At 39.7% G+C, this 57,671-nt stretch carries 58 protein-coding genes and 2 tRNA genes (2 of these 60 only partly in view); 49 read left to right on the top strand and 11 right to left on the bottom strand.

Features of this window, described 5'->3' with window-relative positions; genetic code table 11:
• From DWV68_RS04030 to glgA, 22 genes are all read left to right on the top strand, one after another.
• Positions 1 to 493 carry the 3' portion of an ABC transporter ATP-binding protein gene (locus DWV68_RS04030; RefSeq protein ID WP_118057373.1) on the top strand. The gene continues 1,826 nt to the left of window position 1, outside the view, so 493 of the gene's 2,319 nt are visible here — the last part of the coding sequence; the start codon falls outside the window, past its left edge; its stop codon occupies positions 491 to 493.
• Position 494: 1 nt separating this feature from the next.
• Positions 495 to 2,348: an ABC transporter ATP-binding protein gene (locus tag DWV68_RS04025; RefSeq protein ID WP_022243240.1), complete on the top strand. Its 1,854-nt coding sequence runs from the start codon at positions 495 to 497 to the stop codon at positions 2,346 to 2,348.
• Between the two features lie 47 nt (positions 2,349 to 2,395).
• Positions 2,396 to 2,467, top strand: a tRNA-Arg gene (locus tag DWV68_RS04020).
• A 138-nt stretch (positions 2,468 to 2,605) separates the two neighbouring features.
• Entirely contained in the window at positions 2,606 to 3,883 is a 1,278-nt protein-coding gene (locus tag DWV68_RS04015) for an SH3 domain-containing protein (RefSeq protein ID WP_117841137.1), read from the top strand.
• A gap of 148 nt (positions 3,884 to 4,031) precedes the next feature.
• On the top strand, positions 4,032 to 4,772 hold the full coding sequence (locus tag DWV68_RS04010) for a pseudouridine synthase (RefSeq protein ID WP_117947080.1): 741 nt from the start codon (positions 4,032 to 4,034) through the stop codon (positions 4,770 to 4,772).
• Positions 4,773 to 4,794: 22 nt separating this feature from the next.
• A complete protein-coding gene (gene ligA / locus DWV68_RS04005; RefSeq protein ID WP_117841135.1) occupies positions 4,795 to 6,768 on the top strand; it encodes an NAD-dependent DNA ligase LigA in 1,974 nt (657 codons plus the stop codon).
• Between the two features lie 78 nt (positions 6,769 to 6,846).
• Positions 6,847 to 7,779 carry a homoserine O-acetyltransferase MetA gene (gene metA / locus DWV68_RS04000; protein ID WP_022243236.1) on the top strand — a complete coding sequence of 311 codons (933 nt, stop codon included), beginning with the start codon at positions 6,847 to 6,849 and terminating at the stop codon, positions 7,777 to 7,779.
• A gap of 46 nt (positions 7,780 to 7,825) precedes the next feature.
• The gene (locus tag DWV68_RS03995; RefSeq protein ID WP_117698585.1) at positions 7,826 to 8,305 is read left to right on the top strand and encodes a hypothetical protein; all 480 of its coding nucleotides are present in this window, start codon (positions 7,826 to 7,828) and stop codon (positions 8,303 to 8,305) included.
• Positions 8,306 to 8,307: 2 nt separating this feature from the next.
• Positions 8,308 to 10,272, top strand: coding sequence for an EAL domain-containing protein (locus DWV68_RS03990; RefSeq protein WP_118665097.1), 1,965 nt, complete (start codon positions 8,308 to 8,310; stop codon positions 10,270 to 10,272).
• Between the two features lie 22 nt (positions 10,273 to 10,294).
• Complete coding sequence (locus DWV68_RS03985) at positions 10,295 to 10,672, top strand: Asp23/Gls24 family envelope stress response protein (RefSeq protein WP_022243233.1); 378 nt, start codon at positions 10,295 to 10,297, stop codon at positions 10,670 to 10,672.
• A gap of 97 nt (positions 10,673 to 10,769) precedes the next feature.
• Positions 10,770 to 11,165 carry a transcription antitermination factor NusB gene (gene nusB / locus DWV68_RS03980; RefSeq protein WP_197420811.1) on the top strand — a complete coding sequence of 132 codons (396 nt, stop codon included), beginning with the start codon at positions 10,770 to 10,772 and terminating at the stop codon, positions 11,163 to 11,165.
• Positions 11,162 to 12,379: an exodeoxyribonuclease VII large subunit gene (gene xseA, locus DWV68_RS03975; RefSeq protein ID WP_118665095.1), complete on the top strand. Its 1,218-nt coding sequence runs from the start codon at positions 11,162 to 11,164 to the stop codon at positions 12,377 to 12,379. The genes nusB and xseA overlap by 4 nt, the downstream gene beginning before the upstream one ends.
• Complete coding sequence (xseB, locus tag DWV68_RS03970; RefSeq protein ID WP_117698581.1) at positions 12,376 to 12,627, top strand: exodeoxyribonuclease VII small subunit; 252 nt, start codon at positions 12,376 to 12,378, stop codon at positions 12,625 to 12,627. The genes xseA and xseB overlap by 4 nt, the downstream gene beginning before the upstream one ends.
• Positions 12,627 to 13,514, top strand: a complete 888-nt coding sequence (locus tag DWV68_RS03965) for a polyprenyl synthetase family protein (protein WP_117698580.1) — start codon at positions 12,627 to 12,629, stop codon at positions 13,512 to 13,514. The genes xseB and DWV68_RS03965 overlap by 1 nt, the downstream gene beginning before the upstream one ends.
• Positions 13,515 to 13,544: 30 nt before the next feature.
• Positions 13,545 to 15,410, top strand: a complete 1,866-nt coding sequence (dxs, locus tag DWV68_RS03960; RefSeq protein WP_118057366.1) for a 1-deoxy-D-xylulose-5-phosphate synthase — start codon at positions 13,545 to 13,547, stop codon at positions 15,408 to 15,410.
• A 5-nt stretch (positions 15,411 to 15,415) separates the two neighbouring features.
• Complete coding sequence (locus DWV68_RS03955; RefSeq protein WP_117841129.1) at positions 15,416 to 16,216, top strand: TlyA family RNA methyltransferase; 801 nt, start codon at positions 15,416 to 15,418, stop codon at positions 16,214 to 16,216.
• A 4-nt stretch (positions 16,217 to 16,220) separates the two neighbouring features.
• Entirely contained in the window at positions 16,221 to 17,075 is an 855-nt protein-coding gene (locus tag DWV68_RS03950; RefSeq protein WP_118057364.1) for an NAD(+)/NADH kinase, read from the top strand.
• Between the two features lie 14 nt (positions 17,076 to 17,089).
• Positions 17,090 to 17,542, top strand: a complete 453-nt coding sequence (argR, locus tag DWV68_RS03945; protein WP_022243225.1) for an arginine repressor — start codon at positions 17,090 to 17,092, stop codon at positions 17,540 to 17,542.
• Positions 17,543 to 17,575: 33 nt separating this feature from the next.
• Positions 17,576 to 19,252 carry a DNA repair protein RecN gene (gene recN / locus DWV68_RS03940; RefSeq protein ID WP_118665093.1) on the top strand — a complete coding sequence of 559 codons (1,677 nt, stop codon included), beginning with the start codon at positions 17,576 to 17,578 and terminating at the stop codon, positions 19,250 to 19,252.
• A gap of 135 nt (positions 19,253 to 19,387) precedes the next feature.
• A complete protein-coding gene (gene spoIVB, locus DWV68_RS03935; RefSeq protein ID WP_197420809.1) occupies positions 19,388 to 20,677 on the top strand; it encodes a SpoIVB peptidase in 1,290 nt (429 codons plus the stop codon).
• Between the two features lie 221 nt (positions 20,678 to 20,898).
• Positions 20,899 to 21,696, top strand: coding sequence for a sporulation transcription factor Spo0A (gene spo0A, locus DWV68_RS03930; RefSeq protein ID WP_117698575.1), 798 nt, complete (start codon positions 20,899 to 20,901; stop codon positions 21,694 to 21,696).
• A 426-nt stretch (positions 21,697 to 22,122) separates the two neighbouring features.
• Positions 22,123 to 23,562 carry a glycogen synthase GlgA gene (gene glgA, locus DWV68_RS03925; RefSeq protein WP_117841123.1) on the top strand — a complete coding sequence of 480 codons (1,440 nt, stop codon included), beginning with the start codon at positions 22,123 to 22,125 and terminating at the stop codon, positions 23,560 to 23,562.
• Here glgA and DWV68_RS03920 read toward each other — a convergent pair.
• The 7 genes from DWV68_RS03920 to DWV68_RS03890 form a co-directional block, all read right to left on the bottom strand.
• The gene (locus DWV68_RS03920) at positions 23,552 to 24,469 is read right to left on the bottom strand and encodes a DUF5688 family protein (RefSeq protein WP_118665089.1); all 918 of its coding nucleotides are present in this window, start codon (positions 24,467 to 24,469) and stop codon (positions 23,552 to 23,554) included. The genes glgA and DWV68_RS03920 overlap by 11 nt on opposite strands.
• A gap of 161 nt (positions 24,470 to 24,630) precedes the next feature.
• Entirely contained in the window at positions 24,631 to 25,680 is a 1,050-nt protein-coding gene (locus DWV68_RS03915) for an ABC transporter substrate-binding protein (RefSeq protein WP_118665087.1), read from the bottom strand.
• Positions 25,681 to 25,683: 3 nt separating this feature from the next.
• Positions 25,684 to 26,463, bottom strand: coding sequence for an ABC transporter permease (locus tag DWV68_RS03910; protein ID WP_117698573.1), 780 nt, complete (start codon positions 26,461 to 26,463; stop codon positions 25,684 to 25,686).
• A complete protein-coding gene (locus DWV68_RS03905; RefSeq protein WP_118665085.1) occupies positions 26,457 to 27,278 on the bottom strand; it encodes an ABC transporter permease in 822 nt (273 codons plus the stop codon). The genes DWV68_RS03910 and DWV68_RS03905 overlap by 7 nt, the downstream gene beginning before the upstream one ends.
• Positions 27,271 to 28,344, bottom strand: a complete 1,074-nt coding sequence (gene potA / locus DWV68_RS03900) for a spermidine/putrescine ABC transporter ATP-binding protein (protein ID WP_118665083.1) — start codon at positions 28,342 to 28,344, stop codon at positions 27,271 to 27,273. Before potA ends, DWV68_RS03905 begins: the two co-directional genes overlap by 8 nt.
• 9 nt (positions 28,345 to 28,353) lie before the next feature.
• The gene (locus DWV68_RS03895; RefSeq protein ID WP_022243215.1) at positions 28,354 to 28,893 is read right to left on the bottom strand and encodes a helix-turn-helix domain-containing protein; all 540 of its coding nucleotides are present in this window, start codon (positions 28,891 to 28,893) and stop codon (positions 28,354 to 28,356) included.
• Between the two features lie 162 nt (positions 28,894 to 29,055).
• Positions 29,056 to 29,128, bottom strand: a tRNA-Thr gene (locus DWV68_RS03890).
• Between the two features lie 228 nt (positions 29,129 to 29,356).
• Here DWV68_RS03890 and DWV68_RS03885 point away from each other — a divergent pair.
• The 3 genes from DWV68_RS03885 to DWV68_RS03875 are packed head-to-tail and all read left to right on the top strand — an operon-like array spanning position 29,357 to position 31,212.
• The gene (locus DWV68_RS03885; protein WP_117698570.1) at positions 29,357 to 29,797 is read left to right on the top strand and encodes a hypothetical protein; all 441 of its coding nucleotides are present in this window, start codon (positions 29,357 to 29,359) and stop codon (positions 29,795 to 29,797) included.
• 26 nt (positions 29,798 to 29,823) lie between these two features.
• A complete protein-coding gene (locus tag DWV68_RS03880; protein WP_118665081.1) occupies positions 29,824 to 30,798 on the top strand; it encodes a DHH family phosphoesterase in 975 nt (324 codons plus the stop codon).
• A gap of 6 nt (positions 30,799 to 30,804) precedes the next feature.
• Complete coding sequence (locus DWV68_RS03875; protein ID WP_022243212.1) at positions 30,805 to 31,212, top strand: hypothetical protein; 408 nt, start codon at positions 30,805 to 30,807, stop codon at positions 31,210 to 31,212.
• Positions 31,213 to 31,290: 78 nt separating this feature from the next.
• On the opposite strand, the gene DWV68_RS03870 is transcribed toward DWV68_RS03875, so the two are convergent.
• Together DWV68_RS03870 and DWV68_RS03865 are read right to left on the bottom strand one after the other, a co-directional pair.
• Positions 31,291 to 32,088 (bottom strand): ABC transporter permease, encoded by a 798-nt coding sequence (locus tag DWV68_RS03870; protein WP_118665079.1) that lies wholly within the window; start codon positions 32,086 to 32,088, stop codon positions 31,291 to 31,293.
• Positions 32,081 to 32,848: an ABC transporter ATP-binding protein gene (locus DWV68_RS03865; protein ID WP_118665077.1), complete on the bottom strand. Its 768-nt coding sequence runs from the start codon at positions 32,846 to 32,848 to the stop codon at positions 32,081 to 32,083. Before DWV68_RS03865 ends, DWV68_RS03870 begins: the two co-directional genes overlap by 8 nt.
• A 117-nt stretch (positions 32,849 to 32,965) precedes the next feature.
• Here DWV68_RS03865 and DWV68_RS03860 point away from each other — a divergent pair, with 117 nt between their 5' ends.
• The 15 genes from DWV68_RS03860 to DWV68_RS14660 all read left to right on the top strand — a co-directional run bounded on the left by DWV68_RS03860 (position 32,966) and on the right by DWV68_RS14660 (position 48,191).
• Positions 32,966 to 33,649 (top strand): epoxyqueuosine reductase QueH, encoded by a 684-nt coding sequence (locus DWV68_RS03860; protein WP_118665075.1) that lies wholly within the window; start codon positions 32,966 to 32,968, stop codon positions 33,647 to 33,649.
• A 109-nt stretch (positions 33,650 to 33,758) separates the two neighbouring features.
• Positions 33,759 to 35,171, top strand: a complete 1,413-nt coding sequence (argH, locus tag DWV68_RS03855; RefSeq protein ID WP_117698565.1) for an argininosuccinate lyase — start codon at positions 33,759 to 33,761, stop codon at positions 35,169 to 35,171.
• Positions 35,172 to 35,344: 173 nt separating this feature from the next.
• Positions 35,345 to 36,430, top strand: coding sequence for an aspartate-semialdehyde dehydrogenase (gene asd, locus DWV68_RS03850; RefSeq protein ID WP_117698564.1), 1,086 nt, complete (start codon positions 35,345 to 35,347; stop codon positions 36,428 to 36,430).
• Positions 36,431 to 36,585: 155 nt separating this feature from the next.
• Positions 36,586 to 37,947 (top strand): ATP-binding protein, encoded by a 1,362-nt coding sequence (locus DWV68_RS03845; protein ID WP_118057356.1) that lies wholly within the window; start codon positions 36,586 to 36,588, stop codon positions 37,945 to 37,947.
• Positions 37,948 to 38,036: 89 nt separating this feature from the next.
• Positions 38,037 to 41,231, top strand: coding sequence for a type IA DNA topoisomerase (locus DWV68_RS03840; protein WP_118057355.1), 3,195 nt, complete (start codon positions 38,037 to 38,039; stop codon positions 41,229 to 41,231).
• A complete protein-coding gene (locus tag DWV68_RS03835) occupies positions 41,209 to 41,880 on the top strand; it encodes a UDP-N-acetylglucosamine pyrophosphorylase (protein ID WP_118057354.1) in 672 nt (223 codons plus the stop codon). The genes DWV68_RS03840 and DWV68_RS03835 overlap by 23 nt, the downstream gene beginning before the upstream one ends.
• Positions 41,881 to 42,110: 230 nt before the next feature.
• Positions 42,111 to 42,824 (top strand): ABC transporter ATP-binding protein, encoded by a 714-nt coding sequence (locus DWV68_RS03830; RefSeq protein WP_117698561.1) that lies wholly within the window; start codon positions 42,111 to 42,113, stop codon positions 42,822 to 42,824.
• On the top strand, positions 42,817 to 44,394 hold the full coding sequence (locus DWV68_RS03825; RefSeq protein WP_118665073.1) for a putative ABC exporter domain-containing protein: 1,578 nt from the start codon (positions 42,817 to 42,819) through the stop codon (positions 44,392 to 44,394). Before DWV68_RS03830 ends, DWV68_RS03825 begins: the two co-directional genes overlap by 8 nt.
• A 138-nt stretch (positions 44,395 to 44,532) precedes the next feature.
• The gene (locus DWV68_RS03820; protein WP_022243201.1) at positions 44,533 to 45,225 is read left to right on the top strand and encodes an iron-sulfur cluster assembly scaffold protein; all 693 of its coding nucleotides are present in this window, start codon (positions 44,533 to 44,535) and stop codon (positions 45,223 to 45,225) included.
• A 19-nt stretch (positions 45,226 to 45,244) separates the two neighbouring features.
• Positions 45,245 to 46,255 carry a GGGtGRT protein gene (locus DWV68_RS03815; protein ID WP_117841112.1) on the top strand — a complete coding sequence of 337 codons (1,011 nt, stop codon included), beginning with the start codon at positions 45,245 to 45,247 and terminating at the stop codon, positions 46,253 to 46,255.
• 190 nt (positions 46,256 to 46,445) lie between these two features.
• Entirely contained in the window at positions 46,446 to 46,745 is a 300-nt protein-coding gene (locus DWV68_RS03810; protein WP_118057352.1) for a hypothetical protein, read from the top strand.
• A complete protein-coding gene (locus DWV68_RS03805) occupies positions 46,720 to 47,172 on the top strand; it encodes a hypothetical protein (protein WP_118057351.1) in 453 nt (150 codons plus the stop codon). Before DWV68_RS03810 ends, DWV68_RS03805 begins: the two co-directional genes overlap by 26 nt.
• 149 nt (positions 47,173 to 47,321) lie before the next feature.
• Positions 47,322 to 47,540, top strand: coding sequence for a hypothetical protein (locus DWV68_RS03800; RefSeq protein ID WP_118057350.1), 219 nt, complete (start codon positions 47,322 to 47,324; stop codon positions 47,538 to 47,540).
• An 18-nt stretch (positions 47,541 to 47,558) separates the two neighbouring features.
• Positions 47,559 to 47,945, top strand: coding sequence for a hypothetical protein (locus DWV68_RS14665; RefSeq protein ID WP_243089441.1), 387 nt, complete (start codon positions 47,559 to 47,561; stop codon positions 47,943 to 47,945).
• 51 nt (positions 47,946 to 47,996) lie between these two features.
• On the top strand, positions 47,997 to 48,191 hold the full coding sequence (locus tag DWV68_RS14660) for a hypothetical protein (RefSeq protein ID WP_243089438.1): 195 nt from the start codon (positions 47,997 to 47,999) through the stop codon (positions 48,189 to 48,191).
• 109 nt (positions 48,192 to 48,300) lie between these two features.
• On the opposite strand, the gene DWV68_RS03790 is transcribed toward DWV68_RS14660, so the two are convergent.
• The gene (locus DWV68_RS03790; protein ID WP_117699251.1) at positions 48,301 to 49,059 is read right to left on the bottom strand and encodes a helix-turn-helix domain-containing protein; all 759 of its coding nucleotides are present in this window, start codon (positions 49,057 to 49,059) and stop codon (positions 48,301 to 48,303) included.
• Positions 49,060 to 49,174: 115 nt separating this feature from the next.
• Here DWV68_RS03790 and DWV68_RS03785 point away from each other — a divergent pair, with 115 nt between their 5' ends.
• The 6 genes from DWV68_RS03785 (at position 49,175) to DWV68_RS03760 (ending at position 54,871) form a co-directional block, all read left to right on the top strand.
• Entirely contained in the window at positions 49,175 to 51,592 is a 2,418-nt protein-coding gene (locus DWV68_RS03785) for a glycoside hydrolase family 3 C-terminal domain-containing protein (RefSeq protein ID WP_117699253.1), read from the top strand.
• 19 nt (positions 51,593 to 51,611) lie between these two features.
• Entirely contained in the window at positions 51,612 to 53,057 is a 1,446-nt protein-coding gene (locus DWV68_RS03780) for an MFS transporter (protein ID WP_117947099.1), read from the top strand.
• 217 nt (positions 53,058 to 53,274) lie between these two features.
• Entirely contained in the window at positions 53,275 to 53,496 is a 222-nt protein-coding gene (locus DWV68_RS03775; protein WP_147338618.1) for a hypothetical protein, read from the top strand.
• Complete coding sequence (locus DWV68_RS03770; RefSeq protein WP_117698975.1) at positions 53,468 to 53,992, top strand: O-acetyl-ADP-ribose deacetylase; 525 nt, start codon at positions 53,468 to 53,470, stop codon at positions 53,990 to 53,992. Before DWV68_RS03775 ends, DWV68_RS03770 begins: the two co-directional genes overlap by 29 nt.
• Positions 53,993 to 54,393: 401 nt before the next feature.
• Positions 54,394 to 54,630, top strand: coding sequence for a helix-turn-helix domain-containing protein (locus DWV68_RS03765; protein ID WP_158552122.1), 237 nt, complete (start codon positions 54,394 to 54,396; stop codon positions 54,628 to 54,630).
• A gap of 1 nt (position 54,631) precedes the next feature.
• Positions 54,632 to 54,871, top strand: coding sequence for a DNA-binding protein (locus DWV68_RS03760; RefSeq protein WP_117698976.1), 240 nt, complete (start codon positions 54,632 to 54,634; stop codon positions 54,869 to 54,871).
• A gap of 285 nt (positions 54,872 to 55,156) precedes the next feature.
• Here DWV68_RS03760 and DWV68_RS03755 read toward each other — a convergent pair whose 3' ends face one another.
• Complete coding sequence (locus DWV68_RS03755) at positions 55,157 to 55,396, bottom strand: helix-turn-helix domain-containing protein (protein WP_022242261.1); 240 nt, start codon at positions 55,394 to 55,396, stop codon at positions 55,157 to 55,159.
• 118 nt (positions 55,397 to 55,514) lie between these two features.
• Between DWV68_RS03755 and DWV68_RS03750 the strand changes: the two genes are divergently transcribed.
• The 3 genes in view from DWV68_RS03750 to DWV68_RS03740 are tightly spaced (at most 3 nt apart) and all read left to right on the top strand, a layout consistent with a single transcriptional unit that may run on beyond the window.
• Positions 55,515 to 56,708, top strand: a complete 1,194-nt coding sequence (locus DWV68_RS03750) for an SPFH domain-containing protein (protein WP_118057347.1) — start codon at positions 55,515 to 55,517, stop codon at positions 56,706 to 56,708.
• Positions 56,708 to 57,286, top strand: a complete 579-nt coding sequence (locus DWV68_RS03745; protein WP_022242263.1) for a hypothetical protein — start codon at positions 56,708 to 56,710, stop codon at positions 57,284 to 57,286. Before DWV68_RS03750 ends, DWV68_RS03745 begins: the two co-directional genes overlap by 1 nt.
• Before the next feature lie 3 nt (positions 57,287 to 57,289).
• Positions 57,290 to 57,671 carry the 5' portion of a hypothetical protein gene (locus DWV68_RS03740; RefSeq protein ID WP_118057346.1) on the top strand. The gene runs 731 nt beyond the window's last position, so only the first 382 of its 1,113 coding nucleotides appear in the window; its start codon is at positions 57,290 to 57,292; the stop codon falls past the right edge of the window.

Raw genomic sequence — 57,671 nt, 5'->3', positions numbered from 1 at the left:
AGGAACCATTGCATCCAATCTGAAATTTGGCAGACCGGAAGCTACGGAAGCAGAAATGACAGAGGCTGCAGAGATTGCACAGGCAACAGAATTTATTAATGAAAAGCCGGAAAAATATGACAGCGGGATTGCACAGGGTGGAACGAATGTTTCCGGTGGACAGAAACAGAGATTATCCATCGCCAGAGCAATCGCAAAGAATCCGAATGTTTATATCTTTGATGACAGTTTCTCTGCACTTGATATGAAGACCGATGCGGCACTGCGTAAAGCATTGGAGTCAAAAACAAAAGAAAGCAGTGTAATTATCGTGGCACAGCGAATCAGTACCATTTTACATGCCGACCAGATTCTTGTATTGGATGAAGGTAAGATTGTCGGAAAAGGTACGCATGAAGAATTATTACGGGATTGTGAAGTATATCAGCAGATTGCACAGTCACAGTTATCCGCAAAGGAATTGGGATTAGAAGAGGGAAAGGAGGAAAAATAACATGAGTAATGAGCAAAGTTATCGTGCACCACGTCGTAGAGGTCCGAGAGGACCAATGGGCGGTGGAATGATGCCGGGTGAAAAAGCAAAAGATTTTAAGGGCTCTTTCCGGAAACTTCTTTCTTATATTGGAAAATATAAAATTGGAATTGTTGCAGTTATGATACTTGCAATCTGTTCTACCGTATTTTCTGTATTAGGACCAAAGGTAATGGGTAAAGCTACTACGGCATTGGCAGACGGTCTGATGAATAAAGTAGCAGGAACCGGCGGAATTGATTTTACACTGATTGGAAAGATATTATTATTTACTCTTGGCTTATATATTATCAGTGCGGTATTCAGCTTTTTTCAGGGGTTTATTATGACTGGAATCACACAGAAAATCTGCTATCGTATGCGTAAAGAGATTTCTGAAAAAATCAACCGTATGCCGATGAAATATTTTGAAAGCAGAACTTATGGGGAAGTTCTTTCCCGTATTACCAATGATGTGGATACTTTGGGACAGAGCTTAAACCAGAGTGTGACACAGATTATTACCAGCGTGGCAACCATTATCGGAGTGCTTGTGATGATGCTTTCTATTTCACCACTGATGACACTGATTGCATTAGTAATTCTTCCGATTTCAGCGTTGATGGTTTCGGCAATTGCAAAATTTTCACAGAAATATTTCCGTACCCAGCAGGAGTACTTGGGACATATTAATGGACAGGTGGAAGAGACTTATTCCGGACATTTAGTTATCCAGGCATTTAATAAAGAAAAGGAAACCATAAAACGGTTTAATGATACAAACCATGTATTATATGAGTCTGCCTGGAAATCCCAGTTTTTATCAGGAATGATGCAGCCGGTTATGGTATTTGTCGGTAACCTTGGCTATGCAGGTGTGGCAATTTCCGGTGGAATGCTTGCAATTAACGGAACAATCGGAATTGGTGATATTCAGGCATTTATCCAGTATGTAAAGAGCTTCACCCAGCCAATCCAGCAGATTGCACAGGTCATTAACCAGGTACAGTCCATGACTGCAGCTTCAGAACGTGTTTTTGAATTCTTAGGTGAAGAGGAAGAAGACCAGACCACAGAAAATGCAGTGGAATTAAAGGATGTTCGTGGAGAAGTAGAATTCTCCCATGTGCATTTCGGATACAATCCGGATCAGATTATCATTAATGATTTCTCAGCAAAGGTAGAACCGGGACAGAAGATTGCCATTGTAGGACCAACCGGAGCAGGTAAGACTACCATGGTGAAGCTGCTGATGCGTTTTTATGATGTCAACAGTGGAAGCATCAGATTAGATGGTAACGATATCAGAAACTATAACCGCCGGGAGCTAAGAGATGCCTTCGGCATGGTACTTCAGGATACCTGGTTATTTAAAGGTACTATTATGGAAAATATCCGTTACGGAAGACTGGATGCCACGGACGAAGAAGTTATTGCAGCAGCAAAAGCAGCCCATGCCCATCATTTCATCCAGACACTGCCGGGTGGTTATAATATGGAATTAAATGAGGACGCCAGCAATGTATCCCAGGGACAGAAACAGTTGCTTACCATAGCCCGTGCCATTTTAGCAGACAACCGGGTATTGATTTTAGATGAAGCAACTTCTTCTGTTGATACCAGAACAGAGCACAGAATCCAGAAGGCTATGGATAACCTGATGAAAGGAAGAACAAGTTTTATTATTGCCCATCGTCTGTCTACCATTCGTGATGCTGATCTGATTCTTGTTATGAAAGATGGTGATATTATTGAACAGGGAAATCATGAAGAACTGTTACAGAAGAATGGTTTCTATGCACAGCTTTATAATTCCCAGTTTGAAGAAGCTTCTTAAATAAAACCTTTGATTTTTTTATATAGATGTGTTAGTATAAATAAGCTGCAACCGTAGTCTAATGGATAGAACGTCAGACTCCGACTCTGATAATGCGGGTTCGATTCCCGCCGGGTGCATTTTATAATTTATATTAACACATTTTTTTGCGGGATTTATGTCCCGCAAAACTTATAAGAAACGTTTTTCATTATTTACACGGGCAGCTCACAAAGCATACTTTTTTGGGGGTTATGGGTAAGGTTAGGAGGACAGATATGAAAGCGTCAGAAATCAAAGAAAAAATGAGTAAGATATCAAAGAATGATATAAGTAGTTTCTTTCAGAAGAACTGGAAATATTTTACTGCAGTAATATTATTTGTTGTATTGGCAGTAGTAATGATAAAATTCAGCAGTGGAAATAAAGATAAAGATAATGGACTTTCTACGGAACAGGGTACCGAATCAGAGAGCTTTCAGGTAGATGCCGTTCCGGAAATCAATACCCTGATGCAGAATTATTACAATGCATATGCGGCAGGTGATCTGGCAACATTACAGACCTATGCAACACCTGTTTCCGAGAATGAACAGAGCCTGATTACCATGATGTCACAGTATGCAGAGAGTTATCAGAATATCAAATGTTATACTAAGTCAGGATTAGAAGCAGATTCTTATCTTGTCTGTGTAACGCTGGATTTGAAATTCGCAGGAGTAGATACTACAGCACCTGGTATGGAGTTCTTCTATGTAAAGAAGAATGAGCAGGGAGCACTTTATATTGATAACTTATACAGCAGCTTTAACCGTCATTATAAAGAACAGCCGACCGATAATAATGTGGAAAACTTAATCAGTAGTTTTGAAACACAGGAAGATGTCATTGCATTACAGGCAGAAGTACAGGCAAATTATGAAAAAGCAATTGCTTCAGATGAAAATCTTTCTAATATGGTAACGGTTACAATTGCTGATGCATATAATGCATGGGCAACAGCAATCGCACAGGCACAGGCACAGCAGCAGCCGGCAACAGAGGAGACACCGGCGGAACCAGAGACACCGGCGGAACCAGAGACACCGGCGGAACCAGAGGCACCGGTGGAACCAGAGACACCAGCTGAGCCGGAAGTGACAACGGAGACGGTATATACACTGGATAAAGTAAATGTCAGACAGGAACCGAATGAGTCCGGAGCATTGCTTGGAACAGTTGAAAAGGGAACTGCACTGACAAGAACCGGTACGACAGAAGATGGATGGAGCAGCATTGATTACAATGGCACACCGGCATATGTAAAGAGTGACTATGTTTCAACAGAAGCACCGGCACAGGAGCCGGCGGCAGACACCAGCGGAATCGCAGCTGGCACTAAGATTACATTAACCAATACGGTTAATATCCGTTCCTCTATGAGTGAGACCGCATCCAAGGTTGGAGTTGCTTATGCAGGAGATTCTGTTACTGTTCAGATGAGCTATGCAGAAGGGTGGACAAAAGTTACCTGGAAAGATAAAGAAGGATATGTTAAGACAGAGTTCTTAAAATAATAAATAGATGGAGGTCTTAGGACCTCCGTTATTTTTACTTTACAGGAAATTGCTTTCCTGTAAAGTAAAAAACGCTCCGCGAGGATGTACCAAGACACATTCTTTGTTCCGCGGGCAGCGAGAAAATTTACACAGGGTGAAAATATTGATGGAAGAAAACGGAATCAGAATCAATAAATTTTTAAGTGAAGCAGGATATTGTTCCAGGAGAGAAGCGGACCGTCTGATTGAGCAGGGACGTATTACGGTAGATGGAAAAGTTCTTTCTGTCGGCTGTAAGGTGATGCCGGGACAGCGGGTGTGTGTAGATGGAAAAACAATAAAAAAAGAAGAGGAAATGATTCTTCTTGCATTTAATAAGCCGGTGGGCATTGTCTGCACTGCTGCAAAAGACGAAAAAGACAATATTGTTGATTATATTCATTATCCGAAACGTATTTATCCGGTAGGAAGACTGGATAAAGATTCCCAGGGACTTATATTATTGACAAATAATGGGGATATTGTAAATAAGATGATGCGTGCCGGGAATATGCATGAAAAGGAATATGAAGTTACCGTAAATCATGACATAACGGAGGCATTTTTAAAGAAAATGTCCGGGGGAGTTCCACTGGAAGAACTTGGTGTGGTTACAAGACCATGTGCAGTAGAAAAACTGGATGTGCGTAAATTCCGAATCATATTAACCCAGGGGTATAACCGGCAGATCCGCCGGATGTGTGAGTATTGCGGATATAAAGTAGTAAAATTAAAGAGAGTCCGCATTATGAATATAGAACTGGGCAGTCTCAAAAAAGGAAAGTACCGCAGAGTAACGGCGGAGGAGTGGACTGAGCTGAACCGGCGCATTTTAAATTCCAGCAATACAACAGTAATGCCAAAATAGATTGAGGGTAAGGAGCATATCCATGGATGAGAAGAAGAGAATCGAGGAACTGGTAAAAACGTTAAATGAGGCGTCCGAAGCATATTACAATGGACAGGATGAAATTATGTCAAACTATGAATGGGATGGCATGTTTGACGAACTGACCCGGTTAGAAGAAAAAACAGGATATATTCTGCCGGAAAGTCCGACACAGAATGCCGGATTTGAGGAAAGCAATGGTGAACGGGAAGCGCATGAATATCCGGCACTTTCCCTTGCCAAGACGAAACGGATTTCTGATTTACAGGTGTGGGCGGGAGAAAGACCAGTCTGGTTATCCTGGAAACTGGATGGATTAACATTGGTAGTAACTTATGATAACGGAAAACTTGTTAAGATTTTAACAAGAGGAAATGGAACCGTCGGCAGCAATATCACATTTATGAAGGATGCCATTGAAGGGATTCCAAAGACTGTAAAATATAAGGGACATCTGGTAGTCCGTGGCGAAGCGGCTATTACCTATACAGATTTTGAATTAATCAATGATACCATTGAAGATGATGATGAAAAATATGCCAACCCGAGAAATCTTGCATCCGGCACTTTAGGTCTGGATAAGAGCAATCTTGATAAAGTAAAGGAACGCCATATTCATTTTTATGCATTTACACTGGTGCATCTGGATGAAACAATGTCATCCTGGGGAGAACGGATGGATTATCTTGAGAAGCTTGGATTTACGACAGTAGCACATGAATTGACCGATGCGAAAGGGTTGGAGGAAGTTGTAGAACGCTGGACAAAGAAGGTAGAAGATGGTGAAATGGATATTCCGGTAGATGGACTGGTTATCTGTTATGAAGATAATGATTATGCCCAGACCGGTAATGTTACCGGACATCATGCGTCTAGAGCCGGTTATGCGTTTAAATGGCAGGATGTCTCTGCGGAGACCACATTAAAATATGTAGAGTGGTCCTGTGCGGCATCTACCATTTCTCCGGTAGCAGTATTTGAGCCGGTTGCACTGGAGGGAACCACCGTAAGCCGAGCCTCCCTTTGTAATATCAGTGAAATGGAACGTCTTGGAATCGGAGAAGATGGGAAGACCACACTTGATATTATTAAAGCAAATAAGATTATTCCAAAATGTATCGGCGTAAAGAAAAAGGAAGGAACTTTTACGATTCCGGAATTTTGTCCGGTATGCCATGCCAGAACGGAAATCAGAATCAGTGAACACAGCGGAACAAAGACTTTACATTGTACGAATCCGGACTGTACCGCAAAGCATGTAAAAAAATTCAGCCGCTTTGTCAGCAAGCCCGGCATGGACATTGACGGATTGTCCATACAGACCATGCTAAAGTTTATGAACTTAGGATATATCCATTATTTTGAAGATATTTATACTCTTAAAAATCATGCGGATGAAATCCGCTCTTTAGACGGATTTGGCGAGAAATCCTGTAACAATATGCTGCAGGCAATTGAAAAGAGCAAAAACGTTGATCCGGTACATTTTATTTATGCACTATGCATTCCGCAGATTGGCACCGATGCAGGAAAGAAAATGATTGCTGCCCTTGGCACAGGAGGTTTCTTTCAGAAACTGCATGCAGGGGAAGGATTTGAGGATATTGACGGAATCGGACCGGAGCGTTCGACTTCCATGCTGGACTGGTACAGACAGAATCAAAACCGTCATACGGTAGCTGCATTAGAAGAAATATTAAACATTGCGGAAGTAGAGCCGAAGGTGACAGAGGGAGGAACCTGTGAAGGACTTACCTTTGTCATTACCGGTGATGTCCATCAGTTTAAAAACCGTACCGAATTTAAAGAGTATGTGGAGAGCCAGAACGGTTCTGTTACCGGCAGTGTTTCTAAGAAGACAGATTATCTTGTGAATAATGATATTGAATCCACATCATCAAAGAATCAGAAAGCAAAGAGTCTTGGCATTCCGATTATTTCTGAAGATATGTTTGTGGAACGTTTCGGAAAGTGAATTGCATATTGAAGTATTCGTAAAATTAAGGTATTATGAAATGAGATATGTGTATATGATGAAAAGAGGTTAGATAATATGCCGATTAAGATAATGAGCGATTTACCGTCCAGAGAGATTCTGGAAAGGGAAAATGTGTTTGTTATGGATGAGGGAAGAGCAGAACATCAGGATATCCGCCCAATCCGGATTGGAATACTGAATCTGATGCCATTAAAAGAAGAAACGGAACTGCAGTTGCTGCGTTCACTTGCAAATACACCATTACAGGTTGATGTTACCTTTTTAACGGTATCATCCCATGAATCAAAGAATACATCCATGAGTCATCTGAATCATTTTTATCAGACAATGGATGAAATCTGGGATGAGAATCTGGACGGACTGATTATAACCGGTGCACCGGTAGAAACCATGGAATACGAAGAGGTGGATTACTGGAAGGAAGTCTGTGATATTATGGAGTGGTCTAAGACCCACGTAACATCAACCCTGCATTTATGCTGGGGTGCACAGGCTGCTCTCTATTATCACTATGGTATCCCAAAATATATGCTGGATGAGAAAATGTTTGGAATTTTCGAACATCAGGTAAAGAACCGCAAAGTACCACTGGTAAGGGGATTTGATGACCGCTTTATGGCACCGCATTCGAGACATTCCGGAATCCGTAAAGAGGATATTGAGAAGGTAAAGGATATTACCATTCTTGCAGAATCAGAAAAAGCAGGTGTATTTCTGGCAATTGCCAATGAGGGACGCAAAATTTTTGTGATGGGACATCCGGAATATGACCGTTATACATTGGATGAGGAATATAAGCGTGATCTGCAGAAAGGGATGGATATTGCCATGCCGGAGAATTATTATCCGGACAATGATATCAATGCAAAACCATTACTGCAGTGGCGTTCACACGGTAATATGTTATATGCAAACTGGCTGAATTATTATGTGTATCAGCAGACACCATATGATTATATCAATACCAGAAAAATTGTGGGAAAATAAGCAGATTTCTTTTTGGAAAAAGGCTTAAGAAAATACAGGGGGCACAATGAAAACGGAGAAAAAAGGTGTAGAGGGACAACTTGATATTTTCGAAGCAATGAATCGTGCAGCAGATGCCATAGACCGGATGGTGGAAGAAGACCAGAAGAAAAAGAAGGCATCCGGAAATAAAACGGAATCCGGAGAGAAGTCTGCAAAAGCTGTAACCGGGCAGAAGAAAAACAAAGAGGATAAAATCATCCGTGGCTGTGATATGCATGCATCCATGCAGAAGACATTTCTAAACCCGGAAGACGGCGATTTTGCCATGATTGCTTATATTGACTACAACAAGGTTTATATCAGGGAATGGAATTCCCCGGCAGCGTTATATACTTTCGAAGAGTCAAAGAAGGCTGTGGATTTTTATATCGACAAACTGACGAAGATAAAGGCGGCAGGAATGGCAGAAGAAACAACAGAGCAGGAACCGTTCAGTGATGTAAAATATCTTTCAGATAATATCTATGCAGAGTGTGAGGGATAAGAATGGAGCATTTAGTATACTACGATATTGCGGCTGCATTTGTTCTTCTGACTGCATTAGTTGCGTATCATTTAAGAAAATACAGTGACAATTTTCAAAGCAGGGTATACCGCGTAATGTTGTATGCTCTGCTTGTCGTGTCTACCAGCGACTTTTTACTGTTCTGGGAGGAAATTACTTTCGGAAAAACAGGAACTACAGTCCTGCTCTATATCTGTATTTTAGGACAGGTTGTGGCAGCGGCAGCTTATCTTTTGTATATTCTGTGCCTGACAGGAAGAGTGGAACGCTTTATCCGGAAGGAAAAGGGATGGTTGTTTGTACCGGCCTGGATTGTAATCGCATTGCTGGTAGTACAGTTATTTATACCATATCTTTTTAAAGTGGGAACGGATGGCAGTTATCAGAGACAGAATGGAATTATGTTATTCTACCTATGTATGATTTATTTTTATCTGATGGGGGAAGTGTTTCTGGTTCGTTTCCGGAAAAGGCTCAGCTTTGAATTATTATTCTCTACGACTGTATTTGCAGTTGTAAGTGTATTTACACTGGTGCTTCATATTGCATTTCCGGGTTTCCGGTTTCAGTTTTTTGGAATGGCAATGTGTGTACTTTTATATCTGATTTCTTCGGAAAGACCACAGGAATATACGGTGCCGGAGCTTGAAATTATGAACCGGAGGGCATTTTTAAAAGAGTCAGAGGAACGCCTGTTAGGAAGTGAGCGTTTTCCGATGCTTGTCATTAAAGTGCATAATTTAAAGGTGATGCGGCAGACATTGGGAAATGATTCCGTCAATGAATTCCTGAAGGAAATGGCGGCATTTTTTCGTAAGCTTATCGACAATTCACGTATTTACCAGTTTTCACAGAGCGTATATGTGCTGGCGTTAGACCGGAAGAAGAAGGATATTGATTCTTCCTTACTGATCCGGCAGATTCTGAACCGGTTTGAACAGCCATGGCATTCCGGCAGTGTAGAGACAAAATTCCGGATTCATATCAGCAGTATTGTGTGTCCGCGTGATACGAATAATCTGAATGGATTAATTGACTATATCCAGTATATGCGTTCAATATCATCTGAAAATGGAAATGTAGTATTAAAGACTGCTGAGATGGATATTGACCGGCCAAAGAGGGAACTTCGTATCCGGAAACTTTTGAATGATGCAGTAGACCATAAAGGTTTCGAAGTCTTTTACCAGCCGATTTATTCGGTGACAGAAAACAGAATCGTATCTGCGGAAGCACTGGTCCGGCTGAAAGATCAGAGTATGGGCTACATTTCTCCGGAAGAATTTATTCCGATTGCAGAAAAGAGCGGAATGATTATGCAGATTGGAGAATTTGTATTTGAGACAGTCTGTCGTTTTATCCAGGAAAAGCAGCTTACGGACTATGGCTTACAGTATATAGAAATAAATCTGTCTGTGGTGCAGTGTATGCAGGAAAATCTTGCCGAGAGGTTGACGGAAATAATGAAGAAGTATCATGTAGCACCAGCCCAGATCAATCTTGAGATTACTGAGACAGCGGCAGCCCATAGTGATATGTTGGAAAACAATATCAAGATACTGCATAAGCAGGGCATTGAGTTTTCTTTGGATGATTATGGCTCGGGATATTCCAATACGGATTATCTGTTCCGGTTTCCATTCCGTATCGTAAAAATTGATAAAACCATTCTGTGGGAAGCATTTAAAAATGAAAAGGCAATGATTGCATTGCGTAATACTATCCGCATGATTAAAGAACTTGGGCTTGAGATTGTGGTAGAAGGAGTAGAAAACCAGGAATATGTAGATTATCTGACAGAACAGCACTGTGATTATCTGCAGGGATATTTTTATTCCAAGCCGATTCCGGACAGAGATTTCTTAGAACTTTTACGCAGGGAAAATGCACAATATTATGCGGAAAGGTTTTCAAAAAATGAATTATCTGATATAATAACCACATAATATTTTTGTAGGAGGCAAAACGATGGCAGATAATAGAAAAGTTGTTAAAATAAAAGAAGATAACCTTGGGGAAGTACATGTGGCAGATGAGGTCGTTGCTATTATTGCAGGACTTGCAGCAACAGAAGTAGAAGGAGTTGCATCCATGGCTGGCAATATTACCAATGAACTGGTGAGCAAACTTGGAATGAAGAATTTATCTAAGGGTGTTAAGGTAGAAGTGGCAGAGAAAACGGTCAGCGTAGAAGTAGCTTTAAATATTTCTTATGGTTATTCTATTCCGGAAGTATCTGAGAAGGTACAGGAGAAAGTAAAATCTGCAATTGAGACTATGACAGGATTATCCGTAGCAATTGTTAACGTCAGAATTGCAACGGTTGACATGAAAAATACGAAATAAAACTTTTGTGATAACCGCAGATGTAGTATAATAAAGAATGCTGTTAAAGCATTCTTTTTTATAGTTACATGGAAGACCAATAATGAAAGGATACAACATGAGCAGGAGAGAAATCAGAGAACAGATATTTAAAATGTTATTCCGTGTGGAATTTCATAGTGAGAAGGAATACGAAGAGCAGATGAATCTGTTTATCGAAGAGAATGAACCGATTGAGAAGCCGGATGAGAGTTATATTGAAGACAAATTTAATAAGATTATTGCTGTTTTAGAGGAAATCGATAAGATTATCAATGAATCATCCAAAGGCTGGAAAACAACCCGTATGGGCAAAGTTGATCTGACCCTGATTCGTCTTGCTGTATATGAGATGAAATATGAAGAGGATATTCCAACCGGAGTAGCCATCAATGAAGCAGTAGAACTGGCAAAAAAATATGGAACAGATGATTCACCGGCATTTATCAACGGAGTATTGGCAAAAATCGCATGATAAAGAAAGTATATGGGGTAACCCAGATTAACCGATATATCAGAAATATGTTTGCCCAGGATTTTGTCCTGCATCAGGTATGTGTGAAGGGTGAGGTATCGAATTGTAAATATCATTCCTCCGGTCATATTTATTTTACTTTAAAGGAAAATAACAGTGCCATCAGTGCAATTATGTTTGCCGGTAACCGGGGTGGTTTATCCTTTCGTATGAAGGATGGCGACAAAGTCGAGGTAACAGGTTCTATTGAAGTATTTGAACGTGATGGCAGATATCAGATATATGCAAAAGAAATTACACTTGCCGGTGCAGGGGATTTATATGCCAGATTTCTTCAATTGAAACAGGAACTTGAGGAAATGGGCATGTTTGCGGAAGAGTATAAAAAACCGATTCCGCAGTATGCCGGACGTATTGGAATTGTTACAGCACCTACCGGGGCTGCAATACAGGATATCCGTAATATTGCTGCACGAAGAAATCCTTATGTGCAGCTTATTCTATATCCGGCACTGGTACAGGGTGAGGGTGCCAAAGAAAGCATTGTAAATGGGATTCATGCATTGGATGCCATGCATTTGGACATTATCATTGTGGGGCGTGGTGGTGGCTCCATAGAGGATTTATGGGCATTCAACGAAGAAATTGTTGCAAGGGCAATTTTTGAATGTGAAACACCGGTTATTTCTGCAGTGGGACATGAAGTGGATTACACCATTGCGGATTATGTGGCAGACTTGCGGGCACCGACTCCGTCTGCAGCGGCAGAACTTGCGGTATATGACAGGAATCAGATGTTACAGCGGATACAGACTGACCGGGTACATCTGATGCGCAGCATGAAGAGTAAAATTGCTGTGATACAGGGACGCATGGAGACACTGAAGGCAAGATTAATGCAACAGAGTCCTGTATATCGTCTGAACAGTCAGAAACAGTATCTGGGGGAATTACAGCTTCGCTTAGAGCATGGCATGACACAGCAGTTAGATAAGAATAAGGCAAGATTTCGGATGTTAGCCCAGCATTTCGATGATATTTCGCCATTGAAACGATTGGGACAGGGATATGCATATGTTTCTGACAGCCGGCAGAATGGTTTAAAAAGTATTTCACAGGTTTCAAAAGGGGAACAATTGCAGATCAGTGTAAAAGACGGAACCGTTAAGGCAAGAGTAGAAGAAATCATATGCCAGGAGGAAATCGGAAGATGACAGATTATACAATCAATGAAAATGAGACAGATAATATAACGGAAAAAAAAGAAAATGAGAATTTAGAGGATTTATTTGCAGAAGTGGAACAGCTGATTGCACATATGGAGGAAGACATTTCTCTGGATGAATCCTTTGTCTGCTATGAGCAGGGCATGAAGAAGCTGAAACACTGCAGTGAGCGGATAGATTCGATTGAAAAGAAAATGTTAGTGTTGAATGAACAGGGAATGCTGGAGGAATTTTAATGGATATGACAGCAGAGCTTACAAAGCGGACAGAACAGATTGAAAACATCATAAAAAAATATCTTCCGGAGGAAGAAGGCTATCAGAAGCAGGTAATTGAAGCCATGAATTATAGTTTTCTTGCAGGAGGAAAGCGGTTAAGACCAATGCTGATGTTGGAAACTTACCGCATGTTTGGTGGAAAATCAGAGGTAATTGAGCCATTCATGGCAGCCATTGAGATGATTCATACTTATTCTTTAATTCATGATGATCTGCCGGCAATGGATAATGATGAATACCGCCGCGGACGAAAGACAACGCATATTGTCTATGGAGAAGCTATGGCAATTCTTGCCGGGGATGGTCTTTTGAATTTTGCCTATGAGACAGCATTGACAGCATTACAGACGGAACAGACGCCTAATGTGGCAAAGGCATTGCTTGTATTATCGCAGAAAGCCGGAATTTATGGTATGGTGGGGGGACAGACCGTAGATGTGGAAACGGATAAAACACAGTCTGTCACCAGAGACCAGTTAGATTTTATTTATAAATTAAAGACCAGTGCTTTGATTGAAGCGTCTATGTTAATCGGTGCAATTCTTGCAGGTGCCACGAAAAGCGAGCAGAAGATTATCGAAGAGGCGGCATCAGAGATTGGTCTGGCATTCCAGATACAGGATGATATTTTAGATGTTACCGGTAATCAGGAAGTGCTTGGAAAACCGGTTGGCAGTGATGCCAAAAACGAAAAGGCAACTTATGTTACATATGAGGGATTGAAAAAAGCACAGGAAGATGTGAAACGATATTCAAAACATGCAGTGAATTTATTAGAATCACTGGTGGTAAAAAATGAATTTCTGATTCATCTGGTAGAATATCTGATTCATAGGGAAAAATAAGAACTTCAGAAACCAAAGGAGTAAAGATACATGGTGCTGGAAAAGATTGAGCATGAAAATGATATAAAAAGGATAAATAAAAACGAACTTCCGATTCTGGCAGAGGAAATCCGCTCTTTTTTGATTGACAAAATATCAAAAACCGGTGGGCACCTTGCCTCCAATCTTGGCGTGGTAGAGCTTACCATGGCACTGCATCTTGCTTTTGATTTACCAGAGGATAAAATTATCTGGGATGTAGGACATCAGTCTTATACCCATAAATTACTGACAGGAAGAAAAGCCGGTTTTGATGAACTGAGAAAATACGGCGGCATGAGCGGATTCCCAAAACGTCATGAAAGTGATTGCGACTGCTTTGATACGGGACACAGTTCGACTTCCATATCCGCAGGATTAGGCTATGCTATGGCAAGGGAGATTACTGGAGAAAAGTACAAAGTCATCTCTGTTATCGGAGATGGTGCATTGACCGGCGGAATGGCTTATGAGGCATTGAATAATGCATCAAAATTAAAGTCAAATCTGATTATTGTTTTAAATGACAATAAGATGTCTATATCGGAAAATGTCGGCGGTGTATCCAGATATTTAAGCGGACTTCGTACCGCAGAATCTTATCAGGGATTAAAGAATGGTATTACGAATTCCCTGAACAGCATTCCGAAATATGGAGAACGTATTGTTGAGAAAATCCGTAAGACCAAAAATGGAATCAAGCAGCTTGTGATTCCGGGCATGCTCTTTGAAAATATGGGAATCCTTTATTTAGGACCGGTAGATGGTCATAATATTCCTGCCATGGTGAAATTATTCAAAGAAGCCTCTAAGGTGGAAGGACCGGTTCTGGTACATGTGATTACGGAAAAAGGAAAAGGATACCTTCCGGCAGAACGCCATCCGGCACGTTTTCATGGAACGGAAGCCTTTGATGTTGAGACAGGACTGCCTCTTGTGAAACGGGTAAAAGCCAATTATACCGATATTTTTTCTACGGTTATGCGTAAATTGGGCGACCGGGATGAAAAAGTGGTTGCCATTACAGCGGCAATGGCAGATGGAACCGGACTAAAAAGATTCCGAAATATGTTCCCGGAACGTTTCTTTGATGTGGGAATTGCAGAAGAACATGCAGTGACTTTTGCTGCAGGATTGGCAGCAGCCGGTTTGAAGCCGATTGTAGCGGTTTATTCTTCTTTCCTGCAAAGAGCATATGACCAGATTCTGCATGATGTCTGTATACAGGAATTGCATGTAGTATTTGCCATTGACCGTGCAGGACTTGTGGGCAGTGATGGAGAGACTCATCAGGGAATCTTTGATTTATCTTATCTTTCCTGTCTGCCGAATATGACAATTTTAGCACCTAAGAATAAGTGGGAATTATCAGATATGATAAAATATGCCGTGGATTTTTCCGGACCGATTGCGGTACGATATCCGAGAGGCGAAGCCTTTGATGAATTAAAGGAATACCGGGCACCGTTAGAATATGGTAAGGCAGAAGTTCTTTTTGAAGAAAGTGAAATTTTACTTTTGGCAGTAGGAAGCATGGTAAAGACAGCACTTACCGTAAGGGAACAATTAAAAGAAAAAGGTTATTCCTGCTCTCTTGTCAATGCAAGATTTGTGAAGCCTTTTGATGAAGAGCTGCTTCTTAAACTGCAGAAGAATCATAAGCTTCTGGTTACTCTGGAAGAAAATGTACAATCCGGAGGCTTTGGAGAGCATGTATTGGAATTTATGAATACAAATGGAGATGGTTCCATGGAGGTTTTAAATATTGCAATACCGGATGTGTATGTAGAGCATGGAAATGTAGAACTTCTCCGCAAAGAAACAGGAATTGATGCAGATGGAATTATCGGTAAGATTATAGACAGAAAGGCACAGTAAGAACGATGAAAGAAAGATTGGATGTTCTCTTGGTACAAAAAGGGCTGGCAGAATCCAGGGAAAAAGCAAAGACTATGATTATGGAAGGAAATGTCTTTGTGGATGGACAGAGAGAGGATAAAGCAGGAACAAATTTTGATACAGAGGCAGAGATTGAAGTCCGGGGAAATACATTAAAATATGTCAGCCGTGGTGGACTGAAGTTAGAGAAAGCAATGAAGGAATTTGATATTTCTTTAGAGGGAATGGTCTGCATGGATATCGGCGCATCCACCGGCGGATTTACTGACTGTATGTTGCAAAATGGTGCAGTGAAGGTATATTCTGTAGATGTAGGATATGGACAGTTTGCCTGGAAATTAAGAAATGACCCAAGGGTTGTCTGCATGGAGAAAACCAATATCCGTTATGTAACGCCGGAAGATATTGCAGATGTCCTTGATTTTGCATCCGTTGATGTATCTTTTATTTCTCTTACCAAGGTGCTGGTACCGGCAAGGGAGCTGCTGCGGGACGGTGGAAGAATGGTCTGCCTGATTAAGCCGCAGTTTGAAGCCGGAAGGGAAAAAGTAGGAAAAAAAGGTGTTGTCCGTGACCCAAAGGTACATGAGGAAGTCATCCATAAGGTAATTGATTTTGCGTTGGAAAATGGATTTTCTGTTCATAATCTTTCCTATTCACCGATTAAGGGCCCGGAGGGAAATATTGAATATCTGGTATATATTGAGAAAAACAGCGAGAGCAAGAAGGAGGAGACCATTGATGTGGAGGCCATCGTAGAGGCGGCACATACATCATTGTCCTAGATATATGAAGCATTTTTTCATAATTGTAAACGCACAAAAAGACAGTGAACTTATTTTTACCAATCAGATTATAGATTACATCAGACGTAAGGGTGGAACCTGTGATTATTTTGCCAGCTTTGAGGAAGAAAAAGCGGAAGCAGTGGAAAAAGAAATTCCAACAGAAACCGAGGCGGTGCTTGTTATTGGTGGAGATGGAACATTAATTCGTGCGGCACGCAATCTGGTAAAGAAAAATATTCCGCTGCTGGGAATTAATTTAGGAAAGCTTGGATATCTGTGTGAGGTAGAAGAGAATACGATATTCCCGGCAATTGATGAATTGATGGCTGACCGTTATACCATAGAGCAGAGAATGCTTTTAGATGGATATACCGTACAAAGTGGCGGAGAGAAGATTCAGAGGGTTGCGTTAAATGATGTGGTCATCCATCGTACGGGAGCACTTCAGATTGTGAATCTGAATGTTTATGTAAATGGAGAGTATCTCTATAATTTTAAGGCGGATGGAATTATTGTGGCAACACCAACCGGTTCCACCGGTTATAGTATGTCGGCAGGTGGCCCTATTGTGGATCCGAAAGCCAACCTTTTGCTGTTGACACCAATCAATGCACATACGTTGAATTCCAAGAGTATTGTAATCGGACCGGAAGATGAAATTACCATTGAAGTAGGCATGCGGAGAAGCCAGCGGGATGAGCAGGTGGAAGTGAGCTTCGATGGAGATTCCGGAGTGGAACTTAAGGTTGGTGACAAGATTGTAGTGCATAAGGCAGAAGAATCCGTAGGGATTATTCGTTTGAGTAAGATTAGTTTCCTTGAAATTTTGCGGAAAAAGATGCAGAATTATACATAACAGGAGGGACTGTAATGAAGATAGGACGACATGCAAAGATTCTGGAATTAATTCAGAAGAATGAGATAGGCACACAGGAAGAATTATCTGCAAAGTTGGAGCAGGAAGGATATCATGTGACGCAGGCAACGGTTTCACGGGATATCAGAGAGTTAAAACTGACTAAGGTAGCATTGAGCAATGGCCGTCAGAAATATGTAGCTTTATCTGAAAATAAGGAAGACATGACAGAAAAGTATGTCCGTGTATTCCGGGATGGTTTTGTATCTATGGATATGGCACAGAATATTCTTGTGATTAAGACGGTATCCGGAATGGCAATGGCAGTTGCGGCAGCATTGGATGCCATGGATTGCCATGAAATAGTAGGAAGCATTGCTGGAGATGATACAATTATGTGCGCTGTCCGTACCGTAGAGGATACCACAGCGTTAATGGGACGTCTTCGCCGGATTATGGAAGATTAGAGAGGAAGACGAGAGAGAGTAGAAGGAGAAAATATGTTAAGAAACCTGCATGTTAAGAACCTGGCACTCATTGATGAGGCGGAAGTCGATTTTGAAAAAGGTTTAAATATCCTGACCGGAGAGACTGGAGCCGGAAAATCAATTATCATTGGTTCCATTAATCTGGCTCTGGGAGAAAAAGTATCCAAAGAGATGTTAAGGGATAATGAGGAGAATGCCTTTGTGGAGCTGATTTTTGATGTAGAATCAGATGCTTTAAAGAAAGCACTTTCCGGGCTTGATGTTTATCCGGAGGATGATATGCTGATTTTAAGCAGAAAGATTTCCGGAGGAAGAAGCATTGCCAAAATCAATGGGGAAAGTGTTCCGGCATCAAAGATGAAAGCAGTTTCTGCGTTGCTGATTGATATTCATGGACAGCATGAACACCAGTCGCTGCTTAAGAAACAGAAGCATTTAGAAATCCTTGATGATTATGCAAGAAATGAACTGTCGGACATCAAAAGTGAGTTGAAAGAAACTTATAAAAAGTACCGTGAAGTTACGAAAGAGTTAGAAGAAGCTTCTCTGGATGAAGAGAGCCGGATGCGGGAATTATCTCTTTTAGAATATGAAATCCATGAAATTGAAGAAGCTGCATTAACAGCTGGCGAAGATGAAGTTTTAGAAACAAAATACCGGAAGCTTCTGAACGGAAAGAAAATTATGGAAGCAATTCATGCAGCCCATGGATTACTCAGCATGGAAGACGGCAGTGCATCGGAGCTGACCGGAAGAGCTCATAGAGAATTGTCATCTGTGGCAGATTATGATGATGCAATTCGTGGGATGGCAGATGAACTTTTGGAAATTGATAATCTTTTGAATGATTTGAACCGGGAAATTGCAGACTATATGGATGAGGCTGAATTTGATGATGAGACTTTTGCCGGGACAGAACAGCGTCTGGATGAAATCAATCATCTGAAGGCAAAATACGGTCATACGATAGATGAAATTTTAGCATCCTTAGAGGAAAAAAAGGAAAAAGCAGAGAAGCTGCAGAATTATGATATATATCATAAGAAGCTTATGCAACAGGAAAATGCATTAAAAGAAACATTGCAGAAGCAGTCAGAAAAAGCATCTGCAATCCGCAAAAAATATACGAAGGAACTGGCAGAAAAAATCAGGGAGCAGTTAGTAGATTTGAACTTCTTAGATGTTCGTTTTGAAATGAAATTTGAACAGAAAGAGACTTTTGGAGCAGATGGCTTTGATGAAGTGGAATTTGTCATTGCAACCAACCCGGGAGAGCCATTAAAACCACTTGGCAGCGTAGCATCCGGTGGAGAATTATCAAGAATTATGCTGGCATTAAAAACAGTGCTTGCTAAAAATGATGAAATAGAAACCTTGATTTTTGACGAAATTGATACAGGAATCAGCGGAAGGACGGCGCAGATGGTATCTGAAAAAATGCATATGATTGCAGAACATCATCAGGTAATCTGCATCACACATCTGCCGCAGATTGCTGCAATGGCAGATGCCCATTTCAGTATTGAAAAATCCGTAGAAAATGAGACAACCATTTCTACCATACGAAGACTCACCGAGGATGAGCAGGTAACGGAATTAGCAAGAATGCTTGGTGGAGTGAAGATTACAGACACCGTATTGGAAAGTGCAAGAGAAATGCTTAACCTGGCACAAAATGCTAAAAAATAAACGATTGAATCAAACAATAATACACATAATAAAAACAGGATATTCAATGAATATCCTGTTTTTATTTTACGCGGGAAAGCTGTAAAGAGAGTTTCCTGTAGTTATTATGCCTGTAGTGAGGAAAATATAATGCGGATGAGATTAATAAGAAAAAGCATAAAAAACATATGGCAGATTATAGTGATTGTCTGGCTGGTATTTGCTTACCAGCTTATGTTAAATATGGTTCCGGATGAAGTAAAACTTATCGATGGTGATTTAAGTAAACTGGACATTTCCATGCCGGTGACCTTCGAATGCCGGGATTCCGGAAAGAGATTTATCGATACATCTGTAATGGAAAATCAGCAGCTGCAAAGCAGCATGGACAAGGCCGGTGACGAAAGAAATGAAATAGATATGGTTTCAGATACGGTTGTTTTACGAGCGAAGCTCTTTGGAATTATTCCCATAAAGGATGTGCAGGCAGATATTGTAGCGGAGCAGGAGGTCTATGCCAGCGGGGAAAATATTGGTATTTATGTGCAGACGGATGGCATCTTTGTCATCGGAACGGGAAATTTTGAAGGGATGGATGGAGTACTGTATGCACCGGCACAGAATGTTTTAAAGAGTGGAGATTATATCTGTGCAGTAGATGGTGTAGAACTTGAAAATAAGGAGGCGTTAATGGATGCTGTCGATAAATGTGAAGGAAAATCTTTAGTGCTTCGGATACGTCGAAATGGAGAAACATTAGAATTATATATACAGCCGAAATTGTCAAAAGAAGAAACGTATAAATTAGGAGTCTGGGTAAGGGATGATCTGGCAGGAATCGGAACACTTACCTATATCAGCCAGGATGGAAGCTATGGGGCACTGGGACATGCGGTAACAGACATGGATACCGGAAGTATGCTGGAAGTGGGGACGGGAAAACTTTATAACAGCAGACTGGTGGGAATCGTAAAAGGAGAATCCGGTAAACCGGGTGAATTATCAGGAGTCATTAATTATGAAGAAAAATATTGTATGGGAGATATTGAGGAGAACTGCGAACGAGGAATCTATGGAACATTACATGAAAAAAATAATTTGCTGGAAAATGCCGTAGCTTATCCGGTTGGTTATAAGCAGGATATTGAACCTGGAGAAGCAGAAATTATCAGTGATATCGACGGAACGATAGCGCATTATAAGATAAGAATTACGGAAGTTAATTATCGGAAGAATAAGGAGAACAAAAGTATTTTATTTGAAGTAGAGGATGCGGCGCTGTTAGAGAGCACCGGAGGTATTGTACAGGGAATGAGCGGCAGCCCGGTGATTCAGAACGGAAGGCTGATAGGTGCAGTTACCCATGTGTTCGTCGATGATGCAAAGAAGGGGTATGGTATTTTTATTGAGGATATGTTAGAGATGGGGAAAACGTCGAATCCATAAGAAAAAACAGTTTATAATTTAACGACATGTTTCGACATAATTTATATCAGGATATAATTATGATACAAAATGTATAAGGGGAAGAAGGCAGCCGTTGTCTTCCGGGCAATATTGATGTCGAAATAAGATGAACGCTTTAGCTTGAAACGACAGAAAAGTTGTGTTTAAATACAAGTAGTTTCATCTTTGTACAAAAGAGTGGAAACGGCAGGAGGTTTGACATGGAAAAATTAAATGTAGCAATTGCAGATGATAACGAGAGAATGGTACAGCTTTTAGATGAAATCGTAGCCAGCGATAAGGATTTGCAGGTGGTTGGTACGGCAAAGAACGGGGTCGAAGCATATGAGATTATCAAACATAAACAGCCGGATGTTGTTTTATTGGATATAGTTATGCCAAAACTTGACGGACTTGCACTGTTAGAAAAAGTAAAAAAAGATAAATCCATAAGAAAATGTCCTAGTTTTATTATTATCAGTGCGGTAGGACAGGACCGGATTACAGAAGATGCATTTAATCTGGGGGCGGATTATTACATTATGAAGCCCTTCGATAATGATATGATTATCAATCGGATAAAAAGTACAAGAGTGCTCCGGGGAATGAATGCTGCGGAATCAAAAAAAGTCGGAGCATATGAGAAAAAGCCTTCGGCAAAACCGGAGGATCTGGAAAGTAAGGTGACAAATATTATACATGAAATAGGAGTTCCGGCACATATCAAAGGATATCAGTATTTGCGTGAAGCAATTATTATGTCGGTAAATGATATTGAAATGCTTAATTCCATTACAAAAATACTTTATCCGACAATCGCAAAAAAATATCAGACAACAGCCAGCCGCGTAGAACGTGCTATCCGCCACGCAATAGAGGTGGCATGGAGCCGTGGCAAAATGGACACGATTGATGAGCTGTTTGGGTATACGATAAACAATGGAAAAGGTAAACCGACAAATTCAGAATTTATAGCACTGATTGCAGACAGAATCCGCCTGGAATATAAAGCGTATTAAAAGGGTGGTTTCTACAAAAAATGGCAGCAAAATATAGTATCTGAATCAGACATTTTAGGTATTTTCCGCTCCCCCATAACGTGGTATAATAGACGCATAAGAAAAACAAGCGGCTGCAGAGCAGACATTTGTTTTTCTTGCGGCGTTAACGAGCAAATATTCTGCGAAGCAGAATGAAGAGCACGTTAGTGCGTATTTGCGAGTGTGAGCGTAAATAGGGCGAATACCCGTACATCGAGAAAGCTGTAGGCTTTCGAAGATGCACTGCGAAAGAAAGCGCAGCGGATTTGCGAGTGTGAGCGTAGATAGGGCGAATGCCCGTACATCGAGAAAACCAATGGTTTTCGAGATGCACTGCGAAAGAAAGCGCAGCGAAAGATGCACTGCGTATTTGTAAAAAGGGTATCAGATTTGGGGGTAACAGAAATGAAGCGGGTATTATTTGTTACATCAGAGGCAGTTCCATTTATCAAAACAGGCGGCCTTGCAGACGTAGCAGGTTCACTGCCAAAATATTTTTCAAAAAATGAATATGAAGTCAGCGTCATGCTGCCGAAGTATATGTGTATCCGTGAGGATATGCGTAAGAAAATGCATCATATATTGCATTTTTATGTAGATTTGGGCTGGCGAAAACAATATGTAGGAATACTGGAGGCAAAGGAAGATGGAATCCAGTATTATTTTATTGATAATGAATTCTATTTTGCGGGAGACAGACCATATAATAATATTTACGAAGATGTAGAAAAATTTGCATTTTTCTCAAAGGCAGTATTAGAAGCATTGCCGCATATGAATTACCAGCCGGATATTATTCATTGCCATGACTGGCAGACGGGACTGGTTCCGGTATATCTGGAGAATATCTATAAGAAAAATGTATTTTACCAGAATATGAAAACGGTATTTACGATACACAATCTACAGTTCCAGGGGCGCTGGAATCTAAAAGCAGTAAAAGATATTACCGGATTGCCGGATGCTCTTTTTACACCGGATAAATTAGAATCCTATGGAGAGGGCAATTATCTGAAGGGTGGTATTGTATATGCAGATGCTGTAACAACGGTAAGTCCTACATATGCTTATGAGATAACAACTCCGGATGGTGGCGAAGGCTTGGATGGTCTCATTCGCAGTAACAGCTATAAATTAAGCGGTATTATTAATGGAATCGATTATAATGAATATAATCCGAAAGCGGATCCAAAGATTGCTTATTTATATGATGCCAATGATTTAGAAGAGGGCAAGCGGAAAAATAAGCAGGCACTTTTAAAGGATATGAATCTTCCGTATTCGGATGATGTGATGTTAGTTGGAATTGTTTCAAGAATGACAGAGCAGAAGGGATTTGCACTGGTAGATTATATGATGGATGAACTGCTTTCTTCCGGTAAATTTGAGATTGTTGCCTTAGGAACCGGAGAGGAACGTTATGAGAATATGTTCCGTTATTATGAGAGCAGGTATCCGGACAGACTGAAGGCAAATATTATGTATTCCGAAGAAGCAGCACATAGAATTTATGCAGCATCAGATGCTTTTTTGATGCCATCTTTATTTGAACCCTGTGGTCTGAGCCAGTTGATGTGCCTTCGTTATGGAACAGTACCGGTGGTTCGCGAGACCGGTGGCTTAAAGGATACCGTAGAGCCATATAATGAGTATCAGCATACCGGAACAGGTTTTACTTTTTCAAATTATAATGCTCATGAAATGCGTGACAGTCTTCTTTATGCATATCAGGTATTCCATGAGAACCGGACCGGGTGGCTGGATATCGCAAGACGTGGCATGGAGCAGAATTTCTCCTGGTCCAGTTCTGCAAAGGAATATGAAAAATTATATGCTAGATTGTAGTCCTTTCTTCTGGCATAGAAGTAAGAAGCTTTTCAGAGCGGGAATAGAAATAAGCGTGATCGGATAAGATTTCTTCTTCCTCAACCTGAGTAGAATTTACTTCATGAATCATAGCATTTAAATCCTGTATACAGGTTCCGGGCAGAACAGGAAGAATCAGAAATTCATGAATGCTGCTTGGAATCAGATAAAAATCACATGTGAGCTTATCTGCAATGGAATCTAAAAGATTTGGATAGAGAATGCAGGAAGCACCATAGAGTCTGGCTTTATTGGTTAATACATAAAGCGGTGTTTCGGATTCTTCTTCCATGCTATCGGCAGGAAAGGGCATTGGCATAAGCTTATTGAGTAATGGCATTAATGGTTCAAAATCAGCAGGAAGCTGTGCCGGCGTATTCTCTAAGGCATAAGAATATAACTCATCTGCGGAGACGTTCCAGTAGGAAAGATGAGTGGAACGAATCAGAATAGTGGCATTTCCCTGACTTGAGCTAGATAAAAGACAATAAAAAACAACTGCAAAATCAAGATAACGAAAATGAGGAATTTCTTTGAGGAGTTCCTCATTTTTCTGATAGTGAATCAGTTTAAAGAGGATGCGGTGCCGTACATTTTCAAAATTAGTAAAGAATGCTACATCGACAGAGCTGCTGGGACGGTAAGCCCGGTAAATTTCCCGGATATGCAAAATAATGTTCTGTATACTTTTTCCCGCCTGATATTCTTTGTAATAATCATTGAGATAAATAGTGGGAGAAATGTTGCAGTCCTTTTGCAGAATAGTGAGTCCATCCAAAGTAACACCATTATTTTTTTGAATTTTATGCAGCTGAACCGTAACATCTGTATCAAACAGAGAATGAATTTGTAACTGGATTTCAGTAAGAAATTGTTGATATGTCATAAAGACCTCCTGGTTAGAAATGGTAAAAATGAATAAATAGAAAAGAAAGTCCATGGATTATTCCAATGGACTTTCAATATATCATCTTGTGTCTTGAATAACAAGAAACGCAATATGAAATTTTTCTAAAAAATTTCTAATCTTTTAGAGACCAGAATATTTTAGTAAGATTTTAATTTCTTCCAGAGATAGTCATATGTTTCTGTAGCCGGGACATCAAGACTGTTAAAAATTTCACAGTTTTCTAAAGTTTCCTGATCAGAAAAAATAGTAGTACTTTCCTGAACCTCTTCATCCAGTTCGTCATAAACAGCGGTGTTTGGTGTAGCATACCAGACATAGTCAAAGTTTTCCATACCGATATCTTCACGACAGAGATAATTTAAAAACTGTTCTGCAGCATCCTTATGCTGGCAGGTTTTGGGAATGAACCAGGAGTCCATCCACATATTGGAACCTTCTTTCGGAACCACATAATCAAGATCATCATTATAATCCTGTGCATAGGCAGCCTCTCCGGAATAAATAAGAGCCATGGCAGCATTTCCGGCAATCATTTCATCGGCAGAAGAATCTACCAGATAGGAGTAGACTAAATCTTTCTGGTCACAAAGCATGGAAAGTGCTTCGTTTAATCCATCTTCATCCGTAGTATTGATGGAATAGTCCAAAAGCCGGAGTGCAGGAACGAAGGTATCGCGGACGGAATTTTCCATGATAATCTGTCCCTTATATTTCGGATTCCAGAGAACATTCCAGCTGTCCATATCAGCTTCATCTACCATGGTTTTATTGTAGAGAATACCAAGTGTGCCGAAGAAATAAGGCAGTGTGTATTTCGTTTCCGGGTCAAAGGCCTTGGAAAATTCCACATAGGTTGGGTCGATGTTTTCGTAAAGTGGAATATTATCATAATCCATTTCTAAGACTTCACCTTCATTGATAAGCTTCTGGATCATATAGTCGGAGGTACAGATTAAATCGTATTTGATGGAACCCGCTTTGTATTTGGTATACATTTCCTCCGGACTTTCATATTCTTCGTATTTGATGGTAATACCGGTTTCTTTTTCAAATTGCTGGATAACATCCGGCTCTATATATTTTCCATAATTTAAAATAACAAGTGCATTTTCATCCTCTTTCTGTCCACAGCCGGAAAGAGTAAGGAGACCAGCAATAAGCATAAATGAAAATAAGAATTTCTTCATTTCTTAAGACCTTCCTTTCGCATCCTTGACACTGCGGTAATTCATAATCAGAAGAAGTACCAGTGCAAGGAAGAATAAAATCGTAGACAGTGCATACATTTCCGGAATAATACCTTTACGCAGCTGGGTATAAATCATGGTGGACAATGTATTGACACCGGCACCCTTGGTAAAATAGGTGATGGAGAAATCGTCTAGGGACATTGTCACGGCCATCAGAAAACCGGAGAATACACCAGGCTTGATATCCGGCCATACAATTTTGAAAAATGCATAAAGTGGTGTTGCACCTAAGTCTCTGGCGGCCTCATAGGTATGGGATGAGGTGTTGGAAAGCTTAGGCAGTACATTTAAAATGACATATGGAATGTCAAAGGTAATATGTGCAATCAATACGGTTGATGTTCCAAGCTCTGTAAAGCGGACAAAAAGCAGCATCAGGGAGATACCAGTAACAATATCTGCATTCAGAAGTGGAATGTTAGTTGCACCAAGCATAATCTGACGGTTCCTTTTCCGCATGGCACTGATTCCGATTGCTGCCATGGTTCCGATTATTGTAGCAATCACAGAAGATGCAACGGTAATCAGAATCGTGGTATAAAAGGCATTCATAATAGTCGGGTCAGAAACAAGATTACGATACCATTCTGTCGTAAACCCGCCCCACTTTACACGGGAGAGGGAGTTGTTGAAGGAAAGTACAATCAGAACTCCAATCGGAAGATACAGAAACAGGAAAATAATTGCAAGATAAATTCTTGATAAACTTTTCTTTACCATACTGCATGCCCTCCTGATTCACCGGCACGATTCATAAATGCCATACTGATTAAAACAAAAATCATAAGTACAATGGAAAGTCCGGAACCTAAATTCCAGTAGGAACCCTGCATGAAGGACTGCTCAATAACATTTCCAATGAGAAGTACTTTACCTCCACCTAAAAGGTCTGAAATAACAAAGGAGGTAAGTGCCGGCACGAATACCATAATAATTCCGCTGACAATTCCAGGCAAAGTAAGCGGCAGAATGATACGGAAGAAGGTGATAAAACTGTTGGCACCTAAATCCCTTGCCGCATCTATGGTTTCTTTGCGGATACGTACTATGGAATTGTAAATCGGCATAATCATAAATGGAAGAAAATCATAAATCATGCCAAATACAACGGCTCCCTGGGTATTTAACATATGAAGCTTCGGGATGCCGAAAATGGAAAAAAATCCATTGATAATTCCATTATTGGAAAGTAACATCTGCCATGCTAAAATACGCAGCATAAAATTCATCCACATTGGCAGGACGAAGATAAATACCACAAAGCTCTGATGCTTGATATGAAGACTATTTAATATCATGGCAAGCGGGTAGGAGAGCAGGAGACAGACAATTGTACATAAGATACCAAGCTTCAAGGAAAGCAGGAGTGCTTTTATATGTACCGGGTCTGCAATTGCAGCAATATTTGCCCAGGTAAAACCACCGTCACTGTTGGTAAATGCGTAATATAATATCATCAGAATCGGAAGTACAGTAAATCCAATAATCCAGACCAGATAAGGTCCGGCTAAAAGTCTTTTTCTGGCATTATGCATCGAGTTCCACCGCCTTTTCGTCACTGGATTCCGGTTTATGCATAATCTGGATATTGAAAGGAATTACCTTCATTCCCACATGGCTTCCGGTTTCGAAATATTTGGTGGTATGAACAAGCCATTCATATCCGCCAGCCATAATTTCGATTTCGTAGTGGACACCCTTGAAGATAACAGAAGTAATATCACCATCCATAAAACCGGTGCCGGCTTCTACAATCTCAATATCTTCTGGGCGGATGACTACGTCTACCGGTTTATTATTACCAAAACCGGTGTCGACACATTCGTGCTTGATGCCTAAGAAGCTGACTAATTTATCCTCAATCATGATACCGTCAATGATATTGCTGTCTCCGATAAAGTCGGCAACGAATGCATTTTCCGGCTCATTATAAATATCTTCCGGAGTACCAATCTGCTGGATATAGCCCTGATTCATGACAGCAATGGTGTCTGACATGGTAAGGGCTTCTTCCTGGTCGTGGGTAACATAGATAAAAGTAATGCCAAGTTCATTTTTCAGACGAATCAGTTCGTACTGCATGTCCTGACGCATTTTTAAATCCAGTGCGCCCAAAGGCTCGTCTAAAAGGAGAACCTTTGGTTCATTTACAATGGCACGGGCAATGGCAATACGCTGCTGCTGGCCACCGCTTAAGGAATCAATGCTGCGGTTTTCATAACCGTCTAAGTTTACAAGCTTTAAGGCATATTTGATTTTATCCTGAATATAAGCCTTGCTTTTTTTACTGATTTTTAAACCAAAAGCAATATTATCTGCAATGCTCATATGGGTAAAAAGTGCGTATTTCTGGAATACGGTATTTAATTTACGCTCATTTGGCGGAAGAGAAGTAATATCTTTTCCATCAAAAATAATACGTCCGGTGTCCGGTGTCTCAAAACCACCGATAAGACGCAGGGTAGTAGTCTTTCCACAGCCGGAAGGTCCCAGCAGTGTTAAGAATTCGTTTTCCTTTACATAAAGATTTAAGTCATCCAAAATCATATTTCCGTCATAAGTTTTGGTAATATTTTCTAATTGTATTAATTTCTTGCCCATCATAACCTCCTAAAAACTTGGCGGGTTTGTAACCCAGATAAGAACGGCATCTTTCCTGCCGGTATTTTCGATATGGTGCTTTTTATTGGACTTAAGATAAAAAGACTCCCCCTGTCTTGCAGTATAAGTACGGGTACCATATATGATTTTAATGGAGCCCTTAAGTACATAGCCGAATTCTTCTCCCTCATGTGGAAGATAGATGTCTGATGTGCCGCCGGGCTTCAGCGTCAGACGTACCGGTTCCATCATATCTTTCTGGGCACCGGGAACCATCCATTCGATTAAGCTCCTGTGTTCCGCATCTTCTTTTTCAAAATAATCTTCATTTTTAAAGACAAGCTGTGCAGGTTCATCATCTGCAAAAAATTCTGCCGGCGTAGTGCCGAGACACTGGATAATATCTAAAAGTGTACCCACGGAAGGAGACGTAAGATTACGCTCTAACTGGGAGATAAATCCTTTGGATAATTCCAGACGGTCAGCCAGTTCCTGCTGGGTGAGACCGTAGAGAATCCGCAGCTCCTTGATTTTATTTCCAATATCCATTTTGTACTTCCTTTCCATGAAAAGTGATTTTACATAGTTTTTACAAAATGAAGCTAATAATGTATTTGAAGTTTAATAATAATAAACTCACTAAGGAGTATTATGAGAAATTGAAAGAGAAATGTCAATACTATTTTTAGATTATTTTTAGACAACAAAAAAAGCTCCCGAGGGGACTCGAACCCCTGACCTACGCATTACGAATGCGCCGCTCTACCAACTGAGCCACGGAAGCAGAATAATCTAGTTATATGCGAAATAAAATATTTTCCTCAGACAACCCTTTATTTATTAAAATCATACTATAATATTATATATAGAAAAAAATAAATTTGCAATGTTTTTTTGAAAAAAGTTGTTCTTTCAAAGGTTACTTGGTATAATGGGCGTAGATGTGTAAGAACCGGAGAAAGATGAACCGGCTTATGAAAAGGGAAATCATTACAAGGAGGAAGTTTTTTTCATGGAAGTGAAGGAATTTGTTTCAGGGGGAAAGAAAACTGAGGACAGTAAGAAGAATATGAAGAAGAAAATCAACAGCGCAAAGAAAAATTATGCAAAGAAGAACAGTCAGTTTACGATTGCAGAATTAAAGGAAAACAGCGCGCTGATTATGTTATGTGTATTTGTGGTTTTTGCCGTATTGGAAATTGTACTGGGTATACTGGTATGGAAGATTCCGGTAGTGAGCGTATGTATTGTGGTGTTGATTGAAGCGGGACTTGCTGCATGTCTGCATAACCTTCCTGTCTGGCTGCATGGAATTGTTGCAGCAGCAGAGATTGTCGTTGGAATAATTTCCGGTAAAGTAATATTTATGCTGATTGGAATTTTATGCTATGGGGCAGCTTTGTTTGCCTTAAAATTCCAGAAGGAAAATAATCCGCTTTCTATATTAAAATAAGAAGAAATCATACCAGGAGATAAAACATGGATCCCTTACAATTAGTAGAGTTATTAAGAGGACACAGAACTTATATTCAGACACATAATTTTCCAGATCCGGATGCGATTGCCAGTGCCTTTGGCTTACAGCATTTTTTAAATTACCATGGGATTAATGCAGATATCTGTTATGATGGCAAGATTGAACGCCTGAGTACAAGAAAGATGTTTGACACATTTCATATTGATATTTTGTCTAAAGAAGATTTGGATGATATGAAGAAAGAGGACTATATTGTTACCGTAGACTCCCAGAAATATAATGCGAATCTGACCGATTTTATCGGGGATGAGGTGGCATGTATTGACCATCATCCGACAGTAATTGCCTGTGAATATGCTTATAAAGATGTGCGCCGTGTAGGAGCCTGTGCCACAATGATTGCAGAGTATTTTTATCTTACCAATACACCAATGAGCCGGGATGTGGCGGCAGCACTGGCATATGGCATCAAGATGGATACGGATGACTTTGTCCGTGGTACAACAAAGCTTGATGTGGATATGTTTGCATACATCTATCCAATGGCAGATGTGGAAGAGTTAAAATCCATGTATGTAAATGTAATGGAGTTTTCTGATTTAAAGGCATATGGTGCGGCAATCGATAATATCCACATTTATGATGATGTGGGATTTGCATCGATTCCGTTTGATTGTCCGGATGCGCTGATTGCAATTATTTCAGATTTTATTTTATCTCTTGATGTAGTTAATATTTCCGTGATTTATGCAATCCGTTCTGACGGCATTAAGTTTTCTGTCCGTAGTGCATTAAATCATGTAGATGCCGGAAGAGTTGTAGCAAAGGCATTAGCAGATTATGGAAATGGTGGCGGACATCCGGCAATGGCTGGCGGTTTCATTCCAAAGAAGAATATGGAAAAGTTGGAACCGGACCGGGATTATAAATTAGAAATGCTGTTCTTAGAGCAGATCAAGGCAGAAGAAGGAAGGTAAGATACCATGGCAGAAAATCAGGTGAAGATAACCTATCATATTTATCTTGAGGCAGAGGATGTATCTCAGTCGAGAATTTTATCCAGTACCTCTTATGTAAAGAACTTATTTAAAAATTGCGGCAATCATTATTTTCAGGGTGTAGATTTTGATGATGAAAGTGATTTGGATGATTTTACCCTGCGTCTCTTTGTGGAGCAGGAAATCTTAGAAGAAGAGTGCAGCGTAGAGGCAGATGCAAAAGACTTTCCGGCAGATATGGCAGAATTCTTGGATAATATAGCCCAGGCACATTCTTTCCTTGATATGGAAGGTGATTTTACCGTGGAATATCAGGGCGAGAAAGTAAGTTTTAAGTTTGCTTCTGAAGCAGGAGCAGATTACTGTGACTTTGAAGAAATCGAAGAAGCATAAAAATTCATAAGTAATTTCCTGTAAAGTAAGAAAGAGAAAGGCAGTATGAAGAGCAGGTGCAATTCATACCGCCTTTCTTTATTTCCTCTTTAAGCAGAGCTTCTCAAAACTTCCAATCAGCTGATAGAGCAGCATGGCAATGAGACAGAGAATCAGAATCGATAAGATGACCCAGTCTAATTTAAAAACCTGGCTGCCATAAATAATAAGATAGCCTAAGCCTTTTTTTGCTGCAATAAATTCACCGATGATAACACCAACCAGACAAAGACCGATGTTGACTTTCATAATAGAAAGCAGGGTGGGAACACAGCCCGGCAGCATAATTTTAAACATGACATCATTACGGGTGCCGCCTAATGTCTTTATCAGAAGAATCTTTTCTTTATCCATATCACAAAAAGCAGTGTAAAGACTCAGAATAGAGCCAAAGATAGATACGGACATACCGGTGATGATAATGGTCTTGTAATTGCCGCCCAGCCATACAATCAGCAGTGGAGCCAGCGCGGATTTTGGCAGGGAATTTAAAACCACAAGATAAGGCTCTAAGGTTTCGGATAAGGTTTTGGAAAACCAGAGGATTGCAGCAATCAGTAATGTTAAAATAATAACAAAGAAAAAGCTGCTTAAGGTTTCAAACAGGGTGATTCCAATGTGATAAAGGAGCTTCTGACCGGTAATCATCTGGTAAAAGCAGATGATAAGTCTGGTGGGACTGCTGAAAATAAAGGGGTCGATTTTTCCATATTTCGCACAGAGTTCCCATTGCAATAAAAAGACAACAAGAATCAGGATGCGACAGATTTTTATTTTAAGCCGATGCCTGCGGCATTGCCGTAAGTACATAAGCTGTGCAGAGGATGGGTTATTCATTTTGATTAAATTCCTTCCATATTAAGTTAAAATAGGATTTAAAATGGCTGTCATTCCGTTTTTCTAAAGGCGTAAGACCAGGCTCAAAGGAAACAGGTATAATGGAGCGGATTGTGCCCGGCCGGTGGCTTAAGACAATAACACGGTCTCCCATGGAAATTGCTTCGGATAAATCATGGGTTACAAGAATGGCGGTTTTATGTTCCTGCCGCAGAATGGTACCGATGTCATTGCTGACATTAAGGCGGGTCTGATAATCTAATGCCGAGAAGGGTTCATCTAAGAGAAGCAGCTCCGGGCGAAGTACCAGAGTCCGAATCAGGGCAGCCCGCTGCCGCATGCCGCCGGAAAGCTCAGAAGGACGTTTTGCAGCAAAATCGGCAAGTCCATAAGTTTCTAACAGCCGGCTGGCATAAGCAAGATTTTCCGGTGTCATTTTGTGCTGGATTTCCAGCCCTAATTGGACATTGGATGCGATGGTACGCCACTCTAAGAGATGGTCTTTCTGGAGCATGTATCCCATATTTAAGATATCCTTTGACTGCAGGGGGTGTCCCATGAAGGAAATGATGCCGCCGGATGGGACAAGAAGACCGCAGATAAGGGATAAAAGTGTTGATTTGCCACATCCACTGGGGCCTACAATAGAAACAAATTCTCCTTTGGATAAAGTAAAACTGATATTGGACAGAGCCTTGGTTTCGCCCTCTTTCGTATGATAAATATAATCTATATTGGACAATTCGAGGATGGAGCACATGGTATTCACCTGATAGAAGTTTATAGGATAATATATGTGAAAAAATGAGATTGGTCACCCGGATTGACAGAAGAAAAGGATAGATTATAATAGGAACAGAATCGACAGAAGTTTAGAATGGGAAAGGTAAATGTGATGAAAGAAAATTACCAGAAAATATTAGATGAAACGATTGCCGGATTAGAAGAAAGAGGAGAAGTTCCGAAACTTTTACTTCATAGCTGCTGTGCACCCTGCAGTTCTTATGTATTAGAGTATCTTTCCAACTATTTTTATATTACGGTGTTGTACTATAATCCCAATATTTATCCGGAGGATGAATATTATCACAGAGCAGCGGAGCAGAAACGCTTTATTAAAGAATTTCCAACGAAATATCCTGTCACCTTTGTGGAAGGAAACTTTGAACCGGAGCGTTTTTATGAAACAGTAAAAGGTTATGAAAATATCCGGGAGGGTGGCGAACGGTGTTTCCGCTGCTATGAATTAAGACTGCGGGAAGCGGCAGAGTATGCGAAAAAATTAAATTGTGATTATTTTACGACAACGCTGTCTATCAGTCCCATGAAGAATGCTGTAAAGTTAAATGAGATTGGAGGAAGGCTGGCTGAAGAATATGGCATTCCCTATTTATATTCGGATTTTAAGAAACGGGATGGCTATAAGCGTTCTACCGTAATTTCGGCAGAGTATGGCATGTACCGGCAGGATTATTGTGGCTGTGTATTTTCGAAGCGGGAGCGGGAAGAACAGAAAAGAGAACGTGCGGCACAGGAAAGTGAGCAAGCAGTACAGGAGTGATTTCTTCTGGTTGTCATTTTATGAAAAATAAGGTATACTTTCAGAAGTTAGTTATGGATTTTTGTTTAGAATAAGTACGGACATCCGTATGGAAAGAGAGGATAAAAGAGTGGCACAGTTATGGGGCGGACGCTTTACCAAAGAGACAGACAAGCTCGTTTACAATTTTAATGCGTCTATATCATTTGATCAGAAATTCTATAAACAGGATATGGAAGGCAGCATTGCACATGTGAAAATGCTTGGAAAACAGGGCATTTTAACAGAGAAAGAAATGCAGGATATTGTAGACTGTTTAAAAGAAATTTTAAAAGAAGTAGAAGAAGGAAAGCTTATTATTACCGATGAATACGAAGATATTCACAGCTTTGTAGAGGCAAAGCTCATTGACCGTCTGGGAGATACCGGTAAGAAATTACATACCGGACGAAGCAGAAATGACCAGGTTGCACTGGACATGCGTCTTTATACCAGACAGGAAGTATTGCATACTGACAAGCTGGTAAAAGAACTTCTTGAGACCATTCTTAAGATTATGGAAGAAAATACCGAGACGATTATGCCGGGATTTACCCATCTTCAGAAAGCACAGCCGATTACACTGGCACATCATATGGGAGCTTATTTTGAGATGTTCCGCCGTGACAGACTACGCCTGCAGGATATTTTTAAGAGAATGAATTACTGTCCGTTAGGTTCCGGTGCCCTGGCAGGAACTACTTATCCATTAGACCGTGAATATACTGCAGAATTACTTGGTTTCTATGGACCAACCTTAAACAGTATGGATGGCGTATCAGACCGTGACTACTTAATCGAATTTTTATCTGCATTATCAACGATTATGATGCATTTAAGCCGTTTCTCAGAAGAAGTTATCATCTGGAATTCCAATGAATATCAGTTTGTAGAGATTGACGATGCATACAGTACCGGAAGCAGCATTATGCCACAGAAGAAAAATCCGGATATTGCAGAATTGGTACGTGGAAAGACCGGAAGAGTGTATGGTGCACTGATGTCATTGCTTACTACAATGAAGGGAATTCCCCTTGCGTATAATAAAGATATGCAGGAAGACAAGGAGCTTTCCTTTGATGCCATGGATACTGCAAAAGGCTGTCTGGCACTCTTTAACGGTATGCTCGCAACTATGAAATTCAATAAAGAAAAAATGCATGACAGTGCCAACAAGGGATTTACCAATGCGACAGATGCAGCAGATTATCTGGTAAATCATGGCGTTCCTTTTCGTGATGCCCACGGTATTGTAGGAAGAATCGTGCTTTATTGTCTGGATAAGAAGATTGCCATTGATGATATGTCATTGGATGAGTTAAAGGCAATCTGTCCGGTATTTGAAGAAGATATCTATGAAGCAATTTCCATGGAAACCTGTGTTAATAAACGTCTGACTGTTGGTGCGCCTGGTAAAGACGCAATGGAAAAAGTCATTGCATTGCATAAGGAATATCTGTCAAAGGACTGGCAGGATGAGTTGAATCTGCCGGAAGAGGCGTAGAAAATAAGTAGCTTATTTTAAAAAAATTGGTACATATGTATAAGAAAAATGCAATTCACTTAGTAATTTTTGATAAATTGTGAATTGCATTTTTTGTATAAATAGGATAGTATATTTATCAGAAAGACAACTGTTCGCGATAGACGAACATAAAAACGTGAGGAGAAAAAGAAATGAGCAGCAAATTAAAAGTCGGTATTTTAGGTGGAACAGGAATGGTAGGTCAGAGATTTATTTCTCTTCTGGAGAATCATCCATGGTTTGAGGTAACTACAATTGCAGCAAGCCCAAGAAGTGCAGGAAAGACCTATGCAGAAGCAGTTGGAGATCGTTGGAAAATGGATACTCCAATGCCGGAAGCCGTTAAAAATATTGTAGTAAAGAATGTTAATGAAGTAGAAAATGTTGCAGCAGAAGTTGATTTCGTATTCAGTGCTGTAGATATGACTAAAGATGAAATCAAAGCAATTGAAGAAGCATATGCTAAGACAGAGACTCCTGTTGTTTCGAACAACAGTGCACACAGATGGACACCGGATGTTCCTATGGTAGTACCTGAAATCAATCCGGAACATATGAAAGTAATCGAATTCCAGCGCAAGAGACTGGGAACCAAGAGAGGATTCGTTGCAGTAAAACCAAACTGCTCCATCCAGAGTTATGCTCCTGTTCTTACAGCATGGAAAGAGTTTGAACCATATGAAGTAGTAGCAACTACCTATCAGGCAATTTCCGGTGCCGGAAAAACCTTTAAGGACTGGCCGGAAATGGTTGGAAATATTATCCCATACATCGGTGGAGAGGAAGAAAAATCCGAAAAAGAGCCACTTCGTATCTGGGGTGAAATCAAAGATGGTGTCATTGTACCTGCTACATCACCGGTTATTACCTGCCAGTGTATCCGTGTTCCGGTATTAAACGGACATACAGCAGCTGTATTTGTTAAGTTCAAAAAGAACCCTACAAAAGAGCAGTTAATCGAAAAATTAGTAAACTTCAAGGGTGTTCCACAGGAATTAAATCTTCCAAGTGCACCAAAGCAGTTTATCCAGTACTTAGAAGAAGACAACAGACCACAGGTTTCTATGGATGTTAACTATGAAAACGGTATGGGAATCAGTGTTGGACGTCTTCGTGAGGACACCGTATATGATTGGAAATTCGTAGGATTATCCCACAATACCGTACGTGGTGCGGCTGGTGGAGCTGTTCTTTGTGCAGAACTTTTAAAAGCACAGGGTTACATTACCGCAAAATAAGCAGCAAAATATGTAACAAAATGAAGATAGAAAAGTCATATTGCAGGAAAGCAGTATGGCTTTTTTATCGTTTGGCGTTGATAGAAAAATTAAAATGTGATATTATTTTTGTTAGAGTGACTTCTTAGAATTAGAAATTTTGGAGGATATTACCAATGATGATTCAGACATCCGAATTAAAAAAATTAGAAGAGGTATATGGACAGTCCGGCAATCAGATTGTTCTTTTATATGGAAGAGATAACTGCCAGAAAGAGCAGTTAATAAAAGAATTCTGTAAGGAGAAAAAGTTTTTTTACTATCGCGCCAGACAGGCATCCGAAAGGGAACAGGTTTTACAGATGGGGCAGGAAGTGGAAGCAAAATACGGAATTCGTCTGACACGCTATAGTTATGATGAATTCTTTAACCGCATCAAGAGTGGAGACCCGACCAAGCTTGTGGTTGTTATTGATGAATTCCAGTATATTGCCAGAAAAGATGTTGGCTTTATGAACAGCATTCTGAAACTGAAAGCAAAGAAATTATATCCGGGTCCTGTTATGATTATTCTGACCAGCTCTTCACTGGTATGGGTAGAGGAAGACTGCAGAGAAAAATATGGTGAATACTTAAAGAAGGTAGACGCAGCCATCCGCATGGAGGATGCGACATTTCTTGATGTGGTTCGACATTTCCCGGAATATGGAACCAGTCAGGCAGTGCAGGTCTATGGAATTATTGGAGGTGTGCCGGGTTATCTTACACGCTGGAATTCCAAAAAGAGTATTAAGGAAAATGTCTGTCGGCATATTTTGTCTCCGGATGGCTTCCTGTTCCATGAGGCAGAAAATTATATCAGCATTGAATTAAGAGAACTTTCTGTATATAATACAATACTTGCAGCATTGGCTTCGGGAAATAATAAGCTGAATGACCTCTTTTTAAAGACAGGCTTCTCCAGAGCAAAAATCAGTGTCTACATGAAGAATCTGATGGCATTTGATGTGGTAGAAAAGGTGGTTTCCTTTGATACCGGTGGCTGGGAGAATACGAAAAAGGGTGTTTACCGCATTGCCAATACTTATGTGAATTTCTGGTTCCGTTTTGTCTATCCACATTTATCGGACTTATATATGATGACACCGGAAGAATTTTATGATACTTATATTGAAAAAGATTTAGATGACTATATGAACCGTTATTTTGTCAAGGTCTGCCGGGAATATCTGACTTTATTAAATCGTATTGGTAAACTTCCGATTAACATTCACCGGATTGGAACCTGGGTTGGAAAGAAGGGCAATATCGATATTGTCGCCCAGAACAGTGTCCGTGAGAGCATTGTCGGAATCTGTAACTGGTCAGAGCCTTATATGACCCGCTCGTCAGGTGAAGCATTGCTTGATAATCTGAAACAGGCAAAAATTTCCGCAAAATATCTTTATATGTTTTCCGCACAGGAATTTGCAGAGGATTTAAAACAGATGGCAGAAGAAGATAAAAGATTTGTCCTGATCGATATGAAGGAATTATAAAGTGCCGGAAAGCTAAAAATGACAGTAAAGTCAAATGATTGAAAAAGACAAAATAATAGAAATGGCACAGAAATTGGAGGAAATAACGGTTGGGTAAGTCGTTAATTATCACGGAGAAACCAAGTGTTGCCCGGGAATTTGCACGAATTCTTGGCGTATCCGGCAGAAATGACGGATATATCGAAGACAGTCACTATGCTATTACCTGGTGTGTTGGTCATCTGGTGGAAATGGTATATCCGGAAGAATATGATATAAAATATAAGAAGTGGAAGTTAGAAGACCTTCCATTTCTTCCGAAAGATTATAAATATAATGTCATACCATCTGTAAGCAAACAGTATGACATCGTACATAAGCTTTTGCACCGGGAAGATATTGATACCGTTTACTGGGCAGGCGATGCCGGAAAAGAAGGACAGACCATTGAAGAGAATATCCGGCGGTTCGGTGGAGTCCGTGAAGGTATGAAAGAGCTGCGGGTATGGATAGATTCGCAGACGGAGGAAGAAATTAAAAGAGGAATTGCTGAAGCAAGACCAATGGCGGATTATGATAATCTTGCTAATTCCGGGATTATGCGTACCATTGAAGACTATGCCATGGGAATTAATTTTTCCCGTGTCATGTCTGTAAAATATGGAAATCTTTTAAATGATGCGGCAGGAACCAAGTCCTATACTGCAATTGCAGTTGGCCGTGTCATGACCTGTGTGCTTGGCATGGTTGTAATCCGGGAGCGGGAAATCCGTAATTTTGTAGAGACACCATTTTATCGGGTAGTGGGGAATTTTTTTGATGCAGAGATAGAAGGCGAATGGAAAGCAGTAGAAGGTTCTTCTTATTATGCGTCTCCGTTGCTCTATAAAGAGAATGGATTCAAAGAAAAAACACATGCAGAAAAATTAATTGAAGATTTAACTAATAAAACAGCGATTGTAAAAACAGTAGATAAAGGAATTGCAAAGAAACGTGCACCGCTTTTATTTAACCTGGCGGAGCTTCAAGCAGAGTGCTCGAAAAGGTTTAAAATCAGCCCGGACGAGACGCTGCAGGTAGCACAGGACTTATATGAAAGAAAGCTGACTACTTATCCGAGAACAGATGCAAGAGTATTATCTTCTGCCGTTGCAAAAGAAATCAGTAAGAATATCAGAGGACTCCGTTCCTTTGAGCCGGTTGCACCTTTTGTACAAAATATTATGGAACATGGTTTATATAAAAATATCGGAAAGAGCAGTTATACCGATGACAGTAAGATTACAGACCATTATGCTATTATTCCAACCGGACAGGTCAATGAATATAAGTCGCTGACGGAATTGCAGAAGCGGGTCTACGAACTGATTGTGCGGCGTTTTTTAAGTATTTTTTATCCGCCGGCACAGTATCAGACGGTAAAGCTGACCATCGGAATTGAAAAGGAATCTTTCTTTGCCGGAGCAAAAGTATTAAAGGTTCCCGGATATCTTGAAATTGCCGGAAGACCGGATACCAAAGAAAAACGGGAAAAGGAAGATGGCGACGGAGAAGAAAACAATCCCAAGAACAGCGCAGCATTACTAAAACTTGCAGATAGTCTCAAAGAAGGAGATACCGCAGAAGTAAAAGAATTTCTGGTAAAAGAGGGAAAGACTTCTCCACCAAAGCGTTATACTTCAGGTTCCATGGTGCTTGCCATGGAAAATGCGGGACAGTTAATCGAGGAAGAGGAATTAAGAGAACAGATTAAAGGCTCCGGAATTGGAACCTCTGCTACAAGGGCAGAAATCATCAAGAAGCTGGTGCGTATCGGCTACCTTGCTTTGAATAAGAAAACACAGGTGCTGACGCCGGAAGCCTTAGGCGAGATGGTTTATGAAGTGGTGAATATGACTGTTCCGGCACTTTTGAATCCGAAGATGACCGCTTCCTGGGAAAAGGGCTTGGATGGCATTACCCAGGGAACGGTTCCGATGGAAGATTATCGGGAGAAGTTAGAGGAATTTATCCGGAAAGAAACAGTTTCCATGATAAATGAAAATCTCACCAGCCAGATTGCCGGTCAGATTCGTCCATTGGCTGGCAGCAATGCCAAAGATATGAAGGCAAGGGTTAAAATCGGAGCAACCTGTCCGGTCTGTGGCGGCGAGATTGAGACTACACCTTTTGGTTATGGCTGCTCAAATTATAATAAAGATGGCAGTGGCTGCCGTTTTGCTATTGGTGCCATCGCCGGAAGAGAGCTTAACGATGAAGAAGTAAAGCAGTTATTAAGCAAAGGCAGAACCGGAGTCTTAAAGGGATTTACTTCGAAGAATAAGAAGAAGTTTTCTGCCTGCCTTGTGATGACAAAGGATGAAGAAGGAAAACCGAATATAACCTTTGATTTTTCACAGAATGAGCCGGAGACCATAGAGGGCGTAAGCTGTCCGTTGTGTGGCGGAGCAATAGAAATAAAGCCATTTGGTTATGGCTGTGCCAATTATAAAGCGGAAGATGAGGCTGGCTGCCGGTTTGCCATTGGCAAAATAGCCGGGAAAGATTTAAACACTGCCCAGGTGAAGGAGCTTCTGACCAATGGAAGAACCGGAACGATTCGTGGATTTACTTCAAAGAATAAGAAGAAATTTGATGCCTGCCTGATGCTTGGAGAAGATGAGAATGGAAAGAAAGTCCTGAAATTTGATTTTGAGCATGTGGAAGCAAAGAAGGTAAAAGATGTAAAATGTCCACTGTGTCAGGGTGATATTGTGCAGACGCCATTTGGCTATGGCTGTGCCAATTATGACAGAAACAAAGAGGACAGCTGCCGTTTCTCAATCGGTAAAATAGCTGGTGTAAAATTAAAGGAAACTCAGGTGAAAGCACTTTTACTAACTGGAAAGACAGAAATTATAACAGGATTTAAGTCTAAGAATGGCAAGAAATTTGATGCACCATTGAAGCTTACCGAGGATGGACGCATTGAATTTGACTTTCCGGAGCGTCCGAAACCGGAAGAGACAAAAGTAAAATGTCCAAAGTGTGGGGCATTGTTAAAGAAAAGCCAGTGGTACTATGAATGTGACTGCGGATTCCGGGTGAACCGTTATGTAGCAAAGGTGGAACTGGCTGAAGAAGTATTAGAAGAGCTTTTTGCAAAAGGATATACCGCTAAAAAAATAACCGGATTTACTTCGAAAGCAGGAAATGTATTTGATACCTGTCTGAAGTTTGAAGAGGATGAAATCCGTTTTGATTTTGACCGGAAACCGGAAGAAGAAAGAGAGGAAGAGAAAGATGGAACAGTGCAAAATCAGTAATATGTATACATTAGAGGAGACAATCGCAAAGGATTATCTTGCACAATTTACTTATCCGTGGGAGGCACTTGCCGGAATCGGAGATTATATCAAAGAACTGGGAAAAACATTGAATCCGGATGTTTATGAACAGAAGGGTGAGGATATCTGGGTGGCAAAATCCGCTGTCGTGGCACCGACAGCATGTTTAAATGGTCCTTTAATTATTGATGAAAATGCTGAAATACGACACTGCGCATTCATTCGTGGAAATGCAATTGTCGGAAAAGGAACGGTGGTAGGCAATTCTACCGAGTTAAAGAATGTCATTCTTTTTAATTCCGTGCAGGTACCACACTATAATTATGTGGGAGATTCTATTTTAGGATACAAGTCACACATGGGAGCAGGTTCCATCACATCCAATGTAAAATCCGATAAGACACTGGTGGTAGTAAAATCTGCTGATGAGAAGATGGAAACCGGACGTAAGAAATTCGGTGCCATGTTAGGAGATTTTGTAGAGGTCGGCTGTAATTCCGTGTTGAATCCGGGAACGGTCATCGGACCACATACCAATATTTATCCGCTTTCCCCGGTACGTGGAGTAGTTCCGGCGCATTCTATTTATAAGAATAAGAATGAAATTGTAAGTAAAGCAGAAGGTTAAACGGATGGAAATTTACCCGCAGAAGTTACCTGCGGTAGCTGCTTGCAGAAAAATGACAATAGAAAATTAAGAAATGAATGGTTGACAAAAACAGCTGTATGCATTACTGTATTAATTAAGTAATACATACGGCTGCTTTTTAGTTGGACGAGAACTTTGAAAAGAGTGTTTCTCGCAGTATATACGGGAAGCTTACAAAGAGTGTTTCTCGTGAATTTTGGAGGGTGAAAATGTTAGAAGTACAAGAACTTACTAAGAAATATGGAAAGAATGTAGCAGTGGACCATGTCAGCTTTATGGTGCAGGATGGTCAGGTCGGTATCCTGCTTGGACCAAATGGTGCCGGAAAATCAACCATTATAAAGAGTATTGCAGGACTCCTTCGTTATGAAGGCGGTGTTGGTATTAATGGAATGAAGGCAAGAAGCCTGGAAGCGAAGAAAATATTTGGCTATGTACCGGAGATTCCGGCAATGTTTGAAGCACTGACGGTGCGGGAGCATATCGAATATGTGAAGCGGGCATATAACAGTGACATTACAGAGGAAGAAATAGATGCACTGCTGACACGTTTTGAACTTCTGGATAAACAGGAGAAGCTGGGAAATGAATTGTCCAAGGGAATGATGCAGAAGGTCAGTATCTGTTGTGCACTTGCTATTCATCCAAAGGTTGTGATGTTGGATGAGCCAATGGTTGGACTTGACCCGGCAGCCATAAAAGAACTGAAAGAAGTTGTGCTTGAGTTAAAAGAGAAAGGCTGTACCATTCTTATCAGTACCCATATGCTTGAAATGGTAAAAGATTTGTGGGATGTGATGTTTGTAATGGAACAAGGGAAAATTATAGCAACATTTAACAAAAATGAAATTGCGGATAAAGACATAGAAGAACTGTTCTTTGAAGTGACAGAACCAAAGACTGGTGGTGAAGAACATGAGTAGTCTTTCCTTTGTTTTTTCCCAGACCATTAAGAATAAAGTGAAGCGGAGCCTGAAACGGCCACAGACTTTTCTTGCACTGGTATTTGTTGTTTTATATGCAGCATTGGTATTGTATGGACTTGGTTCCATGTCTGTCGATTTCGGATTAAACAGCCCGGAAGGAATTGCAACTGTTTTATCCGTACTGATGGTTATGATTGTTCCGGCAAATCTGATTTCCTATATCAAGAGAAAAGGACTGTTGTTCCGCCCGTCAGAAGTACATTTTGTATTTGCTGCACCGGAAGAACCGAAGAAAGTTATTCTTCATGCCGGAATGAAGCAGTTCTTAACCAATTTTATTGTTGAACTATTTGTACTGGTACTTGGAATTGGTGTATTTGGTGTTACACCATATAAGATGATTTTATATTTCCTTTATGCTGGTGTACTGGAAAATATTTTAGAGGGAGCGTTAATGATTATCTGCTATGGAAATGAAACACTTCCTAAACAGTTCTTTACCGTACTTACCTATATTATGTATGGAGTAATGGCAGCTTTTGCACTGGTGGCAATCTACTTTGTTTCGGTGAAAGGCATGCAGTTATCTGTGTTTGTGGACTTAATCCAGCTTCCGGTGGTACAGCTGATTCCGATTATAGGCTGGGAAATTGCATTGATTCAGTTTATTATTATAGGTCCTGCAGGAATCAATGTGGTGGCAACCGTACTTCTTTTAACCAGTACTGTTTTTCTGGTACTTTATGCGAGAAAGATGAAGTGTACCGGAGAATTCTATGAAGATGCTGCAAAATTTGCAGAAGATTATGATGACCGGATGAAACGCTCGAAAAAGGGCGAGGTTGTAGTGGGAAATGGCAAGAAAAAGTATTTACGGAATGTAAAGATGGCTTATAAGGGAACTTACGCTAAAGCAATTTTCTACCGGCAGGTATTAGAATACCGTAAAAACCGTTTCTTTATCTTTGGCTGGAATTCGGTGCTGTTTCTGGTCATAGGTGTGGCAATTGCGGTTGTTTCTTATTATAATAAAATTTCCAGCCAGCCTTTTAAAATGTTTGTAATTCCGGGCGTCATTGCCTATGTTATCTTTATTTTCAGCGGTTATAAGACGAAGTGGTCGAAGGAACTGGCAAATCCATACACCTATCTGATTCCGGACAGCAATTTTAAGAAAATGTGGTATGCCACCAAAATGGAGCATATCCGTGCGCTGATTGACGGACTTCTGATTACGCTGCCGGGCAGTATCGTAATGGGACTTCCGGTGTCTTACATGATTTTGACCGTCATTTTATATATGTGCCTGAATGCTAATAAGCTTTATATGAATATGCTGGCAGATGTCGTGATAGGGAAAATGTTTGGAGAACTGGGCAGAACGATTCTTCGGATGCTGTTCCAGGGACTGGTATTATGTGTCGGAATCATTGTGGCAGTAGCAACGGGAGCGTTCATTTCTGTGACTGCAGGATTTATTATGATGATAGTCGTTATATTCCTGCTGACACTGGTTGGAGCAATCGGAGCATCCTTTGCATTTGAGCGGATGGAGGCATTAGATTAACAAATTGAGAAAATTAAGGGGCATTTCCTGTAAAAAAGACTGGACTAATGTCAAAAAATGTGAGAAAATGAGGGCGGTGTGTTAAATGTATAACAAAGTTTAACATGATATATATTTCATATCGAAAGGAGTCTTATAATGATTTACACGAAGGAAGTCGAAAACATGTGTCCTGTTGCCAAGGGCGCAAAACATGAGCCAGCTCCAATTCCAGAAGAAGGAAAATGGGTTCATTCCAAAAAAATTGAAGATATTTCAGGATTTACACACGGTGTAGGCTGGTGTGCACCACAGCAGGGTGCCTGCAAGCTTTCATTAAATGTAAAAAATGGTGTGATTGAAGAAGCACTGGTTGAGACAATCGGATGCTCAGGTATGACACATTCAGCAGCAATGGCAGCAGAGGTTCTTCAGGGAAAAACAATTCTTGAAGCATTAAATACTGACCTTGTTTGTGACGCAATCAATACAGCAATGAGAGAATTATTCTTACAGATCGTTTACGGACGTACTCAGAGTGCATTCTCTGATGACGGACTTGCAGTAGGTGCTGGTCTGGAAGATTTAGGAAAAGGACTTCGTTCCCAGGTTGGTACTATGTACGCAACAAAGGAGAAAGGTGTTCGTTACTTAGAGATGGCTGAAGGTTATGTAACAGGCATCGCTCTTGACGAGAACAACGAAGTTATCGGATATCAGTTCGTTTCTCTTGGAAAAATGACAGACTTTATCAAAAAAGGTGATGACCCTAACACTGCATGGGAAAAAGCAAAAGGCCAGTATGGTCGTGTAGCTGATGCTGTTAAGATCATTGACCCAAGAGAAGAGTAAGAAAGGAGAGACGAAGATAATGGCATTATTTGAAGGATATGAAAGAAGAATTGACCAGATTAACGCTGTATTAAACAGCTATGGTATCAGCTCTATTGAAGAAGCTGAAAAAATTACAAAAGATGCTGGACTTGATGTATATGATCAGGTAAAGAAAATCCAGCCTATCTGTTTCGAGAACGCTTGCTGGGCTTACACTATAGGTGCAGCAATCGCAATCAAAAAAGGATGCAAAAGAGCTGCTGATGCTGCTGCAGCAATCGGTGAAGGTCTTCAGGCATTCTGTATTCCAGGTTCTGTTGCTGACCACAGAAAAGTAGGTCTTGGACATGGTAACCTTGGAAAAATGTTATTAGAGGAAGAGACAGAGTGTTTCTGTTTCTTAGCTGGACACGAGTCTTTTGCAGCTGCTGAAGGTGCAATCGGAATCGCTGAGAAAGCAAACAAAGTACGTCAGAAACCACTTCGTGTTATCTTAAACGGACTTGGAAAAGACGCTGCACAGATTATTTCCCGTATCAACGGATTTACATTTGTTGAGACACAGTATGATTACAAAGCAGCAAAACTTAATGTTGTATATGAAAAAGCATATTCTAACGGACTTCGTGCAACTGTAAAATGTTACGGTGCTGATGATGTTCAGGAAGGTGTTGCAATCATGCATCATGAGAATGTTGGTGTTTCCATTACTGGTAACTCTACCAACCCAACACGTTTCCAGCATCCAGTAGCAGGTACATACAAGAAAGAATGTATCGAGCAGGGTAAGAAATACTTCTCCGTAGCATCCGGCGGTGGTACAGGACGTACCCTTCACCCAGATAACATGGCTGCAGGTCCTGCATCTTATGGTATGACAGATACTATGGGACGTATGCATTCTGATGCACAGTTTGCAGGTTCTTCTTCCGTACCAGCTCACGTTGAGATGATGGGCTTAATCGGAATGGGTAACAACCCAATGGTTGGTGCTACAGTAGCAGTTGCCGTTTCCGTTGAGGAAGCAGCAAAAGCTGGTAAATTCTAAATAGAAAGCTTGATTTTATAGGATTTTTGGAGACTTCCGTTTAAATTAAGACGGAAGTCTCTTTTTATATTCTCATATTAAAGGAGGTATCTAAATACTTTGTTAAATTTTTTAGCCTCGCAGGTCATAGATTTCAAAGAGTCGATTTATTAGTATTACTTATATATTCATTATGTGGAGGGAGAATTATATGAGTGAGATTATGGTAAGAGAACGTTTTTTGAGGTCTGGCAAAAAAGTATATGAGTATTCATTTGAGATGGCAAGTGTTGATGGAAAAAGAAAGCGTAAATCAAAATCTGAATTTGCTAGTAAAAGGGACGCAAGAATAGCTGGAAGAAAAGCATTATCTGAATATGAAAATGTGGGACAGGTAATGGTAGATAGGGATATTTCATATGCTGATTTTGGGGATTTATGGATGGAAAATGATTGTAAACTGACATGTAAGGAAAGTACATTATATGGCTATGAGAAAAAAAACTTCTAGTTTAGAAATAGAAAGACGATCGATGGATATGCAAATGCATGAAATTTATAGTGAACAAATTGCCCAACAATTAATCCAAAAAGCATATATTCCGTTACAAGGGGAAGTGACTTTTGAGGACGTAAAGAATGGATATGAACGATATTTTAAAAACCCAAATAAAGGAACAATTGTAGAATATGAGGATTATGTATACATCAGTAGCTGGACAAGAAAAAAAGAACTTTTTGATAATGCATTGCATACGGTTTACAATGAATTAAAATCATGGCCAGAAGAAAGATATTTTGTACGAGATGGTGGTTTTAAAAATTGGATGTTGAATTGGAAAAAAGCTAGTAATCATGAAGTATTAGAAGCAAACTATAGAATGAAATTCGAAAAATATAAAATTGAAAAACTGCCGGAAAGACCCTTCTGTTTTTAATATTAAATACAGGGAAAAAGAATTATGAATTTAGAAAAAATGGAAAAGCAATTATATAGTGATAAGTTTTTAGATGAAAAAATAATTACATTTATGCATCACTTAGCAATAAAATAGGTGGTCTTATTGGGAGCGTTAAGGGATTAGTATTGCTGAGTGTATATGAAGATATTTTATATATTCACCGAGCCAATATTGATAATTCTTATGGCAAACAATTAGCAAAAATTTATATTCCAAATATGAAAAATATCCAAGGAAAAGCCGGATTATTTGGTGGAAAGTTTTCTTTCAAGTATGAAGGACAAGAATATAAATTTAAACTACCATCAAAGGCCGGAAAATTTGTGAATTTTTTTGTAAAGTAAAAGTATGAGGATAACAGGATGAAAAACTTACAAAAGTATCTAATGATTTTGGGAACGATAATGTTAAGTATTGGGATTAGTGCGTGCTCTAAACAACCAGACTTCGATGCCAAATCTTACGCCCAAAGTTCTCTTGATGCATACTATCATGGAGAATATAAGGACTATGCGAATCTGTTAGAACTCTCGGAAAAAGATGCAAAGAAAGAAATCGAAGAGGATTTTAATGAGAGCATCCAAAAGCAATTTGATGATTCCGATAACATTACGGATAAAGGAATTGCTGATTATACGGAAAAACTGACAGAAGTAAAGAAACTGGCAAAATACAAAGTACAGGATGTGAAAGAAGAGGATGGAGTTTATACAGTAAGTGTACAAGTTGAACCATCCAATGTATTTTAGACATTGCAACAAAGCTCTACAGAGGTAAACAATGAAAAAATAAAGCAGGGATTGGATGGAAATGATCCGGAAGTCTTTGCAGCCGTATTAACAGAAAGTGTCCAGAAGAGTCTTGAAAAGAACAGTTATGGAAAAACTGTTACTGTAAAAGTATCCGTGGAAAAAGATAATTCAGGAAAATATGGTCTTTCGGATACAGAGATGAATAAGCTGGAAGCAGCGATGTTCCCAACAGAACAAGAATGAATGGAAAGCTATCAGAGGAAAAACTGGTAGCTTTCTTTTATCTTCAAGACGAGAAAAGTTCTGGCGATAGTAACGTTTAATCATCGATATTCTTATTTTATTTTCTATTTTACCAACTAATCTGGCGATGCATTTTACGATATTGTCCGGGAGTTATACCAGTGTATCTCTTAAAAATAGAAATAAAATAACTTTGAGATGAAAAATTCAAGTAAGTACTGATTTCACCCAGACTATAGTCGGAATGTGCCAGTAAATTCTGTGCCTTTTCAATAAGAACTTTATGGATAAAAACAGTAAGCGTCTGTCCGGTTTCTTTATGGAACAGGGCAGACAGATATTTAGGTGTTAAATTAACTAAAGATGCCAGTTGATTTAAGGTTAAAGTTTTATTTTTACCATGATAGATATAATCAATGACGCGAGAAATAGCTGGTGAATAGTAGTTTTTTGGAGTCTTTTTTGCTTCAGCAACACGAAGCGTAAATTCAATAGCCATCTGTTCATTTAATTTCATTAAAGCGTCAACATCGGTACATTGTTCCATTTTTCGTATATATACATCACTTAAGGAAAAAGCAGTTTCCTCATTAAGTCCTCCTTCGATGGCATATCTGGTAACTAAAGTTGTATTAGCAATACTTGCATAAAAAAGTAATTTTAATTTGGAATTGGAAGAGGTCATCTTTCCGTAAACAGTTGTTGGGAGTGAATAATAGGTATTCTCCAATGCGTGAATATCTCCGTTTGAAACACATTCGAGAATTGCTTTTTCCTGTGCATAAGATGTATGTATCCGTTCATTTTCTGCATTTTCCAACATTTCATGTGTGAGTGAAAAATTGATGTCTGACTTCATTTTATACATAGGTAATTCCTCCTGTCAAAAACACGATAAATTGATATAAAACACGATAAATCAATATAATTATATGCCAGAAATAGATAAAATACAATTAAGAGATTAAGAGAGAGGAAAAGAGATGAACATTGATAAAATATGCGAACAGTTAACAATAGATGAAAAAATCCGGCTTTTAGGCGGTGTTGGTGACTGGCATACTTATGACTGTAATGGGAAAATCCCCTCTATTATGATGACAGACGGACCACATGGGATTCGAAAACTGGAACAGGAAAAGATTGGGGATATTGAAACCAGTAAGCCAGCAACCTGTTTTCCAACTGCAAGTGCAATAGCCTGCAGTTGGAATCCTGCTATTGTTAAAAAGATGGGTGAAGCGATTGCGAAAGAAGCAAAAAAAGAGCAGATATCTATTGTGCTAGGCTGCGGAATCAATATCAAGCGTTCTCCTTTATGCGGAAGAAATTTTGAATATTTCAGTGAAGATCCGTATTTGACAGGAAAGCTGGCAACGGGATATATCGAAGGTGTACAGAGCCTTGGAATAGGTACGAGTTTAAAGCATTATGCTGTTAATTCACAGGAAACAAGACGAATGACATCCAATAGCCAGATTGATGAAAGAACTCTTAGGGAAATATATCTGTCGGCTTTTGAAGAAGTTGTGAAAAAAGCAAAACCGACTTCTGTAATGGCTTCATACAACAGGATTAATGGCGAATTTGGAGCAAGAAATAAATACTTACTGACAGATGTTCTGAGAAAAGAATGGAAATATCAAGGTGGTGTGGTGTCGGATTGGGGAGCAGCAAATGATATTGTAAGCTGTATGAAAAATGGTCTGACACTGGAAATGCCAGATCCGAAAGGCTTCCACACAGATGTGTTAAAAGAAGCGTATAAGGATGGCCGGATTACGGATCAGGAACTGGATAACTGGACTAAGAATGTTCTGCAGAATTTTGTATCACTTCATAAAAATATAGAAGAAAATTATGAGGTAGATATGGAAGAACAGAATCAGGTGGCACGTAAACTGGAAAATGAAAGTGCAGTACTTTTGAAAAATAATAGTGTTTTGCCAATTGGAAAAGAGAAGAAGGTAATCATTATTGGAGAGCTTGCCAGGCAGATGCGGTTTCAGGGAGGTGGGAGCAGTCATATCCAGCCGACGAAGATGACAAATGCGATTGAAGCAATACGTGAAAAAGGATATCAGGTAACTTATATACAGGGATATCAGAATGAAACGGAGGAATTAGGAGAAAAGCAACTACAGGATACGATAGAAAAACTGAAACAGGAATATAGAAAAAAGGATTGTGTGATTCTATATTTTATCGGTCTTACAGAATCTTATGAAGGAGAAGGATACGACAGGAAAAATCTTAAAATCCCTCAAAATCAGGAAGAGCTGTTGGCTGAAATTGCAGAAACTGTCGGAAAAAATCATATTGCAGCAATTAGTTTCGGTGGTGCGCCTATGGATTTTAGTTTTGAAAAGAATGTAGGAGCAATTCTTCACATGTACCTCGGAGGACAGGCTGTAGGGGAATCTGTTGCTGACTTAATCAGTGGAGAGGTGAATCCATCCGGTAAATTGGCAGAGACAATTCCGCTTTCAGAAAAAGATACTCCGGCATGGAGATATTTTGCACCTCCGAATGATGATGTAGAATACAGGGAAAGCATTTTTGTAGGTTATCGTTACTATGAGACATTCCATGTTCCGGTAAAATATCCGTTTGGTTATGGACTTTCCTATACTTCTTTTTCCTATTCGGAATTGAATGTACCGGAAGTATATAGTGGTGGAAAGATACAAATTCGTTTTAAAATTAAAAATATCGGAAAAGTGAGTGGAGCAGAAATAGCACAGTTATATATCTGCCCGATTGAATCAGATGTTATCAGAAGCCATATAGAACTAAAGGGATTTCAAAAAATATATCTGCATCCGGGTGAAGAAAAAGAAGTTATACTAGAGCTGGATGAAAGAAGTTTTTCCGTCTATGATGTAGAGAAAAAAGCCTTTTCCATGTTAAGCGGCAAATATCAGATCTGTATCGGAGCATCGGTACATGATTTGCAATTAAAGGCGAATATGGAAGTAGTAGGAAATAGTTATTTTAGAAATGAAAGAGAACTGTTTCCGGATTATTTTAGAGAGCAGCCACATGGAATGGAAATCAGTGCAGAACAATTTTATCAGCTATTAGGCGGTGAACCGAAACATGACAAAGAAAAAAAGCGTGGAGAGTATACGGTTTACGATTCCTATCAGGATGTGGTAAATGTCTCAATGTTTGGAAAAATTGTTCGTGGAGTCGTACATATTGGACTTAAGATTATACTTCGGGGAAAATCAGAGCGGGACCCGGCCTTTAAAATGGTAAAAATGGGAGTCGAAGAAGGAAATCTGGAAGGACTGATTGCAACCAGTGGTGGAATTGCAACTCCGAAGTTAATCGATATGTTAGTTTACAATGCAAATAAAAAATATCTGCAGGCTTTAAAAAGACTGCTGAAGAAATAGAGAGAGGGGGAAGTCGTATATGGAAAACAATAAATTGGATAAACGCACAAAATGGAGCTATTGTATAGGAGCAACCGGAAGAGATATGGCGTATGCACTTGTCTCTATGTTTCTTCTTACATATATTCAATATACGATGAAACTGACAGTTGCCCAATATGCAGTAATATCAGCAATTATGGTAGTGTGTCTGCTGTGGGATGCCATTAATGATCCAATGATGGGAATTATTATTGAAAATTCGCATTTGAAAGCCGGAAAATTTAAACCTTGGATTTTTATAGGAGTAATTTTAAACAGCCTGATAATTATCTGCTTGTTTACAGTAAGGCCGGAAGGATGGGGATTTGTTGCATTTTTTGGAGTGGGATATCTTTTATGGGGAATGACTTACACAATGAATGATATTGCCTATTGGGGAATGCTGCCGAGTCTTACATCAGATCCGGGAGAACGGAACTGGCTGGTAACCGTACAGGGAATTTTTATCTGTATCGGACAGTTTTCTGTTGCAGGTCTGCTCCCTGATATGGTAGCTGGAAATGCGATTATGGCATATCGGACGGCTGCGATTGTGATTGCTTTTTGTTTTATTGGTTTCCAGCTACTTACAGTGTTTGGAGTAAAAGAGAGAAAACGACCGGAAAAGAAGAGAACACTGTCATTAAAAGATATGTTTCATATATTCCTGAGAAATGATCAGTTGATAGTGATTGGAATTGCATGTTTATTATTCCAAATCGGAAATGGTCTTCTGATTATGATTGGAATGAATTTCTTTTATTTTGAATTTGGATATTCTGTAGGTGGCAGTCTTGTATTTTGGTTTACAATTATGTATGGATTAGGAACGCTGATATCAGAGGCATCTTTTGCGTGGCTTTCCTCAAAATTCACACGAAATCAGATTATAACTGCAGCTACCAGCATTACAGTCATTGGGTATATACTTTTTATGAGTGTAGGCTACATTGTACCAAAAAGTGTTGTTTTACTGAATATCATCGGTTTTCTAATCTTCTTTTCGCAGGGGGCATTCAATATGACGATGATTGTCATGTTAAATAATACCATAGAGTATGATGAAGTCCGGTTTCATGAACGACATGACAGTATTATCTCAGCAGTAAGATCTTTTGCAACAAAGCTAGCAAGTGCAGTTGATCAGGCGGTTGTTGCGTTAATACTGATTATAAGCAATATTTATGCAATCAGTCAGAAAATATCCGGATTAGAAATAAAAGCTGGTACAGGAGAACTTACTTCGGAAAATGTAATTGTACAGGCAGATAAATTTATTCAGACAGCAGATGCCGGACAAAGATTTATATTGCGTCTTGGAATTGTAGCTGTTCCGGTAATTTCTATAGGAGCTGCTTATATACTGATTAAACGGAAATATATTATTGACGAACGTAAGTATGAAGAACTGGTAGCGGAAATAAAAAGCACAAATAAAAAATGATTCAATTAGTTGTGATGACCTTATAATTGATGAGTTTAGAAAAAAGTGATATGAATGACAATTGATGATTTTATATATGAAAATAGTATTGTACGTGATAATGTTTCTGAATATATAGCAGATCATATAGATAGGGTGATAGAATCTGTTTGTAATAATTATGGATTAACTATAAAAATGATTTCTACAAATTATGCTTTTTCCACGTATTATAAAAGTGAGTGAAGAAAAGGCTTTGATTTGGGATCAAACATATTGGGAATTGTTCAGTCTGTATTTAGCGTATTTCACAGATTTAAATGCTATTCAAAAGAAGATAATTGTGTATGATGAGAGTTCTGTACAGCAGAAAATATTGATTCCATTTGCATATTATTTAGCATTAATTGTTGAAGATAAAGGAGAAGAAAATGTACTTGATCAAGACGATAAAAGGTGATATTACGAAAATAACAGATGTGCAGGCAATCGTGAATGCAGCAAACAGCTCTCTTCTTGGAGGAGGCGGAGTAGATGGTGCTATTCACAGAGCCGCAGGACCGGAACTTCTGGTGGAGTGCAGGACACTTCATGGATGTGATACGGGAGAGGCTAAAATCACTAAGGCATATAATCTGCCATGTGATGATGTTATACATACTGTCGGACCGATATGGAATGGTGGAAGAAATAGAGAAGAGGAACTTCTTGCTAACTGCTATTTTAATTCTATGAAGTTAGCAATGGATAATGGAATAAGGTCTATTGCATTTCCTTCCATATCAACGGGAGCATATGGTTTTCCGGTTGAGTTGGCAGCAAAGATTGCAGTACATACAGTAAACAGGTTCTTGCAAGATAATCCGGACAGCTTCGATTTGGTGGAATGGGTGCTGTTTGATACTCAGACTGAATCGGTGTATGAAGCCGAGGTTGATAAATTATACGACAAATAATTGTATTAATTATAGCAGACTTTATATATGACAGATATTTGAGACACATACACCATTAAAAATAGAATATAAGGATGCGTAAGGAACGATAAAATGAATTCATGCGGGAAAGGCATGGATTCTTTTTTTTGCTTCGAACGGAAGTCCTATCTGTAAAAAATATTTAAGTATATTAGAAGCAGATGCAAATGTCGTGTTAACACGACAAAATTGTCGCGTAAACACGGTCGGTAATTCATCCATGACAATATACAATAAACATGTGCTTGAGAGAGCACGTCACGAGAGTGAAGGCGCCGGAGCTCTCCAATACGAAATCGTAAAGGAGATAATTTATTATGAGTAAGAGAAAAATATCACATGCAGAGGAGTATGGATGTTAATTGATGGAGGTGGCAGAAGTGAGCAGAACTAAATTTGATCCATATGTGATTGGAAATAATATAAGAGATTTACGTGAAAAAAGAAAAATGACACAGATGAAGGCGGCTGAGGAAATGGATATGAGTTTATGTCATTATGCACGAATTGAGGAAGGCTCAAAGGGAATGAGTATTCAGATGCTTTTTAGATTTATTAATTTTTACAAAACTGATGCAAATACGATTTTAGGAACATATTTAGGAGGGATGGTGTAAAATGGATAAAAAGGATTTAAAAGACGAAAAGCTTTTGTACAATGTGCGTGAGACGGCAGCGGTATTAGAGGTGAATGGGCATCTGGTATATGAGTTGATTAACAGAAAACTATTATCTGCACTTCGATTAGGTAGTCTAAAGGTTCGTAAATCAACATTGATAGATTTTGTTGAGAGATATGAAGGAATGGATTTGTCTGATTTGGACAACATAAAAGAATTGCAACAGAATATGAATTAGTGACATTAAGGTCAGTCTTGGAATCACCATGGTGTGGAAAGACTGACCTTGTTTTATTAGTATATTTCATAAGCGTTAGTATTGTAAAAAAAGATGGTGATGATATAATAAAAACGTGTTAGACACTTGATGTTATGTGTAGTGTGATTATGTCAGAATCAGGCAAAGTCAACGACAGGACAACATTGTAGAAAATAACATATTTCAAAAAATAATATTGGTAGCTCCCCTTTTATATGACAAAACAACAACAGGCAACTAAACCATTCACCGTTTAGCTGCCTGTTATTGTTTAAAGAATTCATTAAAATCACAATTAAAAATCTTGGTCAATCCAATCAGCATATCTACCGTTGGGTTATTATAACCATTTTCCACCTTGCTGAATATGCCGGTAGTTACATTGATGCCATCACATTGGAGCTTCGCAATGACTTCGGTGGCTTTCAAACCCTGTTCTTTCCGCAGTCTCCGGATGTTAGAACCTACCAGTGGATGCAGGTGTTGATTAATTCTTTCTGACATATGTATCACCTCGTTGAGAAAATAATATCCAAAATGGAAGAAAAAAGTGTCCAAAATGGAAGTTTTGTAGTATAATCGAGAAAGGAGTTTATATAAATTTACGGAAGGAGAAAGTTTGATGGCTATTCAGGAAGTGATCAAATATGAAGGGGATAATTCAACTCTTATTTATAAGCATCCCGCAGAAGACTTTAATACGCTGTCACAATTGATTGTGCATGAGTCGCAGGAGGCAGTATTTTTCAGTGACGGACAGGCACTGGATTCTTTTAAAGCAGGTCGTTATACCTTAGAAACGAAAAACATTCCACTTATTTCCAAAATAAGAAATCTGGTTTCGGGCGGAGTAAGTCCGTTCCATGTGGAGGTTTATTTTATTAACCTTGCGACCATGATGGATATCGCATGGGGAACACCAAGTCAGGTGACAGTTCGTGATCCGAATTACGGCTATAGTTACAGTGCCGGTGCCAGTGGTTCTTTCGGACTGAAAATAGAGGATGGAAGAAAGCTTCTGATTAATCTGGTTGGTACCGAAAAAGCAATGACCACCAAAGATATTCAGAAATTTTTTAAAGACCTTTTAGTTGCAAGAGTAAAAAATTGCATTGCAGTAGAACTCAGCAAATATAGCTACAATGTTTTCAACCAGCATTTGAATGAAATTTCCGAAAACGTTGCCGGTCAGGTGGAAAGCGACCTTGAAGGCTATGGCATCCGGATTTTAAATTTCTTTGTGTCTGCAGTTACCATTAAGCCGGACGATTTGGAAGAACTTAAAAAATTAGATAACAGCATGGCACAGAAGCGGTTTGAAGCAATGGGAAATCGTGATGCTACCGTAATTGAAGCAGAAGGACTTGCCAAAGCGAGAGAACTGCAGGGATATACCTGGCAACAGGAGCAGCAGTTTGATGTAAGCAGAACATTTGCACAGAATGAAGGCTTTGCAGCGAATCCGGCGAATATGATGGCACAGATTCCACTGGCGTTTTCCATGGGTGACATGATGAAAAACAATATGGATGCAGCAGTTCAGGCACAGCCGGTAACAGCAGCGCAGACAGGGACAGCAGCAATGCAGCCGGATATTGCAGCAACACAGTCGCAGCCAGCAGTACAGCCGCAGGCGCAAGGTGGAAATATTACCTGTGTCAAGTGTGGAACGAGTCTGTCGAAGGATGCTAAATTCTGTTTCCAGTGTGGTGAAAAAGTGGTGATTCCACAGAAGATTTTCTGCGCAAACTGTGGAAATGAAATGCCGCCGGAAGCTAATTTCTGTACGAAATGCGGAACGAGGAGGGAGAAATAATGTTCAAGTACATATTTTGCCTGATTGCAATATTGATGCAGCCAATTTTTGCATTTCTGGTATTTCATAAACAGGAAAAACAAAAGGCAGCATTAAAGATGCCGCTTGTATATCTGAGCGGAGTCTATCTTGTAATTCAGATTTTTGTTTTCTTTAAGGTCTGCCTGAAAATTCCGAAGGATTATCAGGTGTATTCCTATTTGTTACAGAGTGCGATTTTAGCAGTTTTCATTATCATTGAGATTGCTATGGCAGCAAGTAATAAATATATTACAAAGGTTCAGACACAGGAACAGAGTTCCATCGAAGTGTTTAAAGGACTTATTCAGCAGCTTGAAATTTGCAGAGTGCAGATTACAGATGAGGTCAACCGCAAAGAAATTGACAAAGTGCTGGAAAAGATGCGATACAGTGATCCGGTCAGTTCACCGGCAGTGGCAACAGAAAATGAGGCAATCAGACAGTTGATATTGCAGCTTTCTTCAACAACAGATGAAGCCGCTTTTGCGGAAATCTGCGGAGCAATCATGAAGCAGCTTGAAATCAGAAAAATAAAAAATACAAAGGAGCAGGGCTAGAAAATGGAAGAAATAAAATGTCCCAGTTGTGGCAGTGGTGCAGTAAGAAAAATTACAGATGAAAAGTATGAATGCATGGCATGTGATAATCTTTTCCTGGTACATAATTTATCAAAAGAGTTTCAGAAAACAGATGAACATATTGAAAATATTCATCAGGATTTGAAGAAAACAATTGAAAATATCAATCTGACTGCTGCTGTTGCCGGAGGAAGTGGAAGAGATGGTCTGGATAACCGTTATAAAAATGCCATGACATTACTAAATCAGGGAAACATTTCGGCAGCAAAAGCAGAATTTACAGGAATCCGTAATGATTTTATGTGGAGCTGTAAGGGCTATTATGGACTGATTTTATGTGAAAAAAAGAAGAAACATATAAATT

Source organism: Roseburia sp. AF12-17LB, from assembly GCF_003479605.1.
GTDB classification, from domain to species: domain Bacteria; phylum Bacillota; class Clostridia; order Lachnospirales; family Lachnospiraceae; genus Roseburia_C; species Roseburia_C amylophila.
The sequence above is the reverse complement of the archived record's forward strand: the minus strand, read 5'-3'. Positions and strand labels throughout refer to the sequence as shown.

Bases quoted from the DNA above. Each gene is read 5' to 3' on its own strand.
- DWV68_RS04025 (WP_022243240.1), top strand. From the start codon at position 495: ATGAGTAATGAGCAAAGTTATCGTGCACCACGTCGTAGAGGTCCGAGA.
- DWV68_RS04015 (WP_117841137.1), top strand. From the start codon at position 2,606: ATGAAAGCGTCAGAAATCAAAGAAAAAATGAGTAAGATATCAAAGAAT.
- DWV68_RS04010 (WP_117947080.1), top strand. From the start codon at position 4,032: ATGGAAGAAAACGGAATCAGAATCAATAAATTTTTAAGTGAAGCAGGA.
- ligA (WP_117841135.1), top strand. From the start codon at position 4,795: ATGGATGAGAAGAAGAGAATCGAGGAACTGGTAAAAACGTTAAATGAG.
- metA (WP_022243236.1), top strand. From the start codon at position 6,847: ATGCCGATTAAGATAATGAGCGATTTACCGTCCAGAGAGATTCTGGAA.
- DWV68_RS03995 (WP_117698585.1), top strand. From the start codon at position 7,826: ATGAAAACGGAGAAAAAAGGTGTAGAGGGACAACTTGATATTTTCGAA.
- DWV68_RS03990 (WP_118665097.1), top strand. From the start codon at position 8,308: ATGGAGCATTTAGTATACTACGATATTGCGGCTGCATTTGTTCTTCTG.
- DWV68_RS03985 (WP_022243233.1), top strand. From the start codon at position 10,295: ATGGCAGATAATAGAAAAGTTGTTAAAATAAAAGAAGATAACCTTGGG.
- nusB (WP_197420811.1), top strand. From the start codon at position 10,770: ATGAGCAGGAGAGAAATCAGAGAACAGATATTTAAAATGTTATTCCGT.
- xseA (WP_118665095.1), top strand. From the start codon at position 11,162: ATGATAAAGAAAGTATATGGGGTAACCCAGATTAACCGATATATCAGA.
- xseB (WP_117698581.1), top strand. From the start codon at position 12,376: ATGACAGATTATACAATCAATGAAAATGAGACAGATAATATAACGGAA.
- DWV68_RS03965 (WP_117698580.1), top strand. From the start codon at position 12,627: ATGGATATGACAGCAGAGCTTACAAAGCGGACAGAACAGATTGAAAAC.
- dxs (WP_118057366.1), top strand. From the start codon at position 13,545: ATGGTGCTGGAAAAGATTGAGCATGAAAATGATATAAAAAGGATAAAT.
- DWV68_RS03955 (WP_117841129.1), top strand. From the start codon at position 15,416: ATGAAAGAAAGATTGGATGTTCTCTTGGTACAAAAAGGGCTGGCAGAA.
- DWV68_RS03950 (WP_118057364.1), top strand. From the start codon at position 16,221: ATGAAGCATTTTTTCATAATTGTAAACGCACAAAAAGACAGTGAACTT.
- argR (WP_022243225.1), top strand. From the start codon at position 17,090: ATGAAGATAGGACGACATGCAAAGATTCTGGAATTAATTCAGAAGAAT.
- recN (WP_118665093.1), top strand. From the start codon at position 17,576: ATGTTAAGAAACCTGCATGTTAAGAACCTGGCACTCATTGATGAGGCG.
- spoIVB (WP_197420809.1), top strand. From the start codon at position 19,388: ATGAGATTAATAAGAAAAAGCATAAAAAACATATGGCAGATTATAGTG.
- spo0A (WP_117698575.1), top strand. From the start codon at position 20,899: ATGGAAAAATTAAATGTAGCAATTGCAGATGATAACGAGAGAATGGTA.
- glgA (WP_117841123.1), top strand. From the start codon at position 22,123: ATGAAGCGGGTATTATTTGTTACATCAGAGGCAGTTCCATTTATCAAA.
- DWV68_RS03920 (WP_118665089.1), bottom strand. From the start codon at position 24,469: ATGACATATCAACAATTTCTTACTGAAATCCAGTTACAAATTCATTCT.
- DWV68_RS03915 (WP_118665087.1), bottom strand. From the start codon at position 25,680: ATGAAGAAATTCTTATTTTCATTTATGCTTATTGCTGGTCTCCTTACT.
- DWV68_RS03910 (WP_117698573.1), bottom strand. From the start codon at position 26,463: ATGGTAAAGAAAAGTTTATCAAGAATTTATCTTGCAATTATTTTCCTG.
- DWV68_RS03905 (WP_118665085.1), bottom strand. From the start codon at position 27,278: ATGCATAATGCCAGAAAAAGACTTTTAGCCGGACCTTATCTGGTCTGG.
- potA (WP_118665083.1), bottom strand. From the start codon at position 28,344: ATGGGCAAGAAATTAATACAATTAGAAAATATTACCAAAACTTATGAC.
- DWV68_RS03895 (WP_022243215.1), bottom strand. From the start codon at position 28,893: ATGGATATTGGAAATAAAATCAAGGAGCTGCGGATTCTCTACGGTCTC.
- DWV68_RS03885 (WP_117698570.1), top strand. From the start codon at position 29,357: ATGGAAGTGAAGGAATTTGTTTCAGGGGGAAAGAAAACTGAGGACAGT.
- DWV68_RS03880 (WP_118665081.1), top strand. From the start codon at position 29,824: ATGGATCCCTTACAATTAGTAGAGTTATTAAGAGGACACAGAACTTAT.
- DWV68_RS03875 (WP_022243212.1), top strand. From the start codon at position 30,805: ATGGCAGAAAATCAGGTGAAGATAACCTATCATATTTATCTTGAGGCA.
- DWV68_RS03870 (WP_118665079.1), bottom strand. From the start codon at position 32,088: ATGAATAACCCATCCTCTGCACAGCTTATGTACTTACGGCAATGCCGC.
- DWV68_RS03865 (WP_118665077.1), bottom strand. From the start codon at position 32,848: ATGTGCTCCATCCTCGAATTGTCCAATATAGATTATATTTATCATACG.
- DWV68_RS03860 (WP_118665075.1), top strand. From the start codon at position 32,966: ATGGGAAAGGTAAATGTGATGAAAGAAAATTACCAGAAAATATTAGAT.
- asd (WP_117698564.1), top strand. From the start codon at position 35,345: ATGAGCAGCAAATTAAAAGTCGGTATTTTAGGTGGAACAGGAATGGTA.
- DWV68_RS03845 (WP_118057356.1), top strand. From the start codon at position 36,586: ATGATGATTCAGACATCCGAATTAAAAAAATTAGAAGAGGTATATGGA.
- DWV68_RS03835 (WP_118057354.1), top strand. From the start codon at position 41,209: ATGGAACAGTGCAAAATCAGTAATATGTATACATTAGAGGAGACAATC.
- DWV68_RS03830 (WP_117698561.1), top strand. From the start codon at position 42,111: ATGTTAGAAGTACAAGAACTTACTAAGAAATATGGAAAGAATGTAGCA.
- DWV68_RS03825 (WP_118665073.1), top strand. From the start codon at position 42,817: ATGAGTAGTCTTTCCTTTGTTTTTTCCCAGACCATTAAGAATAAAGTG.
- DWV68_RS03820 (WP_022243201.1), top strand. From the start codon at position 44,533: ATGATTTACACGAAGGAAGTCGAAAACATGTGTCCTGTTGCCAAGGGC.
- DWV68_RS03815 (WP_117841112.1), top strand. From the start codon at position 45,245: ATGGCATTATTTGAAGGATATGAAAGAAGAATTGACCAGATTAACGCT.
- DWV68_RS03810 (WP_118057352.1), top strand. From the start codon at position 46,446: ATGAGTGAGATTATGGTAAGAGAACGTTTTTTGAGGTCTGGCAAAAAA.
- DWV68_RS03805 (WP_118057351.1), top strand. From the start codon at position 46,720: ATGGCTATGAGAAAAAAAACTTCTAGTTTAGAAATAGAAAGACGATCG.
- DWV68_RS14665 (WP_243089441.1), top strand. From the start codon at position 47,559: ATGAAAAACTTACAAAAGTATCTAATGATTTTGGGAACGATAATGTTA.
- DWV68_RS03790 (WP_117699251.1), bottom strand. From the start codon at position 49,059: ATGTATAAAATGAAGTCAGACATCAATTTTTCACTCACACATGAAATG.
- DWV68_RS03785 (WP_117699253.1), top strand. From the start codon at position 49,175: ATGAACATTGATAAAATATGCGAACAGTTAACAATAGATGAAAAAATC.
- DWV68_RS03780 (WP_117947099.1), top strand. From the start codon at position 51,612: ATGGAAAACAATAAATTGGATAAACGCACAAAATGGAGCTATTGTATA.
- DWV68_RS03770 (WP_117698975.1), top strand. From the start codon at position 53,468: ATGTACTTGATCAAGACGATAAAAGGTGATATTACGAAAATAACAGAT.
- DWV68_RS03760 (WP_117698976.1), top strand. From the start codon at position 54,632: ATGGATAAAAAGGATTTAAAAGACGAAAAGCTTTTGTACAATGTGCGT.
- DWV68_RS03755 (WP_022242261.1), bottom strand. From the start codon at position 55,396: ATGTCAGAAAGAATTAATCAACACCTGCATCCACTGGTAGGTTCTAAC.
- DWV68_RS03750 (WP_118057347.1), top strand. From the start codon at position 55,515: ATGGCTATTCAGGAAGTGATCAAATATGAAGGGGATAATTCAACTCTT.
- DWV68_RS03745 (WP_022242263.1), top strand. From the start codon at position 56,708: ATGTTCAAGTACATATTTTGCCTGATTGCAATATTGATGCAGCCAATT.